This window comes from Pseudoalteromonas sp. MBR-15, assembly GCF_053628915.1.
Genome location: NZ_JBRJHH010000011.1, coordinates 57,672 through 115,342 on the forward strand (window position 1 = coordinate 57,672; position 57,671 = coordinate 115,342).

The 57,671-nt window shown below is 42.2% G+C and carries 51 protein-coding genes, 1 pseudogene and 1 riboswitch (2 of these 53 cut by a window edge); of the genes and pseudogenes, 31 read left to right on the forward strand and 21 right to left on the reverse strand.

From position 1 onward, the window contains the following. The 3 genes from acnA to ACSSVW_RS14920 all read right to left on the reverse strand — a co-directional run. A protein-coding gene (acnA, locus tag ACSSVW_RS14910; protein ID WP_075594181.1) for an aconitate hydratase AcnA crosses the window boundary here: on the reverse strand, positions 1-667 show its beginning. 2,084 nt of this gene lie to the left of the window's left edge; the window shows 667 of its 2,751 coding nt (coding positions 1-667); the start codon lies at positions 665-667; its stop codon lies off the left edge, out of view. Between the two features lie 208 nt (positions 668-875). Then, positions 876-1,295, reverse strand: a complete 420-nt coding sequence (locus tag ACSSVW_RS14915) for a hypothetical protein (protein WP_454179582.1) — start codon at positions 1,293-1,295, stop codon at positions 876-878. Positions 1,296-1,358: 63 nt separating this feature from the next. Then, entirely contained in the window at positions 1,359-1,739 is a 381-nt protein-coding gene (locus tag ACSSVW_RS14920) for an RNA-binding S4 domain-containing protein (RefSeq protein WP_036974175.1), read from the reverse strand. A gap of 236 nt (positions 1,740-1,975) precedes the next feature. Here ACSSVW_RS14920 and ACSSVW_RS14925 point away from each other — a divergent pair, with 236 nt between their 5' ends. From ACSSVW_RS14925 to ACSSVW_RS14935, 3 genes are all read left to right on the forward strand, one after another. Next, positions 1,976-2,263, forward strand: coding sequence for a hypothetical protein (locus ACSSVW_RS14925; protein ID WP_065978927.1), 288 nt, complete (start codon positions 1,976-1,978; stop codon positions 2,261-2,263). A 57-nt stretch (positions 2,264-2,320) separates the two neighbouring features. Beyond that, positions 2,321-2,983, forward strand: a complete 663-nt coding sequence (locus ACSSVW_RS14930; protein ID WP_036974172.1) for a hypothetical protein — start codon at positions 2,321-2,323, stop codon at positions 2,981-2,983. A 67-nt stretch (positions 2,984-3,050) separates the two neighbouring features. Then, on the forward strand, positions 3,051-3,860 hold the full coding sequence (locus ACSSVW_RS14935; protein WP_454179583.1) for an arylamine N-acetyltransferase family protein: 810 nt from the start codon (positions 3,051-3,053) through the stop codon (positions 3,858-3,860). On the opposite strand, the gene ACSSVW_RS14940 is transcribed toward ACSSVW_RS14935, so the two are convergent. The 5 genes from ACSSVW_RS14940 to glnA form a co-directional block, all read right to left on the reverse strand. Next, positions 3,849-4,307, reverse strand: coding sequence for a cyclic nucleotide-binding domain-containing protein (locus tag ACSSVW_RS14940; protein WP_036974168.1), 459 nt, complete (start codon positions 4,305-4,307; stop codon positions 3,849-3,851). The genes ACSSVW_RS14935 and ACSSVW_RS14940 overlap by 12 nt on opposite strands. A 25-nt stretch (positions 4,308-4,332) precedes the next feature. Further along, the gene (ntrC, locus tag ACSSVW_RS14945; RefSeq protein ID WP_036974166.1) at positions 4,333-5,718 is read right to left on the reverse strand and encodes a nitrogen regulation protein NR(I); all 1,386 of its coding nucleotides are present in this window, start codon (positions 5,716-5,718) and stop codon (positions 4,333-4,335) included. 19 nt (positions 5,719-5,737) lie between these two features. Further along, positions 5,738-6,808: a nitrogen regulation protein NR(II) gene (gene glnL, locus ACSSVW_RS14950; RefSeq protein WP_036974163.1), complete on the reverse strand. Its 1,071-nt coding sequence runs from the start codon at positions 6,806-6,808 to the stop codon at positions 5,738-5,740. Positions 6,809-6,886: 78 nt separating this feature from the next. Then, positions 6,887-7,408 carry a DUF4124 domain-containing protein gene (locus ACSSVW_RS14955; protein ID WP_454179584.1) on the reverse strand — a complete coding sequence of 174 codons (522 nt, stop codon included), beginning with the start codon at positions 7,406-7,408 and terminating at the stop codon, positions 6,887-6,889. A gap of 123 nt (positions 7,409-7,531) precedes the next feature. Continuing rightward, positions 7,532-8,938 (reverse strand): glutamate--ammonia ligase, encoded by a 1,407-nt coding sequence (gene glnA, locus ACSSVW_RS14960; protein WP_036974159.1) that lies wholly within the window; start codon positions 8,936-8,938, stop codon positions 7,532-7,534. 506 nt (positions 8,939-9,444) lie between these two features. Between glnA and typA the strand changes: the two genes are divergently transcribed. The 3 genes and pseudogenes from typA to ACSSVW_RS14975 all read left to right on the forward strand — a co-directional run bounded on the left by typA (position 9,445) and on the right by ACSSVW_RS14975 (position 11,994). Beyond that, a complete protein-coding gene (typA, locus tag ACSSVW_RS14965; protein ID WP_036974157.1) occupies positions 9,445-11,268 on the forward strand; it encodes a translational GTPase TypA in 1,824 nt (607 codons plus the stop codon). Positions 11,269-11,575: 307 nt separating this feature from the next. Further along, positions 11,576-11,796 (forward strand): annotated as a pseudogene (locus tag ACSSVW_RS14970) (BLUF domain-containing protein); the annotation flags it as partial. Between the two features lie 6 nt (positions 11,797-11,802). Beyond that, the gene (locus ACSSVW_RS14975; protein WP_454179613.1) at positions 11,803-11,994 is read left to right on the forward strand and encodes a hypothetical protein; all 192 of its coding nucleotides are present in this window, start codon (positions 11,803-11,805) and stop codon (positions 11,992-11,994) included. Between the two features lie 69 nt (positions 11,995-12,063). Here ACSSVW_RS14975 and ACSSVW_RS14980 read toward each other — a convergent pair whose 3' ends face one another. Continuing rightward, the gene (locus ACSSVW_RS14980; RefSeq protein ID WP_036974153.1) at positions 12,064-12,504 is read right to left on the reverse strand and encodes an RrF2 family transcriptional regulator; all 441 of its coding nucleotides are present in this window, start codon (positions 12,502-12,504) and stop codon (positions 12,064-12,066) included. A 106-nt stretch (positions 12,505-12,610) separates the two neighbouring features. Between ACSSVW_RS14980 and ACSSVW_RS14985 the strand changes: the two genes are divergently transcribed. Together ACSSVW_RS14985 and ACSSVW_RS14990 are read left to right on the forward strand one after the other, a co-directional pair. Further along, the gene (locus ACSSVW_RS14985; protein WP_036974150.1) at positions 12,611-13,273 is read left to right on the forward strand and encodes a DUF542 domain-containing protein; all 663 of its coding nucleotides are present in this window, start codon (positions 12,611-12,613) and stop codon (positions 13,271-13,273) included. Between the two features lie 2 nt (positions 13,274-13,275). Further along, positions 13,276-15,528: a nitric-oxide reductase large subunit gene (locus ACSSVW_RS14990; protein ID WP_065978930.1), complete on the forward strand. Its 2,253-nt coding sequence runs from the start codon at positions 13,276-13,278 to the stop codon at positions 15,526-15,528. 71 nt (positions 15,529-15,599) lie between these two features. On the opposite strand, the gene ACSSVW_RS14995 is transcribed toward ACSSVW_RS14990, so the two are convergent. Continuing rightward, positions 15,600-16,688: an MBL fold metallo-hydrolase gene (locus tag ACSSVW_RS14995; RefSeq protein ID WP_454179585.1), complete on the reverse strand. Its 1,089-nt coding sequence runs from the start codon at positions 16,686-16,688 to the stop codon at positions 15,600-15,602. Between the two features lie 181 nt (positions 16,689-16,869). Beyond that, positions 16,870-17,526 carry a DUF2959 domain-containing protein gene (locus tag ACSSVW_RS15000; protein WP_036974143.1) on the reverse strand — a complete coding sequence of 219 codons (657 nt, stop codon included), beginning with the start codon at positions 17,524-17,526 and terminating at the stop codon, positions 16,870-16,872. An 86-nt stretch (positions 17,527-17,612) separates the two neighbouring features. Between ACSSVW_RS15000 and ACSSVW_RS15005 the strand changes: the two genes are divergently transcribed. Genes ACSSVW_RS15005 through dtd form a run of 3 tightly spaced genes read left to right on the forward strand, consistent with a single transcriptional unit; the run spans position 17,613 to position 19,889 of the window. Continuing rightward, the gene (locus ACSSVW_RS15005; RefSeq protein WP_036974141.1) at positions 17,613-18,485 is read left to right on the forward strand and encodes a virulence factor BrkB family protein; all 873 of its coding nucleotides are present in this window, start codon (positions 17,613-17,615) and stop codon (positions 18,483-18,485) included. 25 nt (positions 18,486-18,510) lie between these two features. Further along, complete coding sequence (locus tag ACSSVW_RS15010) at positions 18,511-19,464, forward strand: alpha/beta fold hydrolase (protein WP_454179586.1); 954 nt, start codon at positions 18,511-18,513, stop codon at positions 19,462-19,464. Further along, positions 19,452-19,889: a D-aminoacyl-tRNA deacylase gene (dtd, locus tag ACSSVW_RS15015; protein WP_075594176.1), complete on the forward strand. Its 438-nt coding sequence runs from the start codon at positions 19,452-19,454 to the stop codon at positions 19,887-19,889. Before ACSSVW_RS15010 ends, dtd begins: the two co-directional genes overlap by 13 nt. Here dtd and ACSSVW_RS15020 read toward each other — a convergent pair whose 3' ends face one another. Next, a complete protein-coding gene (locus ACSSVW_RS15020) occupies positions 19,890-20,579 on the reverse strand; it encodes a spermidine synthase (protein ID WP_454179587.1) in 690 nt (229 codons plus the stop codon). A 228-nt stretch (positions 20,580-20,807) separates the two neighbouring features. Between ACSSVW_RS15020 and ACSSVW_RS15025 the strand changes: the two genes are divergently transcribed. After that, the gene (locus tag ACSSVW_RS15025) at positions 20,808-21,701 is read left to right on the forward strand and encodes a bifunctional GNAT family N-acetyltransferase/hotdog fold thioesterase (protein WP_036974132.1); all 894 of its coding nucleotides are present in this window, start codon (positions 20,808-20,810) and stop codon (positions 21,699-21,701) included. A 64-nt stretch (positions 21,702-21,765) separates the two neighbouring features. On the opposite strand, the gene ACSSVW_RS15030 is transcribed toward ACSSVW_RS15025, so the two are convergent. From ACSSVW_RS15030 to dapA, 5 genes are all read right to left on the reverse strand, one after another. Further along, the gene (locus tag ACSSVW_RS15030; RefSeq protein WP_074989655.1) at positions 21,766-22,803 is read right to left on the reverse strand and encodes a phospholipase A; all 1,038 of its coding nucleotides are present in this window, start codon (positions 22,801-22,803) and stop codon (positions 21,766-21,768) included. Between the two features lie 285 nt (positions 22,804-23,088). Next, positions 23,089-24,207 (reverse strand): succinylglutamate desuccinylase/aspartoacylase family protein, encoded by a 1,119-nt coding sequence (locus tag ACSSVW_RS15035; protein ID WP_454179588.1) that lies wholly within the window; start codon positions 24,205-24,207, stop codon positions 23,089-23,091. Positions 24,208-24,212: 5 nt separating this feature from the next. Further along, the gene (locus ACSSVW_RS15040; protein WP_454179589.1) at positions 24,213-25,418 is read right to left on the reverse strand and encodes a PLP-dependent decarboxylase; all 1,206 of its coding nucleotides are present in this window, start codon (positions 25,416-25,418) and stop codon (positions 24,213-24,215) included. Next, the gene (locus tag ACSSVW_RS15045; protein WP_036974123.1) at positions 25,418-26,158 is read right to left on the reverse strand and encodes a 2,3,4,5-tetrahydropyridine-2,6-dicarboxylate N-succinyltransferase; all 741 of its coding nucleotides are present in this window, start codon (positions 26,156-26,158) and stop codon (positions 25,418-25,420) included. The genes ACSSVW_RS15040 and ACSSVW_RS15045 overlap by 1 nt, the downstream gene beginning before the upstream one ends. A 14-nt stretch (positions 26,159-26,172) precedes the next feature. Then, entirely contained in the window at positions 26,173-27,057 is an 885-nt protein-coding gene (gene dapA / locus ACSSVW_RS15050; RefSeq protein ID WP_074989658.1) for a 4-hydroxy-tetrahydrodipicolinate synthase, read from the reverse strand. A 137-nt stretch (positions 27,058-27,194) separates the two neighbouring features. After that, positions 27,195-27,390, reverse strand: a riboswitch (Lysine riboswitch). A 182-nt stretch (positions 27,391-27,572) separates the two neighbouring features. Between dapA and ACSSVW_RS15055 the strand changes: the two genes are divergently transcribed. The 7 genes from ACSSVW_RS15055 (at position 27,573) to ACSSVW_RS15085 (ending at position 37,849) form a co-directional block, all read left to right on the forward strand. After that, positions 27,573-28,268 carry a DNA-3-methyladenine glycosylase I gene (locus ACSSVW_RS15055; protein WP_454179612.1) on the forward strand — a complete coding sequence of 232 codons (696 nt, stop codon included), beginning with the start codon at positions 27,573-27,575 and terminating at the stop codon, positions 28,266-28,268. Between the two features lie 8 nt (positions 28,269-28,276). Then, positions 28,277-29,689 (forward strand): protein adenylyltransferase SelO, encoded by a 1,413-nt coding sequence (locus ACSSVW_RS15060; RefSeq protein WP_454179590.1) that lies wholly within the window; start codon positions 28,277-28,279, stop codon positions 29,687-29,689. Positions 29,690-30,159: 470 nt separating this feature from the next. Continuing rightward, complete coding sequence (locus ACSSVW_RS15065; protein ID WP_075594171.1) at positions 30,160-31,230, forward strand: OmpA family protein; 1,071 nt, start codon at positions 30,160-30,162, stop codon at positions 31,228-31,230. A 613-nt stretch (positions 31,231-31,843) separates the two neighbouring features. Then, entirely contained in the window at positions 31,844-34,441 is a 2,598-nt protein-coding gene (gene acnB / locus ACSSVW_RS15070; RefSeq protein WP_065978931.1) for a bifunctional aconitate hydratase 2/2-methylisocitrate dehydratase, read from the forward strand. Positions 34,442-34,659: 218 nt separating this feature from the next. After that, positions 34,660-35,601: an autotransporter outer membrane beta-barrel domain-containing protein gene (locus ACSSVW_RS15075; RefSeq protein WP_454179591.1), complete on the forward strand. Its 942-nt coding sequence runs from the start codon at positions 34,660-34,662 to the stop codon at positions 35,599-35,601. Positions 35,602-35,964: 363 nt separating this feature from the next. Then, complete coding sequence (locus ACSSVW_RS15080; RefSeq protein ID WP_075594169.1) at positions 35,965-36,597, forward strand: 2OG-Fe dioxygenase family protein; 633 nt, start codon at positions 35,965-35,967, stop codon at positions 36,595-36,597. Positions 36,598-36,607: 10 nt separating this feature from the next. Then, entirely contained in the window at positions 36,608-37,849 is a 1,242-nt protein-coding gene (locus ACSSVW_RS15085) for a cysteine desulfurase-like protein (protein ID WP_180311308.1), read from the forward strand. Positions 37,850-37,906: 57 nt separating this feature from the next. Here ACSSVW_RS15085 and ACSSVW_RS15090 read toward each other — a convergent pair whose 3' ends face one another. After that, positions 37,907-39,949 (reverse strand): glycoside hydrolase family 97 protein, encoded by a 2,043-nt coding sequence (locus ACSSVW_RS15090; protein ID WP_180311309.1) that lies wholly within the window; start codon positions 39,947-39,949, stop codon positions 37,907-37,909. 237 nt (positions 39,950-40,186) lie between these two features. Between ACSSVW_RS15090 and ACSSVW_RS15095 the strand changes: the two genes are divergently transcribed. Next, on the forward strand, positions 40,187-41,788 hold the full coding sequence (locus ACSSVW_RS15095; protein ID WP_036974095.1) for a methyl-accepting chemotaxis protein: 1,602 nt from the start codon (positions 40,187-40,189) through the stop codon (positions 41,786-41,788). A 78-nt stretch (positions 41,789-41,866) separates the two neighbouring features. Here the strand turns inward: ACSSVW_RS15095 and speE are convergent, their stop codons facing one another. Continuing rightward, entirely contained in the window at positions 41,867-42,730 is an 864-nt protein-coding gene (gene speE, locus ACSSVW_RS15100) for a polyamine aminopropyltransferase (RefSeq protein ID WP_074989836.1), read from the reverse strand. Positions 42,731-42,927: 197 nt separating this feature from the next. Here speE and speA point away from each other — a divergent pair, with 197 nt between their 5' ends. Genes speA through ACSSVW_RS15120 form a run of 4 tightly spaced genes read left to right on the forward strand, consistent with a single transcriptional unit; the run spans position 42,928 to position 47,911 of the window. Then, the gene (speA, locus tag ACSSVW_RS15105) at positions 42,928-44,808 is read left to right on the forward strand and encodes a biosynthetic arginine decarboxylase (protein ID WP_454179592.1); all 1,881 of its coding nucleotides are present in this window, start codon (positions 42,928-42,930) and stop codon (positions 44,806-44,808) included. A 21-nt stretch (positions 44,809-44,829) separates the two neighbouring features. Next, positions 44,830-45,708 carry an acyltransferase gene (locus ACSSVW_RS15110; protein WP_036974093.1) on the forward strand — a complete coding sequence of 293 codons (879 nt, stop codon included), beginning with the start codon at positions 44,830-44,832 and terminating at the stop codon, positions 45,706-45,708. Positions 45,709-45,737: 29 nt separating this feature from the next. After that, positions 45,738-46,661, forward strand: coding sequence for an acyltransferase (locus ACSSVW_RS15115; RefSeq protein ID WP_075594167.1), 924 nt, complete (start codon positions 45,738-45,740; stop codon positions 46,659-46,661). Next, complete coding sequence (locus ACSSVW_RS15120; RefSeq protein WP_065978380.1) at positions 46,658-47,911, forward strand: mechanosensitive ion channel family protein; 1,254 nt, start codon at positions 46,658-46,660, stop codon at positions 47,909-47,911. Before ACSSVW_RS15115 ends, ACSSVW_RS15120 begins: the two co-directional genes overlap by 4 nt. Here the strand turns inward: ACSSVW_RS15120 and chrA are convergent. Continuing rightward, positions 47,908-49,047 (reverse strand): chromate efflux transporter, encoded by a 1,140-nt coding sequence (chrA, locus tag ACSSVW_RS15125; RefSeq protein ID WP_036974289.1) that lies wholly within the window; start codon positions 49,045-49,047, stop codon positions 47,908-47,910. The two genes, ACSSVW_RS15120 and chrA, sit on opposite strands and share 4 nt — an antisense overlap. A gap of 98 nt (positions 49,048-49,145) precedes the next feature. On the opposite strand from chrA, the gene ACSSVW_RS15130 reads away from it, so the two are divergent. Continuing rightward, entirely contained in the window at positions 49,146-49,949 is an 804-nt protein-coding gene (locus ACSSVW_RS15130; RefSeq protein WP_454179594.1) for a substrate-binding periplasmic protein, read from the forward strand. 69 nt (positions 49,950-50,018) lie between these two features. Beyond that, on the forward strand, positions 50,019-50,651 hold the full coding sequence (locus tag ACSSVW_RS15135) for an OmpA family protein (RefSeq protein ID WP_036974089.1): 633 nt from the start codon (positions 50,019-50,021) through the stop codon (positions 50,649-50,651). A gap of 69 nt (positions 50,652-50,720) precedes the next feature. Here the strand turns inward: ACSSVW_RS15135 and ACSSVW_RS15140 are convergent, their stop codons facing one another. Further along, on the reverse strand, positions 50,721-52,493 hold the full coding sequence (locus tag ACSSVW_RS15140; RefSeq protein ID WP_421419197.1) for an ABC transporter transmembrane domain-containing protein: 1,773 nt from the start codon (positions 52,491-52,493) through the stop codon (positions 50,721-50,723). Between the two features lie 78 nt (positions 52,494-52,571). Here ACSSVW_RS15140 and ACSSVW_RS15145 point away from each other — a divergent pair, with 78 nt between their 5' ends. The 5 genes from ACSSVW_RS15145 to pulA form a co-directional block, all read left to right on the forward strand. Then, complete coding sequence (locus tag ACSSVW_RS15145; protein WP_036974086.1) at positions 52,572-52,976, forward strand: DUF3224 domain-containing protein; 405 nt, start codon at positions 52,572-52,574, stop codon at positions 52,974-52,976. 1 nt (position 52,977) lies between these two features. Then, positions 52,978-53,160 carry a hypothetical protein gene (locus tag ACSSVW_RS15150; RefSeq protein WP_036974085.1) on the forward strand — a complete coding sequence of 61 codons (183 nt, stop codon included), beginning with the start codon at positions 52,978-52,980 and terminating at the stop codon, positions 53,158-53,160. Continuing rightward, positions 53,157-53,774, forward strand: coding sequence for a LysE family translocator (locus ACSSVW_RS15155; RefSeq protein ID WP_454179596.1), 618 nt, complete (start codon positions 53,157-53,159; stop codon positions 53,772-53,774). Before ACSSVW_RS15150 ends, ACSSVW_RS15155 begins: the two co-directional genes overlap by 4 nt. Positions 53,775-53,954: 180 nt before the next feature. Continuing rightward, on the forward strand, positions 53,955-56,849 hold the full coding sequence (locus ACSSVW_RS15160) for a TonB-dependent receptor (protein WP_036974081.1): 2,895 nt from the start codon (positions 53,955-53,957) through the stop codon (positions 56,847-56,849). 22 nt (positions 56,850-56,871) lie between these two features. Further along, on the forward strand, positions 56,872-57,671 hold the start of the coding sequence (gene pulA / locus ACSSVW_RS15165) for a pullulanase-type alpha-1,6-glucosidase (protein ID WP_454179598.1). It continues 3,523 nt past the right edge of the window; 800 of the gene's 4,323 nt are visible here — the first part of the coding sequence; it begins with the start codon at positions 56,872-56,874; the stop codon falls past the right edge of the window.

Here is a 57,671-nt window from a genome sequence, read left to right on the forward strand (position 1 = left end):
CACCCCAACCAAGTACGCCTAAGCCGTTAATCATTGTGGTATGCGAATCTGTGCCGACTAGGGTATCTGGATAAGCGAGGGATTGACCATTTTTTTGATCGTTAAACACCACACGGGCCAAATACTCTAAATTAACTTGGTGTACGATACCGGTTGCGGGTGGCACCACTTTAAGGTTATCAAAGGCTGTTTGTCCCCAACGTAAAAATTCGTAACGTTCTTTATTTCGTTCATATTCGAGCTTGGCGTTTAAGTCGAACGAGCCATCTTCGCCATAACCATCAACTTGTACAGAGTGGTCTATTACGAGTTCCGCAGGTGACAGTGGATTAATTTTAGCGGGGTCTCCGCCAAGTTTTTCCATGGCGTCGCGCATTGCGGCTAAATCAACAATCGCAGGGACACCTGTAAAGTCTTGCATCACCACGCGCGCAGGCGTAAAGGCAACTTCGGCGGAGGGTTTTGCTTGTGGATCCCAGTTTAGAAGTGCGTCTATATCTTGCTTTTTAATGTTTACGCCATCTTCGTTGCGTAATAGATTTTCTAACAATATTTTTAATGAGAAAGGCAGGCGTTTGGCTTTGTCACCAAGACCTTGTAAAGAGTGGATATGATATTGCTCACCATTAATCGTAAGCTGTTTTTGGGTATCAAAACTGTTATTCATTATTTGCCCCTGTGGTTTACGCAAGCAATGCTCGCTTTTTATGTTTCCTTTACGAGATATCTGCAAACTTAATACCAGCTATTAAAATTCACCGTGCTGATGAAAAAATATGCTATCTAATTATAGTTGATGCCGATGCAACTTATTTCAAGGGGAGAGAGCAAGAAAAGAGCAGTAATTAGACAGCAGCTCATAACATAGACTGACGTTAAGTTAGCCAATGCTGCTGTTTTGCGTGATGGCTAACAAGCAACAATAATAAGCCAATTACAATCACGCAAAATGGCATTGCCAAAGCACTAAAACCAAAGAGGGCGAGGCTATCGATTACGATAAAGTTGTAATACTGCTGGACTAACACAGCGACAAACGAAATAAGAAACAACTCTCTCGCGAGGGCTTTTTTAGCAAGCAATAACATGCTTGCTAAGCAGGCTGAAAACACCGCTATCGCAAAGGCAAGCGTTGACCACAGCGGGATATCACGGTATGCGGCTTGTTGATCGAGTGGTAATTGGTCAATCATCTCTGGGGTAATGAGTAGCTGCATAATAAGTGCAATTACCCCGAGTAGATTCCAAACTAATGCGGCCCAAGCAAGTGGTTTGAGCCAAGCGGGAGAAGTCATAAATCACCTTTATATTGTTATTATTAAGCACAATTAAAGGTGATAAATATTAACTAAGCAAGGCTAACCAAAAGAAATAGGGCGACGACCTGTTTTTTCGTCTACTTTAGGCTTTTTAGTGCGCTTACGTTTTTTGGCTGTTGATGCGCTGCTCTCTTGCGGGGCGTTCTGTCGTTGTTGCTCAGGTTGTTTTTCTGGGCGAGGGTTCGGTATTGCATCCTCACTTAAGGTTAATTGAAATTGCTCACCATCAAACGAAAGTACGTCGCCACTGTATAATTTTTTCCGTTTTATTGTACAAATTTCATAGTTAACTCCAACATAACCTTCACCGATTAAGGTCTTTGCTTGGCCACCTGTCTCAACTAAATCGAGCACTTTAAGTAAGTTACATAACTCTATTGGCTCTTCTTCAAGCTCAATTTCGATGAAATCTTCGTTCATGTTGGTCTCTCATAATTTAATCGCAGCCATTATAAAGCCTAGCACTGGATTGAACCAAGGTTAAATTTTTAAGCGCTTCACATACTTAAAAAATGAGCATAAAAAATAATGACGTATTTTGCAGAGTCGTAAGAAAACTGCAGTATTTCATAAGTACACTGCGCGCGTCTCGATATGGTGCGCTACTTGCTAAATGCAACGTCGTTTTATTTATTATTCGTTCAGGAGAAGTAGTCATGGGCGTTAGGTCAGTACTGAAAAAAGAACTAATGGGGTTAGACGATACATCGTTACTTGCAGCAGATGATGTGCGTGCATTATTAACCCAAACAATGAAAGCGCAGCCTGATAAATCAGAACAAGGCTTTGCATTAATTTCGCGTTTTAATGATAACCACAGCCAGCTTGCCTATGGAGAGGAGAGTAAAGAAGAGTTACTTGAGTATCAGGTTCACCGCTTATTTAAAGATATTCTTTACACTCGACGCAGTGTTGATAAATGGCTAAGTCACCATTTAAATTAGTTGATTAATCAGCTTTCCCCCAATAGACTACACTTGTAATCTATTGGGGGGAATAGTATGAACAGGATGTATATTTGGTGTGTGCTGCTATTGTTAGTTGGTTGCCAACAGCCAACTGTTTATGTTTATACAGAAAACTTAGACGCACAGCAGCAAGCTCAGCTCGATTTAGCCTTAAGTGCTCAGCGTTTACCTTATAAATACACGCAACTGAGTGTGCCGCGAGAGTTTGGCGACGCGACTTTGATGTTATCCGAAGATAAAATTTTGACTGAACAGACTGAGATCTTAGCTGGCATCATGCAGCGACTGGGTTATCAGCCTGAGATCAAATACACCACCGCCGCAAATCACTTTTACAATCATGGCAATATTGGCTTTTACTTAAAAGCACCGAGTGAGGAGGATGAAATTTCTCTGCCTAATCGTGTTTTCACAACACACTGCGATGAGGATAAGTTTAATGGACTGATGGTGACATTTACCGAGAAGCACGCCGAGTTTGTGCTTCCTGGCGGGACCCCAGTATCACTTAAGTGGGATTATCTGTACGGTTATCTGGTTATTTATTATAAAAACTATTCACAGACCTACAGCCATTCAACACCCTATGTAAGTACACCTTTTGGTGAAAAGCCAACAGATACCTATCGATATACTATTAGGGTTAATCAGCCTAGTTGGTTAAATTGCTCGTTGCAAATAGTCTATATGGACTAAAAAATCTTTACCTCAACTAAACTTGAGGTTTTAGCATGGCTGTCATCATTACTTATAAGGACATGCCATGCAAAGCTACATTAAACATTATCTAAATTCTTTGGCTATTGATTACATTAATGAAGACAGAAATCTTGCATTGATTGAGCGTTTACAAGCGGCGCATTTAGCTCGCTATAGTTTCAGCAGTGTCAATGCATTACAGGCTAAATCACTGAGCCTTGATGACGATAAAGTGTTTTCACGTTTAATTAATTTACAAGAAGGAGGTTATTGCTTTGAACATAACAAGATCTTCTCTCTTGCGTTGGTCGCACTCGGTTTTGACGTTGAAATACTCATAGCGCGGGTGATGCTTAACGGCCGTGAAGAAAACCCTCGCTCGCACCGATTAACAAAATTGACACTCGAGGGTAAACACTATTTGCTCGATGTTGGCTTTGGGGTAAGTACACCGGTAATCGCATTGCCAATTGATCAGTCGTCACGGGTCAGTGAAGGTGTGAACTTATATGAAATTAGCCGACATGACAGGCTAATTGATGTGAGGCAAGTTTTACCAAATGCTCAGCATTTATACCGCGTTGAACTGGCTCAATTCTATGAGAGTGATTGCGAAATCGCTCATTTCTATAGTCATCACCATCCAGACGCTGCATTTGTTAACAACCTTGTTGTATCACGTATTGAAAAGGGTGAACGCTGGCTTATTCGAAATAATCTACTGCATTATTGGCACGAAACATCAGCAGTTCATACGCAACAGGTTATTCAATCACGTGAGCAATTACATACATTACTTACAGACACATTTCTTTTAAATGTAAGCAAAGCAACGTCTGCATGGTTAATGGAGCGCTATGTATTAGCCGCGTGATTCGAGGAAGTTACTCAGTTTAATAATACGCTCACTCATGCCTTCGATGATGCGATCTTTAATTTTTTCGCGTATCACGTTAGGCAAACGGGTGAGGGCTTCCGGTGTGATTGCCAGTAAAATAGTATCCACTTTAGCGCGGGCGCTAGTACTGCGCTCGCGATTATTGATAAATGCGCCTTCACCAATAAACTCACCCGGTTCAATGGTGCCGAGCTCAAGCAAATGGCTTTGCTTAAAGATGATTAATGAACCACTCAAAACAATATAGAGTCGCTTGTCATTATCAAACTGTTTAAATACAGCTCGACCTTGTTGTACTAAATACAAATGACTGAAAGATTCTAATAACACCTGTCGTTCACTCAGGGTAAACTCCCGAAAGAACGCCAATCGGTTAATAATTTCCATCTGCTTAATAAGCGGAATATGTTCGATTAACTTCATTACTTACATCGTTTATAACGCAAAATTAGCTAATATTGCGCTCTTTTAACTTGCGGGTCAATGTATTGCGCCCCCAACCAATTTTAACCGCAGCCTCTTGTTTGTGGCCTGCACAATTTGCCAGTGCGGTTTTAATTAAACGAGTTTCCAGTTGAGCTTGAATCGCGGGCCAAATGTTTTCTTTCCCTTGTTTAAGCTCAAGGTTTAACCATTGTTGGAAAGCTTCAAGCCAATCACCTTCTTGCTCTACAGGTTCTGCCGCGATAATTTCCGGTGGTAAATCTTGCTCACTGATAAGCTCTCCAGGTGCCATTACGGTTAACCAACGACAGGTATTTTCGAGCTGACGTACGTTACCCGGCCAGTTAAATAACCGCAATTGCTCGGTCGCTTTTGGGCTTAAAATTTTGCTTTCGACTTGCAGCTCTTTGGCGCTTTTATGGAGAAAGTGTTGTGCTAAACGTTCAATATCCTCTGTACGTTCACGAAGAGCTGGTAAGCGAAGACGCACCACATTTAAGCGGTGGAATAGGTCGTCACGGAACTTACCTTGTTTTACCAAGTCTTCTAAGTTCTGATGGGTGGCGGCAATAATACGAACATCTACTTTAATACTTTGATGCCCGCCAACACGGTAAAACTCACCATCGGCTAAAACACGTAATAAACGGGTTTGTACATCCAGTGGCATGTCACCAATTTCATCTAAAAATAGCGTTCCGCCATTCGCTTGTTCAAAGCGGCCTTTACGAATACTGTCGGCCCCTGTAAACGCGCCTTTTTCATGGCCGAATAATTCTGACTCAACCAGTTCTTTAGGGATGGCAGCCATATTAAGAGCAATAAACTGGTTTTCTTTTCGTGGGCTATGGTTATGCAATGCACTGGCGACAAGCTCTTTACCAGTGCCTGATTCGCCATTGATTAAAACACTCATGCTTGATGCAGATAATTTACCTATTGCACGAAACACTTCCTGCATAGCAGGGGCTTCACCAATGATATGGGCATTGGTTTGCGGTGCTTGTTTGCGTCTGGTTTTCTTTGTGGAGTTTGCACGGCAAGCACTTTCAACTAAAGAAACGGCTTCTTCTAAATCAAACGGTTTTGCGAGGTATTCAAACGCCCCTTTTTGAAACGCATTAACCGCCGAATCTAAATCCGAGTGGGCAGTCATGATAATGACAGGTAACCCAGGGTTTTGCTCAGCGATTGTTTCTAGTAACGCCATACCATCCATACCAGGCATACGCACATCAGACACCAGCACGGTAGGCTGGCTAAACTTTAAAGCATTCAGCACTTCTTGCGCATTGGCATAGCTTTGAGTTTCAAATCCTGCTCGTGCCAGCGCTTTTTCTAATACAAAGCGTATTGAGGCATCATCATCAACTAACCACACTGTTTTCATGACTACTCCAAAAAAACCATTAATCCGTAAAAGGCAAATAGATATTAAATTCTGTATGGCCTGGCCAACTGTCACACTCTATGTGTCCATCATGTTGGTCAACCAACGTTTGCGCGATGGATAAGCCAAGACCCGACCCATTTTCTTTATTGGTAATCATCGGGTAAAACAAGGTTTCTTTTAAACTCTTGTCTATGCCTGGACCGTTATCCGAAATTTGGATCAGCAAGGTTTTTTTCGGTGCTTTACCAGGGCGTCTATGTTGATGGTTGATACGGGTTTTTATTCTAATTTCTCCCCCATCAACGAGCGCCTGTTGTGCATTACGAATAATGTTTAATACCACTTGTTGAATTTTACTCTGATCGATATACACGCTGGGTATGCTCGGGTCATAGTCTTTCACTAACGTGATATTTGCATTGTTATCAAGCATGCTTAATTTAACGACAGACTCAAGCGCTTGGTGAATATTGCCATACGACTTATGTGGCAGTTGATTCGGGCCAAGTAAACGGTCGACTAATTCACGTAAGCGGTCTGCTTGTTCAATAATGAGTTCTGCACATTGATCTCGTTCTTGCTGATCAACCTCATACTGCAATAATTGCGCCGCTCCGCGTATACCCCCCAAAGGATTTTTTATTTCGTGGGCTAAACCACGAATTAAATTACGTGCAGCTTGATACTGATGCATTTGATTTGAGGCCTGATCGTGGCGAATTTCATCGTCCATCTGGCGGCATTCAAACAAGATATAATTGTCATCTTTATTGGTAATTCGGCGTGTACTAATTGTGAGTTTGGCATGGCGAGAATCGATGAACACCACGTCAGCTCTATGCTGGTGGCAATCAACACCATCAAAGAGTGAATACTGAGCAATGCGTTTAAGATCGATAGAGTGGTAGTTAAACAGGTTATCAAACGGTTGGTTGAGAATGCGCTTTGGCCCTAAACCAAGTAGCTCACTGGCACTATCATTGGCATAAACAAGTTTAAAATCACGGTTAAGTAAAATAACCGCTGTACTTAAATTTTTCCAAATGCTGTCGAGCAATTCTGAGTTAAATTGTGTATCACTGAGCATGGTTGCACCATTTTAGTGCGTTACGATTAAGTGCAGCTTAGCATAATCCTTTTGCATTGCGAGGCGCGTTTGAAAAAATTAATTCCCACCAAAAACAGACGCTCTGTGCATGTAGAATGTGCTAACTGGACTGACCGAAACGAGTTTATTGTTCGCATTAAATAGTTTGGCTTGTAATGTGTGCTCGCCTCGATTTACGCCTCGTAGTGCAAAAGTAGAACTGTTACTTAGTTCGCCATGGGGGGCACCATTTACAAAAAGTTGTACTTTAAAACCCGTTGCAAAGCGAGGAATGACACGGGTTGTAACATAAACAGAACCGGAGTTTTCTCTGACTGTTGCTTGGTCTTCAGGTGAGGAAATAGCGATTTTAAAGTTTACGGGTGTTGCACTGGCTGTGTTATCAAGAATACTGGTGTCGGTAGCAGGCATGGTCAAATTAGGGGTATTAAGCTTTACTTCGGTAGCACCGGGGCGTGGCGTATCAGAAAATACCAGAACACCATTTTTATCTTTCCACGAATACACTTTTTTTGTTGTTCCATAACCAAAAAAGCTTACCAATAGTAACAAAAATACCAATAAAGTTGTTCTTTTCACCCTGCGACCCTGCATTTTTTTATTTAATTAAAACTGTAGAGGAGAACACGCCTAATTACCATTAAAAAAGCCCGCCAAAGCGGGCTTGAGAACACACATTAATTATTTACTGTCTACGACGTATTAAACGCTGTAGTACATTTCGAACTCAACTGGGTGAGTTGTCATGTTAAGTTTTTCAACTTCTTTGTTCTTAAGTGAGATGTATGCATCAATTAGGTCGTCAGTGAATACACCACCTGCTTTTAAGAACTCACGGTCAGCATCTAAAGCAGCAAGTGCTTCGCTTAGTGAAGAGGCAACTTGTGGGATCTCAGCTGCTTCTTCAGCAGGTAGATCGTATAAGTCTTTATCCATTGCATCGCCAGGGTGGATCTTGTTTTGAATACCGTCAAGGCCAGCCATAAGCATTGCAGAGAATGCTAAGTATGGGTTTGCTGTTGGATCAGGGAAGCGTACTTCGATACGACGTCCTTTTGCAGATGGTACTACAGGGATACGGATTGAAGCAGAGCGGTTACGTGCAGAGTATGCAAGCATTACTGGCGCTTCGAAGCCTGGTACAAGACGTTTGTACGAGTTAGTTGACGCGTTAGCGAATGCGTTGATTGCTTTAGCGTGCTTGATGATACCACCGATGTAGTAAAGCGCTTCTTCAGAAAGACCTGCGTATTTGTCACCAGCGAAGATGTTCACGCCATCTTTACCTAAAGATTGGTGACAGTGCATACCAGAACCGTTATCACCTACAAGCGGCTTAGGCATGAATGTCGCTGTTTTACCATAAAGGTGAGCCATGTTATGGATAACATATTTCATCTCTTGGATTTCGTCAGCTTTTAATACCATTGTATTGAAGCGTGTTGCGATTTCGTTTTGACCCGCAGTTGCTACTTCGTGGTGGTGTGCTTCAACAACTTGGCCTAGCTCTTCAAGAACTAAACACGTTGCTGAACGCCAGTCGTGAGATGAGTCGATTGGTGAACATGGGAAGTAACCACCTTTAACACCTGGACGATGACCTTTGTTGCCACCTTCGTAATCTTTATCTGAGTTCCAAGCCGCTTCGATGTCGTCGATTTTATACATAGAACCAGACATGTCTGATTTGTATTTAACGTCATCAAATAGGAAGAACTCTGGCTCTGGGCCAAATAATACTGTGTCTGCGATACCTGTTGAACGCATGTACTCTTCTGCACGTTTAGCAACAGAGCGAGGGTCACGCTCGTAACCTTGAAGTGTTGAAGGCTCAACAACGTCACAACGTACGATTAAAGTTGCTTCTTCAGAAAATGGGTCCATTTTTGCAGACTCAGGAACAGGCATTAATACCATGTCTGATTCGTTGATACCTTTCCAACCAGCAATTGAAGAACCGTCAAACATTTTGCCGTCTTCAAAGAAGTCTTCATCAACCTGATGATGAGGAATAGAAACATGCTGTTCTTTACCTTTGGTATCAGTAAAGCGTAAATCAATGAACTTAACGTCATTTTCTTTGATAAAATCTAAAACCGATTGTGACATGTGTCCTCCAATTGTTGGGTTTTATTTTTGCTGCATTATTGCTTTTGTTCTATGTAAGCTGGTTTCATGCCAAATTTTTAACGCCTTGTTTAGGCTTATAAAAATAAAATAAAGCGCATTTTGTTAATTATTTTTGCACTATTTTGGTGCGTAAAATGTTCATTGTGGTGCGTTATGCTTACCGGTTGTATTTGCACAACGATTAGCCACCCTAGATAGCATAAACGAAATGTGCTTTAGTGCCAAAATATTGCTAAAAAGGTGATTTTTTACCAGTTTTGATGTTCGATTAAAGATAAAATTAATAAAATTGTCATTTATAAAACAGATACTTATAAAAAGCCTGAAGAAAGTTTATAAAATTGTATTGGATAAACTTTCATCCATGCCATTATTAAGGGATAATATGCGCCCTTTTAAATCCTATGCTTAGACATCTGTTGAAAATGCAGGTGAGTGCGTAGATCTTGCAGGATCAATGAGATTCAATTTCTCTGAGAAAAAATATGAGCATCGAAAAGTTAAGAAATATAGCGATTATCGCCCACGTTGACCACGGTAAAACAACTTTGGTTGATAAACTGCTTGAGCAATCAGGCACATTAGAAACACGCGGCGGTAATGAAGAGCGCGTGATGGACTCAAACGACATTGAGAAAGAACGTGGTATTACCATTTTGGCTAAAAACACAGCCATCTCTTGGAATGATTACCACATCAATATCGTAGACACCCCAGGACACGCCGACTTCGGTGGTGAAGTTGAACGCGTACTTTCGATGGCTGACTCAGTATTGTTACTTGTTGATGCTCAAGAAGGTCCAATGCCACAAACGCGCTTCGTAACGCAAAAAGCGTTCGCGCAAGGTTTGAAGCCAATTGTTGTTATCAATAAAATTGATAAGCCGGGTGCACGCCCTGATTGGGTTATGGATCAAATCTTTGATTTATTCGATAACCTTGGTGCAACTGACGAACAGTTAGACTTTAAAGTTATCTACGCATCAGCTATCAACGGCTGGGCAACATTAGATTTAGACGAACCATCTGACAACATGGAACCTATGTTCAAGATGATCGTTGACGAAGTATCACCACCGGATGCAGATCCTGAAGGTGACTTCCAAATGCAGATTTCTCAACTTGATTACAACTCATACGTAGGTGTAATCGGTATCGGCCGAATCAAGCGTGGTTCTGTAGCGCCTAACCAACAAGTAACTATTATCAGTGCTGATGGCACAAAACGTAATGGTAAAATTGGTGCGGTTCAAAGCTACTTAGGTCTTGAGCGAATTGATACAGACCGTGGTTATGCGGGTAATATCGTAACTGTGACAGGTATCGGCGAATTAAAAATCTCTGATACAGTGTGTGCGCCTTCTAACGTTGAAGCGTTACCTCCGCTATCAGTTGATGAGCCGACAGTAACAATGACGTTCTCTGTAAACACGTCGCCATTTGCGGGTAAAGAAGGTAAGTTCGTAACATCACGTAATATCCTTGAGCGTTTACAAGCTGAGCTTGTTCACAACGTTGCATTACGTGTTGAAGAAACTGACAACCCAGATAGCTTCCGTGTATCAGGCCGTGGTGAACTTCACTTAGGTATCTTAATCGAAAACATGCGTCGTGAAGGCTACGAGCTTGCTGTTTCTCGTCCAGAAGTAATCTTACGCACTGTAGATGGTGTATTAGAAGAACCGTACGAAACAGTAACGATTGACTGTCAAGAAGAGCACCAAGGTTCTATCATGGAACAAATTGGTCTGCGTAAAGGTGAACTAACTGACATGGCGCCAGATGGTAAAGGCCGTATGCGTATGGACTTTATGATGCCGAGCCGTGGTTTAATCGGTTTCCAAACTGATTTCATGACGCTTACATCAGGTTCAGGTCTTATGTACCACACGTTTGATCATTACGGCCCTCACAAAGGCGGTAACATCGGTCTACGTAAAAATGGTGTAATGATCGCTAACGCAACAGGTAAAGCGTTAACTAACGCATTATTCAACCTTCAAGAGCGCGGTAAGCTATTCATCGGTCACGGTGTAGAAGTTTACGAAGGTATGGTTATCGGTATTCATAGCCGTGATAACGACCTAACTGTAAATGCACTTAAAGGTAAGCAGCTAACGAACGTTCGTGCATCAGGTACTGATGAAGCGCAAACATTAACACCACCATTGAACTACACACTTGAGCAAGCGCTTGAGTTTATCGATGATGACGAGTTAGTAGAAGTAACACCTGAAAATATTCGTATTCGTAAGCGTCACTTAACTGAAAGTGATCGTAAACGTGCGAGCCGTGCTTCTAAAGGCTAATTTACGCTTTTAGCTCACGCAAAATAACACGCCGTCGTATTGCAAAATACGGCGGCTTTTTTGTTTAAGGAGACTTGTTTTTTGCTGTCAGCCGTAAGATCACACTCACAAATGTTCGTTCTTGTTGTTACTAGTTTTTGTTGTTACTAAGGGGTGGCGTATTTTATTTCTATTGATAAATTAATTACTTGTCTACTAACCTCTAACCTCTAACCTCTAACCTCTAACCTCTAACCGCAAGTTGCCACTTTTTTGCTAAAGCCTCTATCTGTACTATCTTTTTAAATCTACCTTGAAGGAGATCAGGATGTATTTAGTCAGGCTTATTTATACGAGTGAAGTTTGTGAAGGATTTGGGCCGAGTGATATTGAGGATATCATTGAAAAAGCACAGAAAAATAATCATGCGTCGAATGTAACAGGGTTGCTGTGTTTTAATAGTTCGCACTTTTTACAGTGCCTAGAGGGATCTCGACAGGGGTAAATGCAACCTATCATAAGATCTTAAATGATAATCGGCATCGAAATATTATTATGCTGAATTACTGCGAAATTTACGAAAGGGAGTTCGAAAACTGGTCAATGGGTTATATTCCGTATTCAAAAATAACCACACCGCTTAATTTAAAATACTCAGGCACCAGCGAATTCGATCCGTTAGCAATGTCAGGAGGCAGTGCACATAAACTCATGATGGCACTGAGGGATACATTAGTAAATCAATAATCCAAATGGAGTGTCACTGCCATGACACTCCAGGAATACTTACACCTTTGAGTGCGCCAAAATGTGAGTTTAGTTTTCTATTTTTAGCAGTTGAGAGAGCTGATTTGCGTGTTTTGGGGTGATCAGATCTGCGAGTGTATAGTTATCTAAATGAAGGAAAAAAGCCTCCATTGCTTGTGCAAATATTTGTTTAAGTTGACAGGCGGGGGTGATAACACATTGATTGTCATTACCAAAGCATTCCACCAACGTAGACCCTTGCTCTTGTAAGCGCACTAACTCACCAATGTTAATCTCGGTGGGATCTTTGCTTAAGCGGATACCGCCATTCTTTCCTCTCGTCGCAATTAAATAGCCTCTATTACTTAGCTCTTGCACTACTTTCATGAGGTGATTTTTTGAGATTTCGTATTTTTCAGCGATCTCTTTAATGGTCACAAGCTCACCATTATGTAAGGCAGTAAAAATCAAAACACGCAGTGAATAATCTGTAAAACGAGTGACATTCATAGTGAGACTCTAAAATTTTAAATATGCATCTATTTTACATCTTTAATAAACGTGTGTAAACTTCTTAAAGATTCATTTCAAATGCATGTTTAAATAGGGGTGTTATATGAATTACTTAAATTGGCCTATCAGTAAAATTGCGACAGAAATTCCCGGTGCAACAGCACTCTTTTTTGCGCACCGAATAAACTTTTGTTGTCAGGGGCATCTGGTGTTGTCAGACGTTATCGAAAAACGAAATATTGATCGCGAAGAAATCATTTCAGACATAGAGGTTTTGCTAAGCAGGCAAACCGCTATTGATTACCACAACCTGAGTAATAAGGAATTGGTTGAGCATATTCTGACTCGCTATCACCGTGTTCACCGAGTACAGCTTGAAGAGTTGATACGTTTAAGTGAGCGTGTTGAAGAGGTGCATTTTGATAAGCCTAATTGTCCTAATGGTTTAGCGAATCATTTGAAGAATATGTATGTAGAGTTAGAAGATCATATGCAAAAAGAAGAGCTTATCCTCTTTCCAATGTTGCAAGCCGATACAATCCCTGCCATGGTCAGTGGACCAATTAGCGTAATGATGGCGGATCATGAAGCCCATATCGCAGAAATAGAGAAAATCTACCAATTAACAAATGATGTCACTTTGCATGCGGGAGCATGTAATACATGGACGGCTTTGTATTTAGGGTTGCAGGCATTTATTAGCGATTTGAATATGCATATTCATATTGAGAACGCTATTTTGTTCGCACGGGTTGAGGGACGATAGAAATGAGAGAATACAAAAAGTTATGGTGGACCTTGTTTGCTGTTCTTGCTGTTACATTTGCTATTTTGGGTTACTTTGGTAAAGAGGTATACCGAGTTGCCCCTCCTATAGCTGCAAAATATGTCACCACATCGGGGGAGCTGTACACAGGTAAAGAGGCGATTTTAGATGGTCAAACTGCATGGCAATCAGTAGGAGGAATGCAACTAGGCTCAATTTGGGGGCATGGTGCTTATCAAGCGCCTGACTGGACTGCTGATTGGCTTCACCGTGAGATTATTAATTGGTTAGATATTGCTGCACAAGCGCAATATGGTGTGCTTTTTGATGAGTTAACTGAGCAGCAAAAGCAACCATTGCTGTGGGAAGTAAAGAGAGAGTACCGCACTAATACGTATGATAAACAATCTGACACGGTTACTTTATCGACGCGTCGGATAGCGGCAATTAAGCAAACAGCGCAGTACTACAACGATTTGTTTGGAGGGGCAGAGGCATTACAGCAAACACGTAAAAACTATGCAATGAAAGAGGTGACACTTCCTGATCCTGAGCGTCGTCAGCGTCTAACTGAGTTCTTTTTTTGGACGGCATGGTCCGCATCGACAGAGCGCCCTGATGGGGATGCAACCTACACTAATAACTGGCCGCATGAGCCACTGATTGATAATAAACCGACCGCTGAAAACATTGTCTGGTCAATTGTTAGTGTTGTGATACTGATTGCAGGTGTCGGTGGATTGATTTGGGCATGGTCATTTTTACATAAAGACGAGGCTCCCCCTGAGGCTCCAAAAGACGATCCAATAGCGAGCTTTAATTTAACGCCTTCTCAAAAAGCATTAGGTAAGTATTTATTTTTAATTGTTGCTCTCTTTACGTTCCAGGTCTTATTAGGTGGATTTACTGCGCACTATACTGTTGAAGGGCAGGGATTTTATGGCATCAATACCTCAGAATGGTTTCCTTATAGCCTAGTAAGAACATGGCATATTCAATCGGCATTGTTTTGGATTGCGACAGGGTTTTTAGCTGCAGGTTTATTTTTAGCGCCGATTATTAACGGCGGTAAAGATCCTAAGTTTCAAAAAATAGGTGTTGATATTCTTTTCTGGGCGCTAATTATCGTCGTGGTTGGGTCATTTATTGGCAACTTTTTAGCCATCGCGCAAATTATGCCTCCCGAGTTAAGCTTTTGGTTGGGACATCAAGGGTACGAGTTTGTTGATTTAGGCCGACTTTGGCAGATTGGTAAATTTACAGGCGTCGCATTTTGGCTGCTGCTAATGTTACGTGCAATTGTTCCGGTATTTAAACAAGAAGGAGATAAAAACCTACTGGCATTATTTACGGCTTCAGTGGTGGCAATCGGGCTGTTTTACGCTGCTGGGTTTTTCTATGGCGAACGAACGCATATTTCGGTAATGGAATACTGGCGTTGGTGGATTGTGCACCTATGGGTAGAAGGTTTCTTTGAGGTTTTTGCAACCGCTGCGCTGGCTTTTATTTTCTATAATATGGGTTTAGTCTCTAAACGTTCGGCAACAATTGCGTCATTGGCGTCTGCATCGCTGTTTTTATTAGGCGGTGTGCCAGGCACATTCCATCACTTATATTTCTCTGGTACAACGACCCCTGTAATGGCAGTGGGAGCAACCTTTAGTGCGCTGGAAGTAGTGCCGTTAATTGTGCTTGGCCATGAAGCGTGGGAGCATTATAAATTAAAAAACCGTACTCCATGGATGCTAAAAATAAAGTGGCCATTAATGTTTTTTGTCGCTGTCGCATTTTGGAATATGTTAGGGGCCGGCGTATTAGGGTTCTCAATTAATCCGCCTATTTCACTTTATTATGTACAAGGTCTTAATACGACGGCTACCCATGCTCATGCCGCATTATTTGGTGTGTATGGCTTTTTAGCTCTTGGCTTTACCTTGTTAGTACTGCGTTATATTCGTCCTCATCTTCAATTTGATGACACTTTAATGAAAACTGCTTTTTGGTGGATGAATATCGGTTTAGCGTTAATGCTATTTACCAGTTTATTACCTATTGGAATCATTCAGTTCTTTGCAAGTGCTTCTAAAGGGTTGTGGTATGCACGCTCTGAAGCGCTACTACAAAGTGACACCTTGGTGATACTAAGATGGGTAAGAACGGTTGGTGATGTGGTGTTTATTGTTGGCGCATTTGCCGTTAGTTGGCAAGTCGTTAAAGGGGTCTTTGCAAAGCAAACCTGCAACCAAAGTGCTTGAAGCGCAAGAGACACACTCACTGTAATAAATAAAATGAGGGTGAGGTAATAACTCACCCCCATTTTGGAATGTTATAAACGAACCTGCTCACCTTCATTTAAAATATACAGGGGGACAGGCTCATTCATGTTATGAGACATGTGTAGTAAACGCAGTAATGCTGAGTGACTTGAATGGTCGCCCATTTGCCAACTTGCATTACCATAACCCCATGGGATCATTACTTTACAACTTAATTCATGTGCTGCATTCAAGGCATCTTCGGGTGTGGTATGCACATAGCGATACCATTTACCATTTTCTTCGTGATAGTAAGATGCGATTGGCATTAAGCACACATCTATTTCACCATACTTTTGCTTAATATCGCTAAAATGCTGTGAATAGCCGGTATCCCCTGCAAAAAATAGTGTGTTCCCATTTTGCTCAAGTAACCAACCATTCCATAAATCTTTGTTGTTATCTTCGTAGATAAATGGCACTAATACACGACTGCTAAAATGGTGCGCTGGCACAGCATGTATTGTTAAATCATTAATTGGGGTGCTGGCATACCACGCCATCTCACTAATATTAAAACCACCTGTTGGAAAGTTATCAGCGACGCCTAGGGGCACTAAATAGCGGGGCTGATTGCCAATTTCTTCGATGTCGGCTTTATTGAAGTGGTCGTAGTGGATGTGTGAATACATGACAGCATCAATCTGATTTAGCTCATTTTTTGTGGGCCAAAATCCGGGGTTGCGATACATACCGCCAGCAAGCTTAAAGGCTAAATCGACCGGTGAATCAAACTGCTCTTTGACGGGGTCAAATAGCAGGTGCTCGCCGTTAGGTGTCTCAATCATAAAGCTGGCATGCCCAAGCCAACGTACAGTAAAACCGGTGTTAATCGACGCTGGATTCTGCTGACCTTGATATAAACAGTGTAAAGGAGTGTCATTACATTGAAGTAACTCGGTCTCGGGATAGCAATCATCAGTACAGGTTGTTGGGTAGTGTTTATCACCGGGATACAGGTTGTGATAGCGACCAGCTCGCTCACCTTCATTGTGCAAAGGTATAACAGACTCTTGCCCTGCTATAACATTAACTGTGTTTGGACTACTGCAGGCACTGAGTAGCGCCGCAGCAATTATAACTTTAAGGTGGTTCTGCATAAGGTGACTAACTTTTAAACTTTGCGCACAGTGTAGCAAATTAACATACCGGGTAAATCATCGAAAGGTAACAAGACGTAACAATAAAAAAGCCTACGATATTGTAGGCTTAGTGATTTAATTTATTTAAAAAATGTCGGTGCCGAGAGCATCTAACTGCTCACTGTGTTTACTCAAATTTTTAGCCCGCTTTATTCATTTGTTCAATGAATTTATTTGAATCTTCAATCGACTTGTTCATATCGTCCATTAAGATTTTGATATCGCGTTTTAAATTAGTGAATTCACCTTTTATTGCTGTCACAGCTTGAGCATTCAAGTTATGTTTTAGATATAAAACATTGTCATGCAATGACGACAAGACGGGTTCCATTTTACTTTCGGCGCTGCGCATTGAACGAAGCAATTGGTCAAACTGGCGCTTCGTTGAATTAAGCTTTTTGCTGCTTTCACGCTTGAGAGAAGCGCTTTTGTACTGTTCTAGTTCGTCGGCCCACTCTTCAAAAAGTGCTTCGGCTACATCTTCAACTTTGTTGATATTACTGGTGACATCGTTCGCTGCCGCAAGGCTCGATTCATAATCATTATTAAGTTGAGTATAAGCTTCTTCGAGTTCACCGCCATCAAAGTTAATTAAGGTCGTTAACCTGTCTAGTGCAGATTGAAACTCTTCTTGCGACTCTTGCTGTGATTCTTTTGTTTCTTCAACACGGTCTACTAAAATATCGCGTTTATGCACTCCGACTGATTCCATGGCTGAGTAATAAGCTGACTGACAGCCTGATAATGCCATAGTAACTGCAAAGAGTGGTGCGCTTAAAAGTGTCAGTTTTTTCATTGAGTTCCCTTTTTAGATGCCTGTCGTTTCAAATTATGTGGTGGATTGCTATGATTATCAAAACATTTTAGCAGAAAGTTGGTTCTATGGATGAGAAACTCAGTCGTTATAAGTTGCAAATAAGTATTTTCTTAAAGCAGCAACCGGGTTGGTGGATGCAGTATTTGACCCGCTGTATTGATGATCAGATCACGGTTAATGCGGGTTACCTTGCTTATGTCACCTTATTATCCATTGTACCGTTAGTGGCTGTGGGGGTCGCGATATTCTCTGCATTTCCTGGCTTTGAAAGCACTCTCATTACCATTGAAAACTTTTTGTTCACTAATCTTGTGCCCACTTCCTCTGATGTCATTAAAGAGCATATCAGTGCGTTTGCGGGGAATGCGAATAAAATGACCGCCGTGGGGGTTGGCTTTTTGGCTGCGGTGTCGCTTTTATTGATCCGCAATGTTGATGCCACCCTGAATCGCATTTGGCGAATTAAGAAAAAACGCCCGATGATGATCTCATTTGCAGTGTATTGGATGGTATTAAGTTTGGGGCCAGTCTTGTTAGGAGCAAGTATTGGTGTGACGTCTTATATTGTTTCTTTGGTGTCGTTTGCCGATCAGGGGATACCTGGCTTCAGTGGATTTTTGTTAAAGCTTTTACCTTACATTATTTCCATGGTGGGCTTTATTATGCTCTATACTTTAGTTCCTAACACACGAGTTCCATTTAGAGCGGCAATTCCAGGGGCGCTGTTTGCAGCTATGTTATTTGAGCTGACAAAAAAAGGCTTTGCGCTGTATATCAGCCATTTCCCATCTTATGAAGTGATTTATGGGGCCCTAGCGACAATTCCTATTTTATTTGTATGGGTTTATTTGTCGTGGATTGTCGTATTACTCGGTGCAGAATTTACGGTCTGTATCAGCCCTGAGAAAATAGAAGACACTCCTGATATAGACATTTAAATACACTGCACCTAAGGAGAGCGAGGTGCAGTTATATCCACAGTACAATGCAAGTCGTGACTATCACTTAAGCGTGGGTGATGGGCATCAAATACATGTTCAAGAATACGGTGATCCTCAAGGCATGGTGGTTGTGTTATGTCATGGGGGGCCGGGCGCGGGCCTTCGGCCTGAAAATTGTCGATTTTTCGATCCCGCACGTTATCGGGTGATCATGTTTAGCCAACGCGGCTGTGGTCACTCAACGCCGCACGCAACTAAGGCAAATACCACCTTGGACTTAGTCGCCGATCTGGAGTTTTTGCGTTCCCAATTAGGTATTAACAAATGGCTTGTGTGTGGCGAATCGTGGGGTGCGACGCTTGCCTTAGTGTACGCGATTCATCACCGTGAACACGTGGCAGGACTCATCTTGCGTGCCAGCTTTTTAGCCTGTGACAGTGACTTTGAGTGGCTTTACACGACGCGTGGAGCTGGTGCTCACTTTTATCCCGAATGTTTTAAAGTGTTTGCTCATCAGTATTCTAACTGGCATGAATTACTTGATTTTTACCATGCGCAGTTAACCTGTGATGATCAAATCAAGGCCAGTAAGTATGCTAAGCGTTGGTGTCAATGGGAGCAGGTACTTTGTCATGGTGAACCATTAATAAACTGGAGTTTACATGAACCTCATGTTGGCCTGAACCAAGCTACGCTCATGGTGCATTATTTTCGACATCATTGCTTTATCGAAGAAAAATTTATAGCAGAAAACTGCGAAGAACTTGCTCATTTACCTATTTGGTTTATTCATGGCCGTGCTGATTTAGTGTGCAGGTACAGTGCGGTACAACAGTTAGCAGAGCAGCTTAATGCGCAATTACTTATTTTAGATGGGGTTGGGCACAGCAGTGATAATCAGGTATATTTGGCGGCCATGCGACGTGCCGCAGATTTAATGTATATCAAGTTATCGAGGGATCAATGCAAGGCTTAATTCAAAGAGTAACCCAGGCTAAAGTTGAGGTAGATGGGGAAGTTGTTGGTGAAATATCAAAAGGTATTCTGTTGTTATTAGGGGTTGAAAAACATGACACAGAGCAATCGGCAGAAAAGCTTTTGCACAAGGTGAGTAATTACCGTATTTTTACTGATCAGCAAGGAAAAATGAATTTAAGCTTGCAAGACATCCAAGGTGAGCTATTAGTTGTGTCGCAGTTTACGTTGGCTGCTGATACCAAAAAGGGGATGCGGCCAAGCTTTTCAAGTGCAGCTACCCCAGCGCAAGCCAATGCGTTGTACGAATATTTTGTAGAAAAAGCCAAAGCGGCCGATTTACGAGTTGCCACAGGGCAGTTTGCTGCTGATATGCAGGTAAGCTTGTGTAATGATGGGCCCGTTACTTTTAACTTATCTGTGTGATTACTTTCTGATCATAACGATATGATTAACGTAGTTGGGTATTTTTTCAATACTTGGGCGTTTACCAAATTCGGTGATCAGTAAATGCTCAAGTTGTTTTAATTGTGATGGATGATTCGATAAAAAATTAATAAACAAGCGGCCATTTTTAGCCATTGCAGCCCGAAGTTTTGCGTAAAATGCGTGTTTGTATAAAAACAGTGGCGCTTCTACCTCACTAAATAAATCTAAGATAATCCAATTGTATTCATTGCCTTGTTCTAACACTTGTTGGGCATCAAAACAGCGCAGGTTATTGGCATGGTTTCCGCCAAAATAGCGTTTATAGCAATGAATAATATCAGGGTTTTTGTCTACCGAAGTGAGTTGGCTTTGAGGGTAAGTGTGTTGTAGATAATTACGAATTGCACCACCCCCTAAGCCAAGTTCCAGCACTTTTTTAGGTGCTTCGAGTTCTTGCCAACGCTTTGCAAGATATTGTAAATGCGGGAAAAATAATCGAGCTGGCCGGCGTTTTTCAATGACAGATTGCAAGGTTTCATTAATTAATAACCAACGTAGCTGATTTAGTTGCCTTACTTGAATACAGTCATTACCTTGTTTATGCCAGTAGATAAGCTGCCCGAGTCGGTGGCATTCCTCAATAAAACTGTGTTTCACTGCGCCACTGGGTTCAAAAAAATGTTCCATATTTCGGGCCTTTAGCGGTTGAATTACAAAAATAATACAATTATTCAGCATAGACCAGCACACTTAAAGTGCCAATTGTGCAGTAGTTTTTACAGCCTTAAATAATAATTTAGGTTGGGTCACCAAAGTATTATTCCAACTTGAGTGAAGATCGCGTATCGTAATTTGCATTCGTCAGGCCACGTTAAAATAACAACAGACAGTGGCTTAACTATCACAGGAGTATTTATGTTTAAAGTGACCACCCCACAAAGTAGCGAAGATTGGCAAGCGTATTATTCATTGCGTTGGCAAGTTTTAAGAGCACCTTGGGGCGAGCCGCGTGGATCTGAGCAAGATGACTTAGAGCAAGACGCAGAGCACCGCTTTATCAAAAATAATGATGGCGAGGTATTGGGGGTAGCGCGTCTGCACTTCAATAATCATCAACAAGCACAAGTGCGTTATATGGCTGTGGCTGAGGGTAATCGTAATCAGCATATTGGTAGTCGTTTGTTGCATGAACTCGAAAAAATAGCATGGACACAAGATGCCGATGAATTAGTCTTATTTGCGCGTGAACGGGCGCTCGACTTCTATAAACGCCACGGTTATGAAGTAAAAGAAAAAGCACATTTGGCTTACAATGATGTACAGCATTGGAAAATGGTGAAACAAAAGCCGTCTGAGCCAGGCTGGTTCCGTCACCCTAATTGGACACAAGTGCTACAAAATACGTGGCGTGAATCAATTCCAATCAGTGATGCAATGGGTATTAAAGTTGAAAGTTATACTGACTGGCAGTTTACGACCCGTGCTGATTTAGATGCCAATTTAAACTTACATAACACGATGTTTGCCGGTTCCATATACAGTTTAGCGACATTAACAGGGTGGGGAGCAACCTATCTTGCATTAAAAGAAGCCGGTCTTGAGGGAAATATTGTGTTAGCTGATGCGAACATTAAATACCTAAAACCTCTCAATAACGATCCCCGAGGCCGTGTTGAGTTGCAAGGCTGCAAAGGGAAGTTAGCTGATTTAGAATCAAATGGTAAAGCAAGTTACCATGTCCCAGTGAATGTGTACGATGGCGATGTATTAGTTGCTGAGTTTGAAGGGCACTTTATCGTAAAAAAATAGCATAGTTTTAGCCTTTAACAGCGGGCGCTAAGTTGCTCGCTGTTAAAGGCTCATAATGCGTTGCTTACAGTAAGTCTGTTAAAAGAATACCCACACCAAAACGCTCTATATCGGCATTGTAGTCAATTAGGCTCTCACCATAACCGTTGAAATATTGTGCGTAACCACGTAACCGTCCCCACAGCGGGAAAGACCAATCAAGTTGGATTGCACCGCGATTATCAGAATTTAAGTTATTACGCGACATAAAGCTAAATTCATGTTCGTTGTAGCGATACGCCCCAGAGAATTCAAAGTAGCCCATGTATTTGTAGATATCGGGGTTATCATCGCCGCGAGCTTTTAACTCGTTATCTTTTTTGTCTTCAGGAATGCGGTACCAAGGTTTAAAGCTAAATACAAAGCCGTTTTTTTCCCATAAAAAGTCAGCGTATATGCGATTCCATGAACGTGAGTTTGGCTGGCTGCGGCCATTAGACTGATGCGATGCACCAATGGCTATCGCCATTTCATCACCCCAAAGTACATGCTCAGGATCAAGGTAGTTTATCCAGAATATTTCAGGCTCGTAGTTGGTCTCGCGAAAGGGTGATGAAATATCTTTGTTATAAAACTGCCAAAATGATTGCATGGTAAAAGCAAAAAATACGCCTTGGTCTTTATCAGAAAAGCCCTCAAAAATAGGCACTTTTATTGATAATTGATATTTAACTTCTAGGTTATCAAGTGGCTCGCCATCGGCGTCATCAGCCAACTCTTTTAAACCATCAAACGGGCGAACATTCGGATCAGACACATAAGAAAGTGGTAAAATGTAATTACGTTTATGGGGGGTGATGACATTGCGGTTCTTTTTACTCACTTCTTCACGCGCTTTACGCTTATCCAGAGCGGTCAGCTTTTTGCTTTCGTCTAGATCGGAGCATTTCTTGCGCAGCTGTTCGAGAGTTTGCTGACCATCTCCGCCAATCGCTTCATTTAATATACATTGCTTAACTAATTCGAGCGCATCATCTTGCTCATTCGTATTTTGCTCTTCGGTTTGGGCTAAAACAGGTACAGAAAATAAACTCGCGGCAACTAGCCAAATACGCCATCCCATTGCGATTCCTTTAAATAGATGTAGAAGTGTGATCAGTATAGTGATTTTTACATAACTCGCCGTGAACTTGTACTGAATTGTGGACAAATGTTATCTCTACCCCTTAATCGGCGAGTTTAAACACGGCTTAGGTAAGGTGGAATTGACAGAGGCGAGGACTTGTTAAACGCTATTGTAAATAGAGAGCCCCAAGCTAGGCTTGGGGCTCTAATATAACGGCCTTTGGATAGAATCCTGTTGGCCGTTGACTCTCACGCAATGAGAAGGAATGAGCTCTGGGTTTAATCACAGCTCAAAGACATTGGTAAAGAACTTATAAAGCTCAGTACCTTGGTTTACGCTCGCTGATGCGAAATGCAATATTGCAATCGCGTCTTTATCAAAACTGAGTGTTTGCAGTGGTTGTTCACATAAGTAGCGCTCCATACGTAAAATATGGGCTATCGGCTCACCTGCTTTGATATGACCGCCTAACGGTGCTAAGTACTCGACCATACCGCCCATCGGGGCGTAGTAAGCAATGTAGTCATCGAGCATACAACCGTAACGAGTCATCGCTTTAGGCTGATACGCGGCATCAACAAATACACCTTTATGAGTCAAGTAGCTTAAAATACTGTGTGCATCTTCAAGGGCGGCACTCAAATCAATTTTTTCTTGGCTGCCAAGCTCAACAGTAAAAGCCTCGACCTGTACTGAAAGTTCGCGTCCGTATTTAGCAAGCTCTTCAGATAAAGACCACCACGGGCAAAAGCTTGCTTCATCCATCGCACCTCCAAAGTCATTAGGTATGAGCAATACATGTTCAATATTGAAGTATTGTGCGCTGTTTTTGGCATACTCTGGACAATATAGGTGCTGGCTTGAGATTGGGCCTGTGTGAAGGTCTAATACGATGTCGGCTTGATGTGCCAACTTTTGTAAGTTGAGCGCGATACGTTTACCCGTTGTTAAGCTGTAATCTGGGCCGTTTAGTTGTGCATTGATATCTGCGACTAACGCGTCTTTAAGAGCACTTCTGATCGTGTCTTCATTGCTTGATGCATGCTGCTCTGCAATCTGGGCAGGTAACGCGTTGTTAAAGCGATACATACGGTTCCAGTTGGTCCCTGTGATGGGATCAAAACGACCTAATGTAAATTCCCCCGACTTTTGGTTGCAGCCAATCGGATTTGCATAAGGGACAAGTGTGATATCACCGCGCAGTTTAAGCGTTTTTAATTGTTCAAGTAGCTGGTAAATAACGGCATTACCTTGTACTTCTGCACCATGCATGTTGGCCTGAATGTAAACGCTTAGGCCACTTCCATCGCCTTTTAAGCGATAGACTGGGATGGTCAATGGTAAGCCATTCGCAATTTCGCCGACGACAATGTTTTCTTGGCTAATTAAATCTTTACTCATGGTGATTACCTTAAATAATAGCTGGCATCTTCAGCGCTGCGGATACATTCAATGTTGCCTTGCTCAATGACGTATTCGGCAGCAAGTTCATGGCATAAAAAGTACGGCATACTCTCTGTGAAACCATAAGCACCACATTGACTGAATATGAGCCAGTCATGTTCATCTACGTCATTCGCTAATGTATGTTCACCTAAACAATCAAGCGCGGTACAAAGTGGACCATAGAGTGTCATTGTTGTCAGTGAAGCCTGTGATTCACGCAATACTGTAACTGGGAAGTCTTGGTTTGTGACCGCAGGACGAAGCAGGTGATTAATCCCGCCCGATAAAATCACTTGCTGTTGGCCATAGTTTTCTTTTCGCTCAACCACAGGTGTTGCGTAATGACCACATTCACCTACGGCATAACGGCCTAACTCCATCCAAAGTTCTGCTACACCGGCTTGAGCTTTAATGCTGGCAAGGGTCTCGATAAGTGCTGACCAGTCTAATCGGCTGGCATCTTGAGTATAAGGGATGCCTAAGCCGCCCCCTAAATCGAGTATGTTAAGTTCAATCCGTAATGCACGTGCTAGTTGCTGTAATGGCTGGATCATAGCGCGCCAAAGCGCTGCCAGTTTGTCAGTGCTGAGCATGTTGCCCCACTGAAAAATATGCAAACCATCAACCTTAAGTGCTGGGTAGTCATTGACATTAAGCGCGTGCCACTCTTCACAACCAAGGCCAAAAGGAGTGAGGCTATCGCCACCAAGCGGGTTCTTTTCGCTGTCTGGCCAGCGAAGTTGTACACGCAATAATACTTGCAGTTGGCAGTTAGCTTTTGTGGCTTGCTCGTTTAGCCAACGGACTTGGTTAATGCTCTCGGCGACAAAAATACGCACACCTCGCGCAATAAAATGACTAATTTGTGCAGGGCTCTTTGCTGGCCCTGTGTTGAGCACGCGCTCGCTATTGATGCCTTGAGCAAGTACTTGCTCAAGTTCACCTCTACTCGCCACATCAAAATTAAACCCCGCACTGTCTAAACACTGAATAATGCGAGACAGGGGATTAGCCTTAACGGCATACCACAGTTTCACATCGGTTTGGGCTGTGAGTTGTTTTAAATGTGTCGTTAATTTATCAAGGTCATAGATAAAAAATGGCGTATCAAGGTGCGCTGAAACTTGTTCAACTGCTTGCTTGATGGGCGTGCTCAAAAAGCTCATTAACGTAAAACCTCTTCTAATAACAATGACGCGTCACTTTGTTCGTCACGGTATTTTACGATGAGCGCACATGACATGCTGAGGCCTTGCTCGCGAGCCCATGCATTGGAAGCAGGGCGAGAACCTGGGATCACAATAGCGTACTCAGGGATTGGTTCGCCTTTTTCTAATTGGCGCTCGTTCACGCAATCATAGACTGGAATGGTCGCAGACAAGCGGACTCCCGGTGCAAGCACTGCGCCTTTTTTAACAACAACGCCCTCTACAATCACACAACCTGCGCCGATAAATGCATCATCTTCAATAACCACAGGACTGGCACCAATTGGTTCAAGTACGCCACCTAACTGAACCGCTGCGCTCAGGTGAACATTTTTACCCACTTGTGCACATGACCCTACTAAAGCGTGGCTATCGACCATAGTCCCTTCATCAATAAATGCTCCGATGTTTACATACGCGGGTGGCATAATGATCGTGCCTTTAGCAACGTGCGCACCTCGGCGAACACTGCTACCGCCAGGGACCATACGCACACCTGCATCTGCGGCAAAGCCTTGAGGGGCTAAATTGTGTTTATCAACAAATCCACCAGGAAACTCCGTGTTTGTGCCATTTTTAAAGGCCTCTAAAATGCCTTGTTTTACTTCAATATTGGCATGCCAGTTGCCATTCTCGTCTTGTGTTGCAGCACGTACTGTGCCCGATTCTAAGTTATTTAATAATGCTAACCAGCTCATGATAAAACCTGTTTTTAGTTCCAAGATAAAATTGTGTTGTTTGCGTGGGTGATGCTGTCTGTATGCTCAAGCTCTAAATGAGTCAGCGGTGGACGTAATTGCGGGGTGTTTATTCTACCTTGCAGGTGCATCAGTACTTTTACGGGAATTGGGTTTGCGACAGCAAATAAGCTTTGAATTGCGCTAGACCAATCGGTGAATAAATTGGGATGTTGACCGCTTAAACTTCGTTTAACAAACTCATGAGTTTGACTTGGCCATGCATTCGCCGCCACTGACACTAAGCCTTTAGCACCCGCTTGCGCAAAATATGGCATCAGTGCATCGTCACCACTAAAAATGGCGAGCTTAGGTGAGGCCGTTCTAAAGCCTTCAAATTTGCCGATGTCACCACTGGCTTCTTTAAGTGCCCACAGGTTTTTATGATCGGCGAGGTTTTTAATGACGGTAGGTGAAATCTCAACAGCACTGCGTCCAGGTACGTTGTATAGCATACATGGGTGTTTACTCGCATTTAGTAAGCTTTCAAACCAATGAGTTTGGCCAATAACGCCAGGCTTTGCATACAGTGGCGAACCTAACAAGTAGCCATGAATAGGCAGTTGATTGCAGTACTCGACCCACGCAACTTGCTGCTTAAGGTTCATACCACCAACGGCAACCATAAGCGGTACGCTAGGGGTTAGCTGGCATACGTGCTCAACAATGGCTTGTTGTTCTTTGAGTGAAAGAGCAAGCCCTTCACCGGTACTGCCCAGCAATAAAATACCATTGTTGGCAGCTTGTTGTTCAGCCACAAGCTGTTCAAGGGCGATGTAGTCTACCTCGCCAGATTCAGAAAATGGCGTGATTAGCGCTGTCCATAATGGATAGTCGTTTAAATCAAAATTGTTGATCATCTCTCACGAACTTATAAGGTATTCGAAGAGTCAGTGCGGAAGCAATTGAATGGAGCCGCATGTCGTCATTCGAACAAGGTATAATTCGAAGAGCGAATGGGCTTAAAATAATAAAGACGCGACGGCCTTATTATACTAAGACCAGAAGCTCTCCACCAAACTTATCAATAGCATTGCTATTGTTGGTGACAGTCGCTGGGATTCAGCCCAGTCGCCCGAAATAAGCACCTCACAAACGGTGTTACTTCTCGGCGTTAATTTCCCCTCACGTATGATCAACAGAGTCTGTGCTCTTCCCATACGCTACCTGAATAACGCACCTCTTCCAGCCCTTTATGCTCGCTTTAACGTTAAAGCCAACATAATGAAATAGGGTATTGGCGCTGATTAAAGCATTTTAGCCTTCTAGGTGTCAAGGCGGTGGATTTGTTTTTTATTGACCAATTAAGCAATCGGGTTACGTATAACTTCGTTTTTACGTACACTTAGAACGAAGCAGACGAATTGGAAGAATGATGGAAAAGTTTACCGACATTTATCAACGAGCCGTTAAAAGAAAAGGCAGTGAAGAAATGCTACATGCACTGTTATCAAACCCGCTCGATGATGCTGATATTGCTAACATAGCGGATGATTTATGGTTGGAGGAGTTCACTCGTAAGGTATTTCAAAGTGGATTCTATTGGTCTGTAATCAATAATAAATGGGCGGGGTTTCGTGAAGTATTTTGGGACTTTAGCGTCGAAAAACTATTGATGATGCCACCTGATATGCTCGAACAAAAAGCGATGGATGAGCGAATTATTCGCAATTTCAAAAAAGTGCAAACAATCCCTGAAAATGCTTACATGATCCATGAAGTCGCTGAAAAAAATGCAAGCTTTAGCCAATTTATTGCACAGTGGCCCAGCGACAACATTATTGGTTTATGGGCTTACTTGAAGAAGCATGGCGCACGCTTAGGCGGGAACACCGGCCCTTATGCGTTGCGCGCGATGGCAAAAGATACCTTTTTGCTCTCGCGAGATGTGGAAAGTTATCTTCGTGCTCATCAGCTCATTGATGGGGGATTGCAGACCAAAAAATCACAGCAAGCGGCGCAGAACTTTTTCAATGAACTACAGCAGCAAAGTGGTTATAGCCTGCAAGCACTGAGTCAATTAGTTGCTTATGGAGTGGGTGATAACCGAGTAGGCATTGCAACACCCTAAGGAATAATATGAAACTGCACACCCGATATACAGACATTAGTGATCTGTTAGCAATTGAAGACACCCCAACAGCGGTTTCTGACCCGAACTTATTGCTATTTAATGCTAATTTAGCCCGCGAGTTTGACATTAGCACTGACCCTGAGTTTTTAGCAAAACGTTTAAGTGGCTCAGAGGTAGATAACGCTGTGAAGCCTGTAGCGCTTGGCTATTCGGGTCATCAATTCGGTCATTTTTCGCCGCGTTTGGGGGATGGTCGTGCGCACTTGCTTGGTGCCATTGAAGATAAACATGGCGCATTATGGGATTTGCAATTAAAAGGTGCAGGTGCAACGGTTTTTTCGCGTGGGGGAGATGGTCGTTGTGCACTAGGCCCTGCCATACGTGAATATATCATGAGTGAAGCCTTGGCGGCCTTAGATATTGCAACTACCCGTTGCCTTGCTGTTGTAACGACTGGAGAAACTGTTTACCGACAACCCCCACGACCCGGTGCCGTTGTAACGCGTGTCGCGAATAGCCATATCCGTGTTGGTTCATTTCAATATTTAGCAACTCAGGGTGATATTGAAGGACTTGAAAAGTTAGTTGAATACGCAATTAGTTGTCATTTTCCTGATATTAAAAGTGAAGGTGAGCAGCGTATTACAGACTTTTTAGCGGCGATAATCGATAAGCAGGTTGAGCTTGTTGTGGGCTGGATGCGAATTGGGTTTATTCATGGTGTGATGAACACAGATAACACATTAATTAGTGGTGAAACCATTGATTATGGCCCGTGTGCAATGATGAATCAGTTTGATTTAGAAACGGTTTTTAGCTCTATTGACCACCAAGGACGTTATGCTTTTGGTAATCAACCAACTATTGCAAATTGGAATTGCGCGCGTCTTGCAGAAAGCTTATTACCGCTTTTTAAAGATGAGGAACGTGCGCTCAGTGAATTATCAGCGGTTATAAATGGCTTTGCTGCTAAGTTTAACACGGCATTTGATACCATGTGGCGACTAAAGTTAGGTTTAGATGGCGAGCAAGCAGGCGATCAAGCATTAGTTTCAGAGTTACTCACTTTGATGAAACAACATAAACTTGATTACACGAACACATTTAATGCGCTGACAGAATCATTACGAACAGATTTCCCGCTCCCGGGTAGTTTAAAAGAATGGCTTTGTAAATGGCGGTTAAGAACTTCGGGTGAAAGTTACGGAGTGATGCGCGCTGTTAATCCTGCAGTCATTCCACGTAATCATAATATTGAAATGATCTTGACTGAATATGAGCAAACGGGCACGAGTTCATCGATAGGTGAGTTGTTGAAAGTCTTAGAAAACCCGTATAGCTATGAAGAGCGATTAGCAGCGTGGTACCAGCCCCCTCATGATGGGGATAGTCATTACCAGACTTTTTGTGGTACTTAAGGGCGATGTTGCACAATATGTTGCAGCTGTAAATGCTCATTTTTTAAAATCTAAGTGTTCGCCGATTGAGCAAGGTAGCTGCCAGTGATATGATTTATATCAATAAAATAGCACTAAAGTTTTGCTTTTTAACGAATATTTACAAATAAAGTTGCTTTCAACTTGTTGATTTAAAAATAACCAATATAATAGTGTAATTGGGAATGGACTTTAATCGGTTTTGAGGTCAGTAAATTAGGCGGAAAAAGCAGCTTTTGTCTGATTTTAACAAAGCGATCTAAAGGCATTGTTATGCAAAGTTATTTAGATAACCTATTATTATGGGTAATTGACTGAAATTACTCGGCAAGATATTTGTTCTGTACCGAGTGTGTTAAGTTTTGATTAACTATTAGTCGACTACTCTGTTTAAACTGATTGAGCTGGGATGACTTAGCTACAATTTTAATTGTGAAAATGGGAAGGAAACAATGAAATTAAAATCACTTACTATTGCTTTAGCATTAGCTGCAACTAGTGCATCAAGCTTCGCAGCCGAAAAACAAGGTTTTTATATCGGTGCATTTGGCGACTACTATGATGCGTCTTGGGAAAATGTTCGCGATTTCGCGCCAGGTGGCCTAGATGTTGATGACTCTACAGGTTGGGGTTTAGAGCTAGGTTATCGCTTCAGCGATTACTGGAGCGCTCGTCTTGAGTATGCTGATATGGATTTTGATTACAGCGTAGCTCTGAACGACGGCACGACTATGAGCGGTTCAGAAAGCGGTAAGCGTTACGGTATCGATGGTTTATATCACTTCGGTGGTGGCCCATTCTACGGTATCTTCGGTTTGAAAAACCTTGATGCAGTTGACGAAGACCTAATGTTCGCTAACCTAGGTGCTGGTTACCAACATTACTTCACTGACAATTTCGCATTTAACGCTGAAACGTCTCTATACCAAGGTCTTGACCGTGGTTATACAGATGTAGGCGCTAAATTAGGCTTAAGCTACATTTTTGGTGCTCAAGAATCTTCAGCTGAGCCAGTTGAGCCAGCTCCAACAGTTGTTCCTGTTGCTGTTGAGCCTGTAGACAGCGATGGTGATAACATCCCTGATGCTGACGACCAATGTGCTAACACACCGATGACTGATGCAGTTGACGGCACGGGTTGTACATTATATGAAGACCGTGAAGTAACGAAGAGCTTACTAATCACGTTCCCTAACAACACATCTAAAGTGTCTCAACAGTACTTAGATGACATCGCTAAAGCTGCTGCTTTCTTAAAAGAGCACCCAGGCACTAAAGTACTACTTGAAGGTCACACTTCATCTGTAGGTAAAGCTGACTACAACAAGTGGTTATCTAAGAAACGTGCTGATGCCGTTGCTAAGAAACTTATTGAAGATGGTATCGATGCAGAGCGTCTAACGACTGTTGGTTTAGGTGAAGAGCGCCTTAAAAACCCAGCTAATACAGCTGAAGCACATGCTGAAAACCGTCGTGTAGAAGCACACGTAAGCGTTATTGAGCGTGTAAAAGTAGAGCGTTAATAATTAACCTTTGCGACTAATTTTAAAAACCCAGCCAAGTGCTGGGTTTTTTTATGGTTAAAATAGTGTGCTCATAAGGATAAGTCGTTAAGCCAATCTGCAAAAATACCTACCCCAGTTCACAATAACGCTTAACTATTGTGAGGTGCTAAATTTGTCGCTAGCTGCGTTAATACCAATTATTTTGAGTGATTAAACCAGTCGCTACCTGCGTTAAAAATGTCTGATTTACGACTGCATTGATTGAGCTGGTAGAGCGATGCAAAAGCAATTGCTAAAAGCAGCTAAAAGACAAAATTTTGTCTTGTTATTATCGAGATTTTCTTGCCTTTAAATAATGCGCTTAATAAAGCGAATAGGGTTAAACGCACTGTTAATGACCGCTAAAGCAGATAGGAATGATTCTTAGTTAATAAATATTCATTTGAATAGCTTTTTTTTCTACCACTATTCATGTTATTTATAGTGAATATAAAGTGCCTAACCGCAGCATGGATTTTCATCTATACTTAAAAGCTTTATAATTAACCGTCAGAATACTATAAGTACTGGGTAATGATTGTATTTAGTTTAATACTACCGAGTACTCTCACGTCACCAAGAGGGCAATATTGTGCTACAAGAATATCGTAAACACGTAGAAGAACGTGCCGCGTTAGGTATCGTACCAGCGCCACTAGATGCTCAGCAAACGGCTGATCTTATTGAACTAATTAAAAACCCACCTGCAGGTGAAGAAGAGTTTATCGTTGATCTTCTTGTTAATCGTGTACCACCAGGCGTAGACGATGCTGCATACATCAAAGCTGGCTTTTTAGCGGCAGTAGCAAAAGGTGAAACAAGCTCACCATTAGTATCAAAAGAAAAAGCGGCAGAGCTATTAGGTACTATGTTAGGTGGTTACAACATCGCACCTATGATTGAACTTTTAGACGACGAAGCGTTAGCGCCAATTATCGTTAAAGGTTTATCAAACACATTATTAATGTTCGATGCTTTCTACGACGTAGAAGAAAAAGCGAAGGCTGGTAACGAATTCGCGAAACAAGTTATCGAGTCTTGGGCAAATGCAGAATGGTTTGTAAATAAACCAGCCGTTGCTGAAAAAATCTCTGTTACTGTTTTCAAAGTAACGGGTGAGACAAACACTGATGATCTTTCACCTGCACCTGATGCATGGTCTCGTCCAGATATCCCACTGCACGCTTTAGCTATGCTTAAAAACGAGCGTGACGGTATCAACCCAGACAAGCCTGGTGAAGTTGGTCCAATTTCACAACTAGAAGAGCTTAAAACGAAAGGGTTACCGCTCGCGTATGTTGGTGATGTAGTTGGTACGGGTTCATCGCGTAAATCTGCAACTAACTCAGTGCTTTGGTTCATGGGTGATGATATCCCTCACGTACCTAACAAGCGTGTTGGTGGTGTATGTCTAGGCGGTAAAATCGCGCCTATTTTCTTCAACACGATGGAAGATTCTGGTGCATTACCAATCGAATTACCTGTTGATGAACTAAACATGGGTGACCAAATCGATATCTTCCCTTACGAAGGTGTGGTTAAGCGTCACGGTACTGATGAAGTTATCTCAACGTTCTCTTTAAAATCAGACGTAATTCTTGACGAAGTGCGTGCTGGTGGCCGTATTCCACTTATTATCGGTCGTGGTCTAACAGACAAAGCGCGTGCATCTCTAGGTCTAGAAGCAGAAGATATCTTCCGCAAACCTGCTCTTGTTACTGACTCTGGCAAAGGCTTTACGCTTGCACAGAAAATGGTTGGTAAAGCATGTAACATGCCTGGCGTACGTCCTGGTCAATACTGTGAGCCGAAAATGACTACCGTTGGTTCGCAAGATACAACAGGTCCTATGACACGTGACGAACTTAAAGATTTAGCATGTTTAGGTTTCTCTGCAGATTTAACAATGCAGTCTTTCTGTCATACATCAGCATACCCTAAGCCAATCGATGTAAACACTCATCATACGCTTCCTGATTTCATCATGAACCGTGGCGGTGTATCACTTCGTCCAGGCGACGGTGTAATCCACTCATGGTTAAACCGTATGTTATTACCAGACACCGTAGGTACGGGTGGTGACTCGCATACGCGTTTCCCTCTAGGTATTTCATTCCCAGCAGGTTCGGGTGCGGTAGCATTCGCAGCTGCAACAGGTGTAATGCCACTTGATATGCCTGAGTCAATCTTAGTACGCTTCAAAGGTGAAATGCAGCCAGGTATCACATTACGTGACCTAGTACATGCTATCCCTTACTACGGTATTAAAGAAGGTCTTCTAACTGTTGAGAAGAAAGGTAAAATCAACGAATTCTCTGGTCGTGTACTAGAAATCGAAGGTGTTGAGCACTTAACAGTTGAGCAAGCATTTGAGCTTTCTGATGCGTCAGCTGAGCGTTCAGCGGCAGGTTGTACCGTTAAACTTTCTAAAGAATCTATCGCTGAATACCTTGAGTCAAACATTGTCATGCTTAAGTGGATGATCTCTGAAGGTTACGGTGATGTTCGTACTATCGAACGTCGTATTAATGCAATGCAAGAGTGGTTAGCGAACCCAGAGCTTATGGAAGCGGATGCCGATGCAGAGTACAAACACGTACTTGAAATCGACCTAGCTGAAATCAAAGAACCTATTCTTTGTGCGCCAAATGACCCAGATGACGCACGTTTACTGTCTGACGTTACAGGCGAGAAAATCGACGAAGTATTCATCGGTTCTTGTATGACTAACATTGGTCACTTCCGTGCTGCGGGTAAACTTCTTGATGGCTTCAGCGGTCGTATTCCAACTCAGTTATGGGTTGCACCTCCAACGAAGATGGATAAAGATCAGCTTACTGACGAAGGTTACTACGGTATCTTTGGTCGTGTAGGTGCACGTATTGAAACTCCAGGGTGTTCATTATGTATGGGTAACCAAGCACGCGTTGCTGATAAGGCGACAGTTGTGTCTACGTCTACTCGTAACTTCCCTAACCGTCTTGGTACTGGCGCAAACGTATTCTTAGCATCAGCAGAGCTTGCAGCGGTTGCTGCAATTCTAGGTAAACTGCCTACACCGGCTGAATATCAAGAGTACGCAGATAAGATCAACGCAACAGCAGCTGATACTTATCGCTACCTGAACTTCCACCGTATGCCTCAATACACTAAAAAGGCAGATCAAGTAATTGTTCAGCAAGCTGTGTAATAAGTAACTAATTGAGTTTTACTGTAAAAGGCCCGCATTATATATGCGGGCTTTTTTTATTAACTTTTTGTTCAGTTTTATTTGAAATGCTAATACGTTTGTCTACACTAATTAATGTAAAAAGTTAATTAGTGTAACTTAATGTTTAAAAGTGTAACCAAGGAAGGGCTGCATCTATTTCTTGGCGACGCAGACTCTGTATTTCAAGGAACTGAATAATGAAAGCACTCCTTTTTCTACTCCCATTTAGTAGTTCTGTATTGGCAGTTAACCCCTCTTTTAGTGAAGTTAGAGTAGGTTTCGAAACAATTAGCTACAGCGAAACTTTAAATGATGTTGCAGGCTTTGGGAAACTTAATCAATCTATTGATGTAACAAACCCTGCCGTACGGCAAATTTCATACACAGGTATCGATGATAACTGGGGCTTTTATATTGAAAGTGCTGCAACAATATCCACAGAAATTGAAACTGAGACGTGGTACATGGATGACTTTGGTGCTATTCAAGAAAATGCATTTAAAACGAAAGCGAATGAAATTGGTTTTAAGGGGGCGTATAATTTTTCTCAAACAGTGCAATTTACACTAGGGACAAAGTTTTTTACTTCTAGTTTCACGCGTTCGAATTTTGCATTTGTACAACCCGGTGCAACAGCATTCGACGAAGCATTAATCGCATTATCAGATGATCCAAATAATCCCGCGCGATTTACATTACCCGGTATGAATTCAGGTAATAATACAGGAGAGCAGCAGGATTATGCTTTGCAGTTACGTCCGGTTATTTCGGTTTCTGAAGATCAAATGGGGATCTTGCTGACCATAGGAGCGCGTTACGATAGTCGCTTGCAAAAGAGTTTTAATAAATATAGTTGGTATATTGAAACTGAATTAAGTACACCTATGTATTCTGAGATTCAGAATACGCAATTTGAAACCTCGACACTCACTGATAGCTTTAATGGTTGGGGTGTTATGGGGCGGGTAGGAATGCGATATCAAGTACTGTCTCATATCGCATTGATTGGTGGAATCGATGCTCAGTATAAGTCACGTGATATTGTGACCAAGAATCTAGAAAACGGTCAACGCCTTCGTGTACCTGAAGTTGAATACAGTAATGTATCGTTTGCATTAGGCTTACAATGGAGCTATTAATACTCGGTGATTCACTTTTTTAATGAGACTGTACATTCCGATAAGCAGATTACGCGAGTGAATTTGTAAGTGTCTCAGATACGACGACCATAACTTATTGAGTAAACTAAAAGCCACGGTTCGCTGTGGCTTTTTATCAACTTTACATTGTCTTGTTATTTAGCGGTTTGAAATAGGTACCCTAAGCTTAAACGGTGTATTTCAGCACTTTTTATTTTTTTAGATTAAACTTCTAAAATAAGAATGAAAACGATCTTAAAATTAAACAATAGACTGGTTGTGTTTACATAAAAACGCAAAATTTCCTCATCAATTGCATTAAAATCCTCGTCAATATTCTCAACGTATTAAGGCGAGATCTTTATGACTACATTAAACAACCAGAATCTTTTACAACTTCGTTTTGTAAGCCAATCACATATTGACGCAGTAAAGCCTTCTTTTGCTAATTTACCCGCTAACCCATACGCAGATGGTGCATTTCGTAAACGTCGCTATTCGGTAATTAAAGTGGTTGATGGCGAATTAAAATTACAACCAACAAAAGCATTTGTTCAAGATGATTCAATCAATACGTTTCAAGGGAATGTAGAGCGTACCTATGAGAATCTTGAAGACAGCTTATTAGCCAGTGATGGCATGAAGCAAATTGTTAATCAATTCCGTGAAATGACCGGCATCAGTGCTGACCGTGATATTGAAATTCATCAATTTAGAATGCTTGCGATCGACAGTGACACACCTGCTGCACCTGAAGGGGTTCACCAAGATGGTTTCGACCATGTATGTGTCTGTGGTGTATCACATGAAAACCTCGAAGGCGGTGAGCTACTTGTTTACGAGAATCAACAAGCTGAGCCTTGCTTTAAAATGGAAATTAAAGACGGCATGTTCGCACTCATTAATGACCGTGAAGTGTGGCACAACGCAACACCAATGAATAAATTAGATGCAAGCAAAGAGGGTTACCTTGATTGCTTCGTGCTAACTGCGTAAGGAAAATACGATGAACTTAACGCAATTACGTCGTCAATTTCCGGCATTAATGCAAAATGTGGCTGGTACATCGCCAGTTTTCTTAGATGGTCCCGGTGGCTCACAAGTACCGCAGTCTGTTTTAAGTGCCATGAGTGCGTATTTAGGTTATTTCAACTCAAACCTAGGCGGTGCTTTTTTCTCAAGTGATAAAACTGTTGAGCTAATGGCCGATGCTCGCCAAGCAGCGGCAGACTTACTGAATGCGCCTTCTAAAGAGCAAATCGTGTTTGGTGCTAACATGACAAGCCTCACGTTTAGCTTTAGCCGTGCGATTTCTCGAGATTGGACTGCTGATGATGAAATTATTGTCACTAACGCAGATCACTACTCAAATGTATCCTCTTGGCAGCAAGCAGCTGAAGATAAAGGCACATTAGTTAAAACGGCTTTAATTAACGAAGCCGATTGTAGCTTAGATATGGCTCATTTTGAGAGTTTATTATCAAGTAAGACAAAACTCGTTGCCGTGACATATGCATCAAACACCACTGGTTCAATTAACGATATTAAACGTGTTGTCGAGCTTGCCCATGCTGTTGGTGCCCTTGTATACGTGGATGCAGTTCACTTTGCACCGCATGAGCTGATTGATGTTCAAGCACTTGATTGTGACTTTTTAGCATGCTCTGCCTATAAGTTTTTTGGTCCTCATTTGGGTCTTGTATACGGTAAGCGTGAGCATTTAGAAGGTTTCACCCCGTATAAAGTAGAACCCGCGAAAGACGTCATCCCAGGCCGTTGGGAGACGGGGACACAAAGCTTTGAAGCTTTAGCTGGCTTAATTGCTGCCGTTGATTACATTGCTGCTATTAGCGAGTTGGATGATAGTCATTCGCGCCGAGAAAAATTAGCGGCTGCTTTTGCTATTACTAAACAACATGAAATGACGCTCAGTAAGCATTTCTTAACTCGCTTAGCCGATTACTCACGTATTAAATTGTTTGGTATTAATGACGTTGCGCGCTTATCAATGCGTACTCCAACCTTTGCATTAATCTTTGAAGGCATTGAACCGCGTGTTGTATCTGAATTTTTAGGTAAACATCACATTTGTGTATGGGATGGCAACTTTTATGCACAAGGTTTATGCAAGCAATTAGGTGTATTAGACACGGGGGGTGTAGTGCGTATTGGTTGTATGCATTACAACACAATTGAAGAGCTTGATCAGGTGTTCGATTTGTTTGATCAGTTATTAAAAATAAATTAATACCTTTAAACATGATGCTACAATATGGTTGTAGCATCATTTTCTTGTGACTTTCTTTTACAGCGCTTTAAAACGAATCGCGACACCACCACTTGTGGCAAGTTTTAAAGTGAGTTTATCGCTTGCAGACACAATGCGTTTCTCTACTTTTAAGTCGTAGGGATTGTTAACCCATTCAGCTTTATCGCCATCACGGTAAATTTGCGCCTCAAAGCGTTTACCTTTCTCTAAAAAGTCGAGTTTAACTTGCAGTGTACGTGCATTTTCATCAGTGACTGCACCTAGGTACCAGTCATTGCCTGAATAGTGATCGCGTTTACGCTCTTTGCGTGCAAAGACAACGTAATCACCTACTTCACCTTGCAGCGCAATACTGTGTTGCCAATCTGTAGGCACATCTTGAATAAATTGGAACGCATCCGGTTTTGCTAAGTAATTGCGTGGTAAGTCAGCAGCCATTTGAATAGGGCTGTACAGTACTACGTATAACGCCAGTTGCTTTGCAAGTGTTGTTTGTGGACGATTACTATCAGCACCCAACCCATTGAACCCCATATCAAAAATACCAGGGGTGAAATCCATTGGTCCCGCTAACATACGTGTGAAGGCAAGCATTGGAATATGCTCCGGTGGATTAGGCGGTGTGCCCCAAGCATTAAACTCTTGGCCTCGCGCGCCTTCACGTGCAATCCAGTTTGGATAAGTGCGGCGTAAGCCAGTATCTTTAATGGGTTCGTGAGTGTTGATGCTGATTTTGTGCTTTGCTGCAAGTTTCACGTTATAAAGGTATTCATTCACCATGAATTGACCATCGTGCCACTCTTTACGCACTATGCCATTTTCATCAATACGTTTAATATTGCCACCGTCTGCAACATAGCCCGTTTTTACTTGGCTTACGTTTGATTTTTCATACAGTGCAAAGGCATCTTCCATTTGGTTACGATAATTAGTGACATTCCCCGAGGTTTCGTGATGACCAATTAGCTGTACACCTTTCTCTTTGGAGTAGCGAGTAAGCTCTGCAATATCAAAGTCGTCATAGGGTTTGGTAAAACTAAATACATCACCGTTATAGAACCAGTCGCCATCCCAACCAATGTTCCATCCCTCGACAAGTACACCATCAAAGCCATATTGTGCGGCAAAGTCCATATAGTATTTGGTGTTTGCGGTCGTTGCGCCGTGAATTTTTCCACTTCCCCACGTATTTTCATTAATATGCATACCCCACCAAATACCCACATATTTACCGGGCTTAACCCAAGATACATCACCGAGTTTATTTGGTTCATTAAGGTTGAGAATGATGTCAGAGTTAATTAAATCAACTGCTTCATCCCCAATTTGAATAGTACGCCACGGCGTGTTGAATGCGCCATGTTTCTTAACGGCAACCCCATCGGACCACGGTGTTAAGTCAGCTTGGAAAGTACCATCACGGCGTTGGTTTAATACCATACCCGCGTAATCGACCAGCGCAGCTTCGTGGATGCTGATATGAACACCTTCTTTGTTTTTAATAGTAAACGGAGTGTGTACTAAAGGAGCTTTGTGAACAGGCGTGGTGTTATAAACATATTCGTATCGATTCCAACCGCGAGCAGGTATCCACCATGCAGTTGCATTGGCTGAATCGGTGATTGCAAATTCAGTGAGCTCTTTGGTGATCTCTACATCTTCAAAACCTGATTGATTCGGTAGTTCGTAGCGAAAACCGACCCCATCATTAAAGGCACGAAAACGCACAGTAAAGGTGCCACCTTGGGGTTGTGGCTTTTTAAAGGTGACAGCAACTTCGTTGTGGTTATCAACTACCGTTTGGCGTTCACCCCAAGGTTGTTCCCAGCTGCTTTTTACAGAATTAGTCGTTTGGCTGCTAATTTTATAGCCTTCACTCATTGCAGGTTGTTGTTTAAAAACAAGTCCTAAAGCAGAGTGTGCAATAACTTGCTTTCCCGCAAAGCTGATTTCATAGCTAGGGGTGTGTTGTTCATCAGAAATCGTGACTTTAATTTGCCCATCAGGCGAACTGACCGTGGTAGTGTGTGCTAAACACGTCCCTGAGAAGGCAGCGAGTAGTAAGGCTGTATATTTCATTATTATTCCTTGGCGATGCAGAATATGGATTGTTGTCGTATATGTTCCTATAAGCTTTAAGCATAAATTGACTTGCCTGCTAATACGAGTGATCTGCATACGTATTCAATTTTCAGGTTGTAATAGCCGCCTTAATTAAATCGCCTCATTTTGTATTTTTAATTTCGCACACTTTTACTATTTTTCTACTAAGATCTTAAGGAATGAGCTGGTTTCGAATTTGAATTAGGAAAACGTATGAAGTTACAGAGTATTCGTGTCAAAAGTTCACTGCCCATTGTGTTGCTTGGGGTCGCTATTATTATATTAATAGCTGGCTACAGTTATTTAATTAACTTACAAAAAGAAGCCATAGATACGCAATCGGAGCGATTTTTAAATGCGGTGTCAGTTATCGTGAATGCAGATCGAGATTTGTATCAAGCGAAAGTGGCAGAGTTGCACTTAGTGACAATGGATAAAGGTGATCAGTCTTTTCTAGCGGAACATCAAGAAAATGCTGACCAAGTGCAAGAACGCTTTGAACAATATTTATCTTACATGTCACCTTATCCAGAAGTGTTAGCACAGTTTCGTAATTTTAATAGTGCTTTTGATGCATGGTATTCGGCATCGACAGCCTATATTAATAGCGCAACCAGTGCGTCTCAAAATCAAATGGCAGAACAGTCCTTTTCGGCGCTTCGTGACATTTTAGATAAAGCGGGTGAGGTGGCAGAACAAACCTCGCAGTCCGAAACTGAAAAGCTAATGGATAAAATCACAGGTTTTAAAGCATTACTAATGATAATGATTGCCGTGGTATTAGTGGTTGCGGGTTGGTTTAGTTATGTCATTCCACGACAGTTAACGACCCAAATGAATTATGTTACAGAACGAATAAACGAAATTGCGTCTGGTGATGGTGATTTAACTGGGCGTATTAATGTTAAAACCCAAGATGAGTTTGCAGATTTAGCAACCGCGTTTAATCGCTTCTTGGATAATTTACAGCAATTGATAAAAGACATACTTGAACAAGCCAAAGAATTACAAAGTCTCGGGCATGATCTAGATTCGTTTTCAAATCAGAACCATCAGGTTAATCAAAAGCTTAGTCAGGCGTCCGAGTCAATTGTGAGTGCAGTACACGAAATGAGTGTTGCAAGTCGTGAAGTCGCAAATGTGGCGCAACAGTCTTCTCATGAAGCAGATAATTCTCAGCAATTGGCTAAGAAGGGGTTATCAGCGGTTGATAATTCCAGTAAGAAAATCGTTGCTTTGTCTGAGAATATGGATCACGCAACGCAGCGCTCTACCGAGTTACAACAAAGCTCAGATAATATAGCGAAGGTACTGGAAGTGATCCGTGCAATCGCAGAGCAAACTAACTTACTGGCACTAAATGCGGCAATCGAAGCTGCGCGTGCCGGTGAGCAAGGTCGGGGCTTTGCAGTGGTTGCCGATGAAGTAAGAACATTGGCAACGCGTACTCAAGAAAGCACGAACGATATTCAAACCATGGTTGAACAATTTGCTTCAAGCGTTGAGCAATCTTTGCAGGCTATAAACAGTGGTAAGCGTTTTGCCGATGAAGCTGTTGAATCATTCACACAAACGAATGACGTGCTTAATGCGATGCAAGCCTCATCGGTAAAAGTGAATGATATGGCAATGCAAACAGCACAAGCCACTGAAGAGCAAACGGCTGTTGCAGATGAAATTAGCCAGAATTTATCTGATTTAAATGATCAAACCCAACAAGGAGGCGGCTTGGCAAGTTCAACACAAGAAGTGGCAAACCGAATGAATCAGCTCACCAATGAGCTAAATCATTTAGTGAACCGTTTTAAGGTGTAATGCCCCTCTGCGTAAACTATTCTAAAGGAATTAAAAAAGGGCTCAGCGAGCCCTTTTTAATCAATAAACAACCTTACATTACTTTTTCTCAAAAGCGCGCTTCATGTAGTTAGGTGTTGCTAGTGCGCCGTAGTGAATACCAGCGTTGTAGTATTCAGTTCCTTCAGCTAGTGTATTCGCGTCGTCTTCACGAAAGCCATCAAATGCCTGTGATTTACGTGCAAGAGTAACTGACCATAAACCGCTTGGGTAAATTGGTTGTGGAAATGGCAGCGTTTGTAGGTCATTAAAGCCCACGTCTTTCATCGCGTCACGCATCTCAACTAATAAAGGCATGTGCATAAGCGGTGATTCACTTTGTTGAATGAGTATGCCGCCAGGACGAAGTGCTGTTAGACAACTTGTATAAAAAGCATGGTTGAATAACCCTTCACCTGGGCCCACCGGATCGGTGCCATCAACAATAACCACGTCAATTGATTCTGGCGCAGCTTCACGCATGTATTTAATGCCATCATCAAACATCACTGTGGCACGCGGGTCTTGGTTTGACTCACATAATTCAGGGAAGTATTTAAGCGACATTTGCGTTACAACTTCATCAATATCAATTTGCGTGACGCTTTCAACACCAGGGTGCTTTAATACTTCACGCAATGTGCCGCAGTCACCGCCACCGATAATCACTACATTTTTAGGATTAGGGTGCGCAAGAAGAGCAGGATGGCTGATCATTTCGTGATAAAAGAAGTTCTCACGGCTACTTACCATTGTACAACCGTCAATAATCATAAGATTACCGAAGTCAGTTGTTTCATACATCTCTACTTTTTGAAACGGCGATTGCTGTTCATCAAGCTTTTTGTTTATACGCAGTGAAAAGGCGCTACCATCACGGTCACTAATTTCAGTGAACCAGTTGTTTTGATCTAAATTAGCCATCTTGCTTATACACTTTTAGTTAATGGTAAAAAAGGGGGCAATTCTGCCAGTGCTTGGCCAATTGCTCAATCAAATTTTAATCAGTATAGCGAATATTTTTTATCACTTTGGCATATAGGGCAATTTTTGTTAGCGTGGTAGGCGCGAGCGTATTAAAATGCGCGTTTATATTTAACGAATTTACAGAAGACATGGCCATGACTTGGGGTTTAGACAAAGCACGCGAAACGTATAATGTTGCTCATTGGAGTGACGGTTATTTTGATATTAACGCACAAGGTGAGCTGGTCGCTTACCCTGACGGTGATCAAACTAAATCTGCAATTTCTTTATCTGAACTCACCGAGCAATTTAAGAAGCAAGGTCTTACCTTACCTGTTTTAGTTCGCTTTACTGATATCTTGCAAAATCGTGTTGATACGCTGACAAGCGCTTTTACTAAAGCTCGTCAAGCTCGCGACTATCAAGGCACTTATACGTGTGTTTACCCAATTAAAGTGAACCAGCAACGATCGGTCGTAACAAAGCTACTTGCTCACCCAAGTGGTTTAGTGGGTCTTGAAGCGGGTTCTAAACCTGAATTAATGGCAATTTTAGGTGTTGCCAAAGAACCGATTACCATTGTTTGTAATGGCTACAAAGACAGTGAATTTTTACGTTTAGCGTGTATCGGTCAAGGTTTAGGTCACAAAGTGCATATTGTGGTAGAAAAACTGTCAGAACTTAGCACCTTATTAGCTGAAATTGATGACTTGGGTATTGAGCCATCAATTGGTATTCGTATTCGTTTAAACTCTGTGGGCAAAGGTAAGTGGCAGAACACGGGGGGTGAAAAAGGTAAGTTTGGTTTAACTGCTGGGCAGGTGCTGTCTGCGGTTGAATTACTTCAGTCGCGAAACAAATTACATTTAATGCAGTTGGTGCATTTTCATATCGGTTCTCAAATTGCCAATATTCGTGACATTCATCGCGCACTTCGTGAATGTGCACGTCATTTTGCTGAACTAACCCAGTTAGGTGTACCACTTAATACCGTTGATGTAGGTGGGGGTCTAGGCGTTGACTACGAAGGGTCTGGTTCACGTAGTGCGTGTTCTATGAACTACAGTGTTGATGAGTATGCGCGTAATGTTGTGAATGCATTTGCAGAAGTGTGCCAACAACATGACTTAAAGCAGCCTGCAATAATCACCGAATCAGGGCGTGCGCTAACGGCGCATCACGCGGTATTGATTACCGATGTGATTGATGTCGAGCGTGCGCCAAATCATGTAAATCCAACTCCGCCAGATTCAAACAATGTTTTAGTGCTAGATGAAATGTGGCAATGCTTACAGCGCTTAACACCTCGCATGGCGCTGGAGATTTATCATGATGCAATGCATTTATTTAGCGAAGCACATGATCAATATGTCCATGGTCTTCTGACGATGCTGGAATGGGCGAAGCTTGAGCAACTTTATTTTACTATTTTACATCGCGTTCGCGCTTCACTGAGCGACAATGCGCGTGCACACCGTGAAGTGCTCGACGATTTAAATGAGAAGCTTGCCGATAAGTTGTTTGTTAACTTTTCACTGTTTCAGTCGTTGCCAGATGTGTGGGGGATCCAGCAATTATTCCCTGTAATGCCTGTTGAAAATTTACATAAACCACTCACTCAACGCGCGATCATTCAAGATATTACCTGCGATTCAGACGGTCAAATTCGCAATTATGTTGAGGGAACTGGCATTGAAAGCAGCTTACCTATCCCTGAGTATAAATCAGGTCAGCAGTACCACATTGCCATGTTTTTAGTTGGTGCTTATCAAGAAATCTTAGGCGACTTACATAATTTATTTGGTGATACCGATTCAGTGCACGTAGAGCTGACAGAGGCTGGCTACCAATTAACCAATGCGATTAAAGGCGACAGTGTTAAGGACGTATTAAAGTTCGTTGATTATGATAGCGATATTCTGGCTGCCAACTTCGCAAAACGTGTGGATGAGCTGGAAATTGATGCGCAATCTAAGGCACAATATTTGTCTGAATTAAATGCGGGCCTTGCTGGCTATACGTATTTTGAAGATTAAAGGTTAAAGGAATAAGTAGTAATGTCCGTTATTCGTTGTGTATTGAGTATTTTATTTTACACCCTAAATACGCTTTTTTGGTTCGTGCCTATTTTTTTGTGTGGTTTGGTTAAACTCATTCCAATTAAACCATTACAAAAGTTGATGAGTTGGATTGCTAAGCAATGTGCCACAGTGTGGGTTACGTGCAATGGTATAAACCAAAATGTATTTGCTTCTTATCAACTGAATGTAACGGGCCTTGAGCAACTTCGTTCAAAAGACTGGTACTTAGTGATTGCTAATCATCAAAGCTGGGTTGATATTTTAGTCATGCAGCGTATTTTTAATCGCCGTATCCCGTTTTTAAACTTTTTCTTGAAAAAGGAATTGATCTACGTTCCTTTTCTAGGGCTTGCATGGTGGGCGTTAGACTTTCCGTTTATGACGCGTACTAGCAAGTCACAGCTTAAGAAAAATCCAAAGTTGCGCGGAAAAGATTTAGAAACAACGCGTAAAGCCTGTGAAAAATTTAAAGAAATGCCAGTAAGCATCGTAAATTTTGTGGAAGGCACGCGCTTCACCGCTGAAAAACATGCGCGTCAAAAGAGCCCTTTTCAGTACTTATTAAAACCGAAAGCGGGTGGTGTGGCGTTTGTTATGCAAGCTATGGGTGAGCAGATCTCAAAAGTTGTTAATGTCACTATTCACTACCCGGGAGGTATTCCAAGTTTTGTGGATTTTGCCAGTGGCCGAGTGAAGCAAATCGATGTTCGCGTTGAAGTGATGGATGTCAGTCCTAATTTAATAGGTGATTACACTGGTGATGCAGACTTTAGAGTGAATTTTCAAGCGGAGTTAAATCGTATTTGGGAAGAGAAAAACCAGCAGCTTGCCCAGTTTGAATCGCAAGCTGAGTAGATGCTGCTGGCACAGCTGAGAGCACACATATGTTAAAGAAATTTTTACCTAATTGGTTAACCGGATTGTTGGTCAGTATTGTGCTGTTTGCCAATGTCATTCTTTGGGGAACCCTTGTGTTGCTGTTTGGTGTGTTGAAACTTATTTTACCATTCAACATCATTAGTCACATTTTGCATGGGGCTTATCGGGGATGGTGCAAAGGGAATCGTTTTGCTCTGTGGCTAGGTTGCCCGAATATTGAAATTAATATTAAAGGCAATGTTAATCGCGATAGCTGGTACTTACTTATTTCTAACCATATGAGTTGGTTAGATATTGTGGTGCTTAGTGCGATTGATGTATTACCGGCGCCAAAGTTTTTTCTAAAAGATGAGCTAAAATATGTGCCTTTCATAGGCACGGGTGCGTGGGCGATGGGAATGCCTTTTATGAAGCGTGTCAGTAAGTCGCAGCTGGCTAAAAACCCAAAGCTTAAAGGCCTTGATGTTGAACGTACCAAGCGAAGCTGTCGTGATTTTCGTAATCACCCAACCACCATTATTAATTTTGTTGAGGGGACACGTTTTACCCCGCAAAAGCATACAAAACAGAACAGTCCATTTGGTTATTTACTCAAGCCCAAAGCGGGAGGGATTGCGTTTGCGCTGGAAGTGCTGGGTGAACAGTTTGATGCGTTACTTAATACTTCTATTATTTACCAAGGTGAGGGCAGTCATATTTGTCGCAACTTAATGCGTGGCCGATTAGCGCTCATTAAAGTAGATATACATGTGCAGGCTATCAGTGCTGAGATGATTGGTGATTATCAACATGACCGTGAATTTAGAACCGCATTTCAGCAACGAATCAATGAAATTTGGCTTCAAAAAGACGCGCAATTATTTAATTATTATCAGGCCAAACAAGGTAGTCTGGTAGCAAATATCAGTAAGGAAGTTGAAGCACCATGAAGCAAACTCACTTGCAACAATTGGTTATGCCTTGGTTTGAAGCAATGCCAGATGCGGAGCTTTTCAGTGCGCTGACAGCCACCGCAATTGGTGTGAGTGCTTTATTGCTGGTGTATGTCTTTACTCGGCGCTTAATGCTTCCTGGAATACAAAGTGTTGTAACGCGCCTTTCGCCAGAACGCATTGGTGCATTAGCACCCATGCTAACTAAACTTAATAGACGTTTTGCAGGCACCTTATGTTGCGTGTTGTATTTAGCAACATTCGACAATGTTTACCCTGTCACAGAGGTGGCAGCGTTAGTTTTAAAAACCATTGGTCAAATTGTTCTGATTATTTATGGCGGTTTTATCATCAGCAGCATTGTCAGTATTGCTGGGGGCATTTATAACCAGCTGGAGTTTGCCCGAGAAGTGCCCATACAAGGTTTGATTCAAGTTGTGAAACTGATCACCTTCATGATCTGCGCTATTTTGATCGTCAGTATATTACTTGAAAAGTCGCCCACCTATATTTTATCTGGTTTTGGTGCCATTGCAGCGGTGACCTTGTTAGTGTTTAAGGACACTATTTTGGGGTTTGTTGCCAGTATTCAAATTGCTGCTAATCGCTTAGTTACTTATGGTGATTGGATTCAAGTTGATAGCTATGGCGCTGATGGTGAGGTTATCGACCTTGGTTTGAACACGGTAAAAGTGCGTAACTGGGATAACACGATTACCACCATTCCTACCTACATGTTGGTGGCCGGTTCATTTAAAAATTGGCGGGGTATGCAGGAGTCGGGTGGTCGTCGAATTAAACGCTCTTTAAATATAGATATGAACAGCATTCGTTTAGTTGATGAGGCTTTCCATACGCAAATAAATAGCGCGATACCTCTGCACGACTACATTCGTGTGACAACGTTACCTGATCCTGTTACGAATTTAGGTTTATTTCGTCGTTATGCTGAAGGATACTTGAAACAGCATGAAAGAATTAACCGTGATTTGACCCTCATGGTGCGAGAACTTCAGCCATTTAATCATGGCTTACCAATTGAGTTTTATTGCTTTAGCGAAGACAAACGTTGGATATCGTACGAACATCTACAAGCAGAGATCATGGATCACCTGCTTGCAGTATTGCCTATTTTTGGATTGCGCCCATATCAGAGTGTGACGGGGCAATTTTCGGCTAATGAGCAGCATGTCGTAGATAAACCAAGTATTAAAGTGGTTAACGCGGCGCCTAAAAGTAAAGACTAGAGCGACTGCACTGCCAAAGCGATACCAATAAAGCCAAGTAATAACCACCAAATAGGGGGCTTAGCGACCCTTAACCATGTGAAGGCTGTAACCACTAATACAATCTGCCATATGTTGTTGATTGTGCTGAGCCAAATCGGCGAGTAGAGTGCTGCCGCTAAAAACCCGACTACCGCAGCATTGAGAGCGGCAATACTGCCAGCAAAGCGTGGTTTATCAGCCAATTGTAGCCAGCTTTTTAAAAATGCAAGCATCAATAAAAAGCCCGGTAAAAAAATCAATAGCGTCGCAATAAGTGCTCCCAATAGGGGTGAATGAGGTGTCAGTTCAGCCCCTAAGTAGGTCGCTATTGTAAACATAGGGCCAGGAATTGCTTGAGCACTGGCATAGGCTGACAAAAACTGCTCGGTTTCAAGGCTTGGTATGCTCGCTTGCAAAATAGGTAGCACAACGTGCCCCCCACCAAACACCATCGCCCCTGTTTGATAAAATGGAGCAAATAGAGAGGACCACTCGCCAAAGGGTAAAAAGCTCGCGATAAGCAGTACTGCAAAAATGATAAAAGGTAACCACGATACTTTAACGGGTTTACTTACATTCTCATGCTGAGGGAGTTTATGTTGTGGATAAAGCCAGCCAATAATCGCAGCTATAATTAACACAAAAATTTGGCTGGAAAACTGTGAAAAAATAATCAACGATAACGTGCTTAATACCGCGATAAGTTTAAGTAAATGCGTTTTACAAAAGCTCACCGCCATACTGTAAGTTGCATCAGCGACAATAACGATGGCAAATAATTTAAGTCCCGCAATAACAGCAAAATAAATGTTACCAAATTGGTGGGCACTCAGTGCCAAAAAAAACATAATTAAAAAAGACGGTAGAGTAAACCCAATAAAGGCACACAAACCGCCCAATAGACCGCCTTTCTCAACCCCAATCGCAAAGCTTACTTGGCTTGACCCCGGACCTGGTAATGCTTGGCTTAAGCTTATTAGTTGTGCGTAGCGCTCGCTATTTAACCATTTTAAGTTATCGACAAAGTGACGTTTAAAATAGCCTAAGTGCGCTGCGGGGCCACCGAAACTCATGCAGCCTAATAAAAAAAATTGCTTAAATATAACTAGTAACATTGTTTTCGCCATCGAATCTAATCACCTAATTATGACAAATTTCTATGACATTTTTGTGGTTTTTATGACATACACATCGCTAGGATATATAGTAAGGTATGAACGTAGTAACGAGTAACCCTATGAGACTGAGTATCGTAAGCCTATTATTAGTACTTATATCAAGCTCCTTGTATGCAGAACCTGTGCAGAGGGTTATTGTTGCGGTTGATCATTCTCCTCCCTACGGCGTTGTGTCTGAAAAAGGGCATGTGAGTGGCGCAGTGGTCGATATTATGCGTGAGCTGCAACGTACCATACCGATGAAATTAGAATTTGTCGCTTGCCCATTTTCTCGCTGTTTAAAAATGCTCGAACAAAGTGAAGTGGATGTGATGGGCGGGTTAATTCGTACCAGCGAGCGTGAGCAAAAAATGCAGTTTATGTCTCCTCCGTACATGATGTTGTCTTCTTCTTTTGGGTTCTATGCAAGAGCAGATCGTGACATCGTTATAAATCGTTACCAAGACTTGCTAGGAAAGCGCATCGCGGTCATGCGAGGAGCCGCTTATTTTTCGCGTTTTGATAATGACAGCTCACTCACTAAAGTGGAGGCTTTGAGTGAAGGTAATGCGTTTGAAATGCTGCTTAAAGATCGCGTCGAACTCGTTATTTCAGTTGAAGATACCGCGGATCATGCCTCGGGTTATTTACAACTTCCTTCACAGCAGATCGTCAAAATGCCTTATCGCTATAAAGACATTATTTACGGTCATATGGCTGTTAGTAAACAGTTTGCCGACACCTCGTTAGCAAAGGAAATTCAATCTCAGTTACACGCTCTTGTACGTAATGGACGTTTAACAGAATTAGTTAAAGCGTATAACCTACCAGCTGTTACACTTATTAAAGAGAACTATTAACCTAATGTTCATGATTTAGTGTTCATAATTGTTAATAGATCAAAATTACTAAATGCCATGGAGAGACACATGAGTTTCAGCAAGTCGATTTTAACAGTGGGTGTTTTAGCCGTTTTATTAACGGGGTGTGAAACAACTAACACAGGTAAAGGTGCCGCAATCGGTGCCGCAACAGGTGCGGTATTAGGTAAAGCAACAGGCGATCATGATGATAAGCGTATCTTTATTGGTGCGGCCATTGGTGCGTTAGCGGGTGCTGCTGTCGGTGACTACATGGATAAGCAAGAAGAAGCATTCCGTGACGAGCTAGCTGGCTCGGGTGTTGAAGTGGTACGTGAAGGCGATAATATTCGCTTAGTTATGCCATCAAACATCACTTTTGCGACAGATCAATCTTATATCTCATCAGGCTTTCACAGCACCCTTGATGCCATTGCACAAGTGATGAACAAATACGAAAAAACCTACTTAAGTGTTGAAGGTCACACTGATAGCACAGGTAAAGACAGCTATAACATGACACTGTCGCAGCAACGTGCGCAAAGTGTTAAAGATTATTTAGTTAATCATCAAATTATGTCGGCACGTATTAGCACACGTGGCTATGGCGAAACACGCCCTGTAGCGAGTAATGATACAGCCAATGGTCGTGCTTTAAACCGCCGTGTAGAGATTCAAATCGTACCAAACACACAAGGTTAGGCTTAATGTAGTCTAGATTTGTGGTCAGGTTTGATATGCCCTTTCAAACCTGACATCCCTCCTTGGATATTAATCCCGATTAAATTGCAATTCGCAAAGCTGCTTATACAGTGGGTTACTAGTCAATAGCTGCTGGTGTGTACCTGTCGCTATAATTTCACCCTTGTCCATTACCACGATGACGTCTGCATGTTTTACGGTGGCTAAGCGGTGGGCAATAATGAGTGTTGTTCTGTCTTTCATTAAGTGCTCGAGTGCCGCTTGCACATGAGACTCGCTTTGTGCATCAAGTGCGCTGGTTGCTTCATCGAGTAATAAAATAGCTGGATCCTTTAAAATAGCGCGAGCAAGCACAATCCGCTGCTTTTGCCCACCAGAAAGACGTACCCCTTGTTCACCTAAAAAGCTGTGATAGCCCTGCGGTAGCTGCGTGATAAATTCATCGGCGTGTGCATATTTGGCTGCCGTGTATACCTGCTCGTCACTCGCATGGGGATTGCCATAGCGAATGTTATGCATAACATCGCAGCTAAACAAAATGGGGTTTTGTGCCACCATGCCCATTTGTTGGCGTAAACAGTGAAGGGATAATTCTTTAATATTAATGCCAGCTAATGAAATACTCCCTGCGCTCGGATCGTAAAATCGTTGCAATAATTCAAATAATGTTGTTTTGCCTGCACCAGAGGGACCAACAATGGCGACTGTTTGGCCCTGTTTTACTTCTAAATTAAGTGTACTAAGTGCTGCTTTATCGGGTCTAGATGGATAGTTAAATGATACATTGTCAAAACGAATAGCAGGATGGTCAGCTTTATTTAATTCGAGCTGATCATCTTTATTGTGTGCGGGGTTTTGAATCATACTTTCAACAGCGAGCAGCTCTAACAGTCTTGCTGCCGCACCTGCTGCGCGTTGTAACTCACCGTACACTTCGGCAACTGTTGCAACCGACATAGCTACCATTATGGCATAGAATACAAAGGCACCTAGCTCGCCGCCCGTCATGGTACCCGCGAGCACATCACTGCCGCCTACCCAAAGCATCACGCTGATGGCACTAAAGGTTAGAAAGATCACTGCAGCAATTAAAAGTGAGCGTTGTTTAATACGACTTTTTGCGACTAAAAATGCTTTATTTGTTTCTTCAGCAAAAGCCGCTTTTTCGCGCGCTTCATGACTAAAACTTTGTACGACCTTAATATTTTGAATAATTTCGCCTGCATAAGTACTGATATCGGCAATGGCATCTTGGCTCGAACTTGCTAGTTTACGCACTTTACGACCAAAAATTAGCATAGGAACTAACACCATAGGTACACAGGCAACGACCACTAAGGTTAGTTTTAAATTAGTAATTAGCAGCATAGCAAGGCCACCCACTAACATTAAGCTGCTACGAAGCGCCATAGAAAATGATGAGCCAATAATCGATTGCAGCAATGTGGTGTCGGTGGTGAGTCGTGACATCAGCTCGCCGCTACGGTTTTCTTCAAAGTAGCTTGGGTGTAACGTTACAATTCGCTCGAAAATCGCGTTACGAATATCATTACTGACTCGTTCACCTATCCACGACATTAAATAAAAACGACAAAATGTGCCGATTGCTAATAGGCTGATAAGGCCAATAAGAACCATCACTGCTTGTTGAAGTTGTTCTTGAGAGCCTGCAATAAAGCCATGATCAATAACAAACTTCACTCCTTGGCCGAGTGACAAGTTAACGCCTGCGGTGAGTAATAATGCCCCAAGGGCTGCAAATACCACCCATTTGTAGGGCTTAATAAACGCTAAAACGGGTAACAGGCTACTGAACGCGGCCTTTTCTTTGTTAATTGCCATGCTAGATTCTTATTTGTGAATAGGGTATAGATATGGTTATCATCGCTTTAAAAATCAACAGTAAAATAAGGGATTAGTATGGAATCAACAGTGATAAGCGGTCAATTTAACGTGAAATTAAACCCAATTGGGGGGTATGCGACAGGTCAAGATGGCGTGAATCTTGGACGTATGTCGATAGATAAAACGTTTACAGGCGCTCTGGAAGCAACTAGCCAAGGAGAGATGCTGAGCGCAATGACGGCAACCCAAGGCAGTGCAGGATATGTTGCTATTGAACAAGTGGTTGGTAGTCTGAATGGCAAACAAGGTAGCTTTGTATTACAACATTTTGGCACCATGGATAAAGGCACGGACAGGTTAATTTTAGAAGTCGTGCCAGATTCAGGCGCTGGTGAACTGGTGGGGCTTACGGGTAAAATGGCAATCCGCATTGAGGCGGGAATTCATTACTATGATTTTGAGTATGAGTTAACAAGCTAATATGCAAAAAATTATTGAATTTAAAAAGAAACGTTTTCTGGGTGGACTTGATATCACTGCGTTAAATCAGAAAGTGTACGAGTTAGGCCAATCTGGCTGGCAGGTTAAAACAATCACCACAGCCACCGGTTTTTATGGTCAAATAACGGCCGTTTTATTGTTAGTAGAGAATAATGAATTATGACACTCACTGAGTGGTTGAGTTTAGTGTTAATTTGTATCATGGGTGCTATGTCGCCAGGGCCAAGTTTAGCGGTTGTGTTAAAGTATAGCCTTCACGGTGGTATGAAAAACGGCATGCTGGCGGCCGTGAGTCATGGTGTGGGAGTGGGGTTTTATGCGAGCGCCTCTTTGCTTGGATTAGGCGCACTGATGACCAAGTTACCTACACTTTATAATGTACTCGTGTATGGTGGTGCCGCCTACCTTGCTTATTTAGGTATACGTATATTACTGGCAAAACCCAGTTCGCAAGCCGTGAAAGTTGAACAAGCCATACCTAGTCAACGCGCTGCGTTACAAGATGGTTTTGCTATTGCGTTTTTGAACCCCAAACTTGCGGTGTTCTTTTTAGCGCTCTTCTCACAGTTTATTGACCCAGAAAATCTCACGTTACAGGTTGGCTTGATCATGTGCTTAACCGTATTTGTACTGGATACTGGCTGGTATTTGTTGGTTGCCTTACTCACAGAAATATCAAAAAAGCGCTTTGGTTTTACTAAAGCGAATCCACTTTTTGAAAAACTACTCGGCATGATCTTTATCGCACTTGCAGTGCGTGTCGTGATAACACTTTAAAGCTCTCTATTGCTCCTCTCTCAATAGTAAAACGTGAGAGGAGCTCCTGCTTATCCCCAGGAAACGTATAGTGCATACGTATTCATCACACAATATTTACCTTTTGGTTACACTTTGTTGGTTGTTTTTTGACAACAAGAATAAACATAACGCCTCCAATGACAACAGAGTGGGAATCCAATGGGGAAATTTAAGCTAAGTGCATTAATGCTGGCAATGGTTGCAGCAAACAGTGCTATGGCAGCGAACGAAGCAGAACGCACATCTGCAAAGGAACTTGATCCTGAGCTTGAAGTAATCGAAGTGCGCGGCTTTAGTCGCAGTTTAATTCAATCATTAAACCAAAAACGTTTTAGTGACACCGTATCAGAGCAGTTATCTGCTGATGACTTAGGTGCACTTCCCGATGTATCTATGGCAGATGCATTAACACGACTACCGGGTATTTCGGCGGTACGAACAGGTGGCCAAGCTGCCGAAATTAATATTCGAGGTTTATCTGGTGGATTCGTGTTTTCGACTCTCAATGGTCGAGAACAAGTATCGACCAGTGGTAGCCGTAGTATTGAGTTTGATCAGTATCCGTCTGAGTTAATTAGTTCGGCAGCTGTGTATAAGTCACCCAAAGCATCATTAATCGAAGGGGGCGTTGCCGGTACTGTTGAGTTACAAACAGCCAGCCCACTGGATAATGACCAGCAACACAAATTTACCGCTAATGTACGCGGTATGTATAACGATCGTGCTTCAGAGGTTTTTGATGCCACTGAATATGGCGACCGTATTAGCTTTTCTTATCAGGGCAAGTTCTTTGATGATACCCTCGGTGTCGCGCTAGGTTATGCTCGCTTATTCCAACCTAGTGTTGCCACCCAGTTTATCGGTCTAGCATATAACGGTAATAAAGATGTTGACGGACTTGCAAATGACATCGATGGCCCTGCAGATAACCCCGCTAATGAATATATCAGTGAAGGTTTCGAGCTTCAGCATTTAGGTGGTGAAGAAACGCGTAATGGTTATTTAACATCGATTGAATGGGCACCAACCGATAACTTTAAACTGAAAGGTGATGCGTTTTTATCTCGTTTTGATAGCGAATCATTTGCCCGTGGTTTTCGGGTTAAATTTGGTGGCCCGTCAGCTGTCTATGCGAACCCCTTACTTGACGGCAATGCGGTAATCGGTGGGGCAATCAACCGCACATCAAATAGCTTTACCCGTGTTGAAATAGTCAATGATGATAATCAAGATTTTGATGAAGTTGATAGCTATGGAATTAACGCCGATTGGCAAGTAACCGAGCGCTTGAATGTCAATGCTGATGTGTCGTTATCACGCGCGAAGAGTAATTTCCGCAATGGCTTACTTTGGGCACTGGTAGCGGAAGACGCTACAATTGATAATCCGGTATTTGATACCAATGTGTCACTAAATTATCAATTAAACGGTCTTGATTTACCTGATATTGGTTTTAATCAAGCTGATGCATTCAGCGATATTGATCGCGTTATGCTTAGTAAATACGGCATTTACCCGTATGAAAATGAAGATGAAGTCAAAGCGTTCCGACTCGATTTTAAATATGAGTTAGAGAATAACTGGTTTAGCTCAATTGAATTTGGTGCGCGTTACTCAGACCGTGAGTACAGCAATAACCGGTCAGTGTTTGAATACGGTAATGACGGCGCATTCTCAGCCACTCAACCTCCACTTCGTTTGACTGATGACATGACCACCGTGGTTGATTGGCAGGGTGAGTTTAGTTATTTCCCATCATACTTAGCGATAGATTTGGATAAAGCACTAAACGCGTGGTTCCCTAATGGCATCCCACAACCTGTTCAAACTTGGGGTAACGCTGAGGGGGTTGTTGATTTAGATGGTGATGGTGAGCCAGATACACAAGGTTATACCACTAACTACTCATGGACCATGCTACAAAGTGGTTCAGTGTATGAAGAAGTGGTATCAGCGTATCTCATGCTCAATATTGATACCGAAATTGGCAAACTGCCTGTCACAGGTAACATTGGTATTCGTCGTGTTGATACGGACCAATCAGCGACGGTGCTTGAAAACGTTGGGAGTGATCCACAACTCGGTGCGCAATATATTGTCGATGATAACGGCATTGTTAACGACCTTTATGCACCAAACATATTAGGCATTAAATACACAGACTACCTACCTTCATTAAACCTTAATTTTAAAATCAGTGATGCAACGCAAATTCGTTTTGCTGCAGCAAAAGTGATGGCACGTGCTCCGATTAACCGTTTAGCGGGTGACGCCAGTGCATCGGTTAATAATGATGGCGAAATTAATGGTTCAAGTACGAATAACCCATTCTTAAAACCTTTCTATGCGAATCAATACGATATTTCTTATGAGCAATACTTTGAAGATACGGATGGTGCCTTAGTCGTGGCGGCGTTCTATAAGAATATTGATTCATTCATAGATACGATAGCTATTGAAAACTTTGATTTTAAAGGGAATGGCTTCAACGTCCCTGAGTACATTGTCGACCCTGTAAGCGGTGAGCAAATCGAAACCACTAATGGTGTGTACACAACTGCGGTTAACAATGCTAAAGGGGGGTATATTCGCGGGATTGAGCTTGCTTATACACAAGTTTTCTCTTTCTTGCCATCACCGTTTGAAGGGCTAGGGATTAATGCCAGTTATTCGTATACCGAGAGTGAAGTGCAATCAATCACCGATTTAGGTGGTGATTCTGTTTCGCAAGACTTACCGGGTCTCTCAAACAACGTCTTTAACGGGACACTTTTTTACAGCTACGAAAACTTTGAAACACGCTTAAATGTGCGCTATCGCGATGATTTTGTCTCTGAGCAAGTTGCTGTCAATGAGCAAGTGGTGAACTTTGATGCGGAAACCGTTATCGATTTCCAAACATCGTATCAGTTCACAGATTCATTTGGCATGTTATTACAAGTGAATAACCTGACTGATGAGCCTACACAAAGCTACTTCGGTACAACCAGTAAAACAGGGACCACGCAATTCTTTGGTCGCCAATTTTACTTAGGTTTTACCTATAACCATTGATCAGTAAGCTGGAGATAATAATATGAAAATAATAGCTGATTTTAACCGCTTACTCATTACCTGTAGCATAGCGTTGCTAGCTGCATGTGGTGGTGGAGCTAGTAATGATATTGATTCAGGGCAAGTTTTATTGACCTGTAGCGTACCGCAGATCCCCAATGCAGCGGGTACTGAATGTGTTGATCCACCCCCGATTAATTGTCCGGCCCCAACTGTGCCTGATGAAAATAATGAGAGCTGTGTAGTTGGGGCTGATCCAACACTGCCTGATCCTGTGGTTTTTCCAGCGGATGACGAAGCCATTTTGTTCTATAACCGTACCAGTGATGATGCTTATGAAGGGTATCGTTTGCACACGTGGAATAATGATGTGTGTGATGCATATGCAGCACCGTTTGATGCGACGGATTGGGCAAATGGTCATGAATACGATGGTATCGATCCGAACTATGGCGCGTACTGGATTGTAAAACTCAAAGACGGCTACAATGAGTGTGCCAACTTCATTGTACATATTGGTACTGAAGGTTCAGGCAAAGCGTTTGGTGATGTCGATTTAAAAATGCCATTGATGCAAGACGATGAAAAGTTCCAACGTATGAACTTTACCATTCATGGTGAACCATCAGTATTTGAATACCCAATTGTTAGCTTAGGTGAGCGTCCGGTGAGTATTTCTGGTGCGTCTGCGCATTGGATTGATCTTTCAACGGTGATTTATAAACCAAGCAATGAGCTTACGAGTATTATTAAATTGCACGCTTCAAGCAGTGCAGATTTAGCTGTCGATGAAGATACTGGTGAGTTAAATGGTCAAGTGGT

Bases quoted from the DNA above. Each gene is read 5' to 3' on its own strand.
- ACSSVW_RS15025 (WP_036974132.1), top strand. From the start codon at position 20,808: ATGTTTAAAGTGACCACCCCACAAAGTAGCGAAGATTGGCAAGCGTAT.
- ACSSVW_RS15160 (WP_036974081.1), top strand. From the start codon at position 53,955: ATGGGGAAATTTAAGCTAAGTGCATTAATGCTGGCAATGGTTGCAGCA.
- dtd (WP_075594176.1), top strand. From the start codon at position 19,452: ATGCAAGGCTTAATTCAAAGAGTAACCCAGGCTAAAGTTGAGGTAGAT.
- speE (WP_074989836.1), bottom strand. From the start codon at position 42,730: ATGGCTAATTTAGATCAAAACAACTGGTTCACTGAAATTAGTGACCGT.
- ACSSVW_RS14935 (WP_454179583.1), top strand. From the start codon at position 3,051: ATGCAAAGCTACATTAAACATTATCTAAATTCTTTGGCTATTGATTAC.
- typA (WP_036974157.1), top strand. From the start codon at position 9,445: ATGAGCATCGAAAAGTTAAGAAATATAGCGATTATCGCCCACGTTGAC.
- chrA (WP_036974289.1), bottom strand. From the start codon at position 49,047: ATGTTACTAGTTATATTTAAGCAATTTTTTTTATTAGGCTGCATGAGT.
- ACSSVW_RS15040 (WP_454179589.1), bottom strand. From the start codon at position 25,418: ATGAGCTTTTTGAGCACGCCCATCAAGCAAGCAGTTGAACAAGTTTCA.
- ACSSVW_RS15075 (WP_454179591.1), top strand. From the start codon at position 34,660: ATGAAAGCACTCCTTTTTCTACTCCCATTTAGTAGTTCTGTATTGGCA.
- ACSSVW_RS15035 (WP_454179588.1), bottom strand. From the start codon at position 24,207: ATGAGTAAAGATTTAATTAGCCAAGAAAACATTGTCGTCGGCGAAATT.
- ACSSVW_RS15110 (WP_036974093.1), top strand. From the start codon at position 44,830: ATGTCCGTTATTCGTTGTGTATTGAGTATTTTATTTTACACCCTAAAT.
- ACSSVW_RS15030 (WP_074989655.1), bottom strand. From the start codon at position 22,803: ATGGGATGGCGTATTTGGCTAGTTGCCGCGAGTTTATTTTCTGTACCT.
- ACSSVW_RS15045 (WP_036974123.1), bottom strand. From the start codon at position 26,158: ATGAGCTGGTTAGCATTATTAAATAACTTAGAATCGGGCACAGTACGT.
- ACSSVW_RS15055 (WP_454179612.1), top strand. From the start codon at position 27,573: ATGGAAAAGTTTACCGACATTTATCAACGAGCCGTTAAAAGAAAAGGC.
- dapA (WP_074989658.1), bottom strand. From the start codon at position 27,057: ATGATCAACAATTTTGATTTAAACGACTATCCATTATGGACAGCGCTA.
- ACSSVW_RS15095 (WP_036974095.1), top strand. From the start codon at position 40,187: ATGAAGTTACAGAGTATTCGTGTCAAAAGTTCACTGCCCATTGTGTTG.
- ACSSVW_RS15005 (WP_036974141.1), top strand. From the start codon at position 17,613: ATGGATGAGAAACTCAGTCGTTATAAGTTGCAAATAAGTATTTTCTTA.
- ACSSVW_RS15080 (WP_075594169.1), top strand. From the start codon at position 35,965: ATGACTACATTAAACAACCAGAATCTTTTACAACTTCGTTTTGTAAGC.
- ACSSVW_RS15000 (WP_036974143.1), bottom strand. From the start codon at position 17,526: ATGAAAAAACTGACACTTTTAAGCGCACCACTCTTTGCAGTTACTATG.
- ACSSVW_RS15145 (WP_036974086.1), top strand. From the start codon at position 52,572: ATGGAATCAACAGTGATAAGCGGTCAATTTAACGTGAAATTAAACCCA.
- ACSSVW_RS15115 (WP_075594167.1), top strand. From the start codon at position 45,738: ATGTTAAAGAAATTTTTACCTAATTGGTTAACCGGATTGTTGGTCAGT.
- ACSSVW_RS14920 (WP_036974175.1), bottom strand. From the start codon at position 1,739: ATGAACGAAGATTTCATCGAAATTGAGCTTGAAGAAGAGCCAATAGAG.
- ACSSVW_RS14980 (WP_036974153.1), bottom strand. From the start codon at position 12,504: ATGAATGTCACTCGTTTTACAGATTATTCACTGCGTGTTTTGATTTTT.
- speA (WP_454179592.1), top strand. From the start codon at position 42,928: ATGACTTGGGGTTTAGACAAAGCACGCGAAACGTATAATGTTGCTCAT.
- ACSSVW_RS14940 (WP_036974168.1), bottom strand. From the start codon at position 4,307: ATGAAGTTAATCGAACATATTCCGCTTATTAAGCAGATGGAAATTATT.
- ACSSVW_RS15020 (WP_454179587.1), bottom strand. From the start codon at position 20,579: ATGGAACATTTTTTTGAACCCAGTGGCGCAGTGAAACACAGTTTTATT.
- ACSSVW_RS15060 (WP_454179590.1), top strand. From the start codon at position 28,277: ATGAAACTGCACACCCGATATACAGACATTAGTGATCTGTTAGCAATT.
- ACSSVW_RS14930 (WP_036974172.1), top strand. From the start codon at position 2,321: ATGAACAGGATGTATATTTGGTGTGTGCTGCTATTGTTAGTTGGTTGC.
- ACSSVW_RS14985 (WP_036974150.1), top strand. From the start codon at position 12,611: ATGAATTACTTAAATTGGCCTATCAGTAAAATTGCGACAGAAATTCCC.
- glnL (WP_036974163.1), bottom strand. From the start codon at position 6,808: ATGCTCAGTGATACACAATTTAACTCAGAATTGCTCGACAGCATTTGG.
- ntrC (WP_036974166.1), bottom strand. From the start codon at position 5,718: ATGAAAACAGTGTGGTTAGTTGATGATGATGCCTCAATACGCTTTGTA.
- ACSSVW_RS15135 (WP_036974089.1), top strand. From the start codon at position 50,019: ATGAGTTTCAGCAAGTCGATTTTAACAGTGGGTGTTTTAGCCGTTTTA.
- glnA (WP_036974159.1), bottom strand. From the start codon at position 8,938: ATGTCACAATCGGTTTTAGATTTTATCAAAGAAAATGACGTTAAGTTC.
- ACSSVW_RS14925 (WP_065978927.1), top strand. From the start codon at position 1,976: ATGGGCGTTAGGTCAGTACTGAAAAAAGAACTAATGGGGTTAGACGAT.
- ACSSVW_RS15090 (WP_180311309.1), bottom strand. From the start codon at position 39,949: ATGAAATATACAGCCTTACTACTCGCTGCCTTCTCAGGGACGTGTTTA.
- ACSSVW_RS15150 (WP_036974085.1), top strand. From the start codon at position 52,978: ATGCAAAAAATTATTGAATTTAAAAAGAAACGTTTTCTGGGTGGACTT.
- ACSSVW_RS14975 (WP_454179613.1), top strand. From the start codon at position 11,803: ATGCTGAATTACTGCGAAATTTACGAAAGGGAGTTCGAAAACTGGTCA.
- ACSSVW_RS15140 (WP_421419197.1), bottom strand. From the start codon at position 52,493: ATGGCAATTAACAAAGAAAAGGCCGCGTTCAGTAGCCTGTTACCCGTT.
- ACSSVW_RS14915 (WP_454179582.1), bottom strand. From the start codon at position 1,295: ATGACTTCTCCCGCTTGGCTCAAACCACTTGCTTGGGCCGCATTAGTT.
- ACSSVW_RS14995 (WP_454179585.1), bottom strand. From the start codon at position 16,688: ATGCAGAACCACCTTAAAGTTATAATTGCTGCGGCGCTACTCAGTGCC.
- ACSSVW_RS15120 (WP_065978380.1), top strand. From the start codon at position 46,658: ATGAAGCAAACTCACTTGCAACAATTGGTTATGCCTTGGTTTGAAGCA.
- ACSSVW_RS15155 (WP_454179596.1), top strand. From the start codon at position 53,157: ATGACACTCACTGAGTGGTTGAGTTTAGTGTTAATTTGTATCATGGGT.
- ACSSVW_RS15130 (WP_454179594.1), top strand. From the start codon at position 49,146: ATGAACGTAGTAACGAGTAACCCTATGAGACTGAGTATCGTAAGCCTA.
- ACSSVW_RS15065 (WP_075594171.1), top strand. From the start codon at position 30,160: ATGAAATTAAAATCACTTACTATTGCTTTAGCATTAGCTGCAACTAGT.
- ACSSVW_RS15085 (WP_180311308.1), top strand. From the start codon at position 36,608: ATGAACTTAACGCAATTACGTCGTCAATTTCCGGCATTAATGCAAAAT.
- ACSSVW_RS14990 (WP_065978930.1), top strand. From the start codon at position 13,276: ATGAGAGAATACAAAAAGTTATGGTGGACCTTGTTTGCTGTTCTTGCT.